Below are 56824 nucleotides of genomic sequence, written 5' to 3' on the forward strand. Positions count from 1 at the left end.
AGATCGGATTGCGCGCCGGTGCCATGATGGCGAGGCTCCTGGCCTTGCCGGCCTCGATGATGGCGCGCGCTTCCGGCACCGAGCAGGTGGTGAGGTCGAGGCCGCCGGCGGCGAGATCCTGCATGGCTGGCGCCGCGCCGTTCGAGGGCACCCAGGCGACCTGGTTGGCGGGTAGGCCCATCGCCTGCATCCAGCCGACCAGCGCCAGATGCCAGATGCCGCCCTGGCCGGTGCCCGAAGCCTTGAACTTGCCCGGGGGCGCCGCCTTGATCGCCTCGGCGAGCTCCTTGACCGTCTTGTACGGCGAGGAGGAGGAGACCTGAATGCCGGGCGGATCCTCGTTCATCAGCGCCAGCGGCGTGTAGCTCTTCGGCGTCAGGTCGGTGAGGCCCTGCCAGTGCATCATCGAGATTTCGACCGTGAGCATGCCGATGGTGTAGCCGTCGGGCTGCGCGGTTGCGATCGCACTGTGGCCGACGACGCCGGAGCCACCGGTGCGGTTGACCACGTTGAAGGGCTGGCCGAGATCTTTCTCCAGCAGCGCCGCGACGATGCGCGCGGTCGCGTCGGTGCCACCGCCGGCGCCCCAGGGCACGATCACGGTGACCGGCCGCGCCGGATAGGTTTGCGCGCGTGCGGGCTTGAACCCGAAAGCGGCGGATGCCGCAACGGCGGCGGATGAAGCCGCAAAGGTGCGGCGCGAAATCTTGGACATTGAATGCCTCCCAGCGGCGCCCGTGACGTCGGGCGCTCTTGTCAACGGCGGCATTCTAGTCGGCTTTGCGGCGCCGCTGCAAGGTAGCGCTACCAATGGGATCGTACTGTTGTGTGAAAGCTGGAGGCCCACCGGAAAGGCCAGTCGGAAATCGGGTGGGTTTTGCCCGCGCAAGTCGCCAACCTCAGCGCGTAACGAAAGCCAAAGGCAAGCCATGACCCAAGCCTACTACAGCGCCGTGCTGGACCACCCGCTGGACGAAGTCTGGTCGCTCATCCGCGATTTCAACAACTATCCCGCTTATATCGACGGGGTGAGCGAGAGCGTGATCGAAGACGACAAGCGCGGCGACGAAGTCGGCGCCATCAGGCGCTTCTGCTATCTCGGAAACTGGATCCGCCAGCGCCTGGTCGATCACTCGGACCGGCAGCACAGCCTGACCTATGCCGGTCTCGAAGCGCTGCCATATCCGCAAGATGACGGGAGCCAGAGGCCGGCGCCGACGCGCTACCAAGGCACCATGCATCTGCGCCCGATCATCGAACGCGACCGCACCCTCATCGAATGGTCGGTCGCCCTCGATACGGAACCTGCGGACGCCGATCGCTGGCAAGCGCTGTTTGGCTCCTGGATTCCCGATTGGACGGACTCACTTGCGCGGACATTGGCTCGCGTCAGTCCGCGATCGCGTTAGCGAGCGCTCACTGCGCGTCCGCGTCGCCCTTCGGCCGTGCGCCGCCGAAGATGCGGGTGCCTTCCGCTGTCAGGTAGGGCTTCAGCGCCTCCCACGGCACGAACGCGACATATTCGCCCTCGGCGTAGGGGCCGACGGCGTAGGGCGGGTAATGGAAGGTGAGGCCGGAGCTCTTGCCCGCTTCGGCTGAGGGCGCGAGCGTCACTGCGCCGATCCTGAGTAGGCTCGGCGCAACGCCCTTGAACCACTCGTCGGTCGCTGTCTCGCTGGCGTCGCGCTTCTTCTTTTCGGCTTTCAGCGAGACGAGCACGGCCTTCACCATCGCCTTCATGGTCGCCCCATTGTCGGCAGTCTCGGCGAAGAACGGGCGAATCGAGATGCGCTTGTTCTCGGTCTTGTCCCACAGGATCGTATTTACGTCCGAGTTCGGATGGGCACCGTGCGTGTCCATGTAGTCGTCGCGCAGGACGCTGACGTAGCGATCGGCAACCACCGAGCGGATCGTGTATCTGCGCTCGAAATCCCAGCCGCCGTCCTTGAAGAACTGCGGATCCTCCTTGCGCGAGGCAGCGGCTTCGGCCGCGTTCTTGTCGAGCCATTTCCTGCCTTCAGCAAGGCAATCGGCCGCCAGCGCTGCATCGGCCTTGACCTTATCGTCGAGGAAGATTCGCGCCTCGATGCTCTTGGTCTTGATAACGGCGTCGGGCTTGGGTTCGGCTGCGCTTGCCAGACCGACCAGCGCGCCGCAAACCGCGGCCGCAGCCAGCGCGCGCATGAACGTTGGCGCGGGAAACATCACGCAAAATCCTTCTTGTCGGAAGATCGGCGGCGTCGGTTACTCCGCCGCCTCGCTATGCCCGAGCCGGGCGTTCAGCTTGCGGATCAGCTCCTCGGCTGCGTCCGCGATCACGGTGCCGGGCGGGAAGATGGCTTCGGCGCCGGCGGCATAGAGCGCATCGTAATCCTGCGGCGGCACCACGCCGCCGACGATAATCATGATGTCGTCGCGGCCCTGCTTCTTCAGCGCCGTCTTCAGCTCGGGCACGGCGGTGAGATGGGCGGCGGCGAGTGAGGAGACGCCGAGGATATGGACGTCGTTCTCGACCGCCTGCCGCGCGGCTTCATCCGCCGTGGCGAACAGCGGCCCGATATCGACGTCGAAGCCGATGTCGGCGAAGGCAGACGCAATCACCTTCTGGCCGCGGTCGTGGCCGTCCTGGCCGATCTTGGCGACCAGGATGCGCGGCCGGCGGCCCTCCGCCTCCTCGAAGGCGTCGATCAGCGCCTGAACCTTCTCGACCTGGTTACCCATGCTGGACGCCTCCCGCTTGTAGACGCCGGTGATGGATTTGATCTCGGCGCGGTGCCGGCCGAACACCTTCTCCATCGCCTCCGAAATCTCGCCGACGGTTGCCTTGGCCCGTGCAGCGTCGATGGCGAGTGCGAGCAGATTGCCGTTGCCTTCGCCGGCCGAGCGCGTCAGCGCGGCGAGGGCGTCATCGACGTCCTTCTGATTGCGCTCGGATTTCAGCCGCGTCAGCTTGTCGATCTGCAAGCGGCGGACATTGGTGTTGTCGACCTTGAGGATGTCGATGGGAGCTTCGTCGGTCGGCTTGTACTTGTTGACGCCGATCACCGCCTGCTTGCCGGCATCGATCCGAGCCTGAGTTTTCGCCGAGGCTTCCTCGATACGCAGCTTCGGCACGCCGGCCTCGATCGCCTTGGCCATGCCGCCGAGCTCCTCGACCTCCTGGATATGGCTCCAGGCCTTCGCCGCGAGGTCGCGCGTCAGCCGCTCAACATAATACGAACCGCCCCAGGGATCGATGATGCGGGTGGTGCCGCTCTCTTGCTGGAGGAAAAGCTGGGTGTTGCGGGCGATACGCGCCGAGAAATCGGTCGGCAGCGCCAAGGCCTCGTCGAGCGCATTGGTGTGCAGCGACTGGGTGTGGCCTTGGGTGGCCGCCATCGCCTCGACGGTGGTGCGCATCACGTTGTTGAAGACGTCCTGCGCCGTCAGCGACCAGCCCGAGGTCTGGCTGTGCGTGCGCAGTGACAGCGAGCGCGGGTCTTTCGGGTTGAACGGCTTCAGCAGCTTCGCCCAGAGCAGGCGCGCGGCGCGCAGCTTGGCGACTTCCATGAAGAAGTTCATGCCAATCGCCCAGAAGAACGACAGGCGCGGCGCGAAACGGTCGACGTCGAGGCCGGCGGCAAGGCCGGCGCGCAGATATTCGACGCCGTCGGCGAGCGTATAGGCGAGCTCGAGGTCCTGCGTGGCGCCGGCCTCCTGCATGTGATAGCCGGAGATCGAGATCGAATTGTACTTCGGCATCTTCTGCGAGGTGTAGGCGAAGATGTCCGAGATGATCCGCATCGAAGGCGCAGGCGGATAGATGTAGGTGTTGCGCACCATGAACTCTTTCAGAATGTCGTTCTGAATCGTCCCTGAGAGTTTTTCCGGCGGCACGCCCTGTTCCTCGGCAGCCGCGACATAAAGCGCGAGGATCGGCAGCACCGCGCCGTTCATGGTCATGGACACGCTCATCTGGTCGAGCGGAATCCCTGCGAACAGCGTGCGCATGTCGTAGATGGAATCGATGGCAACGCCCGCCATGCCGACATCGCCGCCAACGCGCGGATGGTCGCTGTCATAGCCGCGATGGGTGGCGAGGTCGAAGGCGACCGAGAGGCCTTTCTGTCCCGCCGCGAGGTTGCGGCGGTAGAACGCGTTGGAATCCTCCGCCGTGGAGAAGCCGGCATATTGCCTGACGGTCCAGGGCTGGTTGACATACATGGTGGGGTAGGGACCACGCAGATAGGGCGCGATGCCGGGATAAGTCTCGAGGAAATCGAGCCCGGCGACATCTGCCTCGCCATAAGCGGGCTGCACCAGAATGCCCTCGGGCGTCAGCCACGGCTCGGCGCTGCCGGTCGGCGCGGCGGTGGTTGTGCGCGCGAAGGCGACGTCTGCGAAATTGGGAATGCGGCTCATGGTCTCAACCATATCATAGACGCTCAATCATGATCCGGATGCTGATGGCTGACGATGGTCGCCATCTTCTCCGGTCCGTAATTCTGTTGCGTGGTCTGGCTCGGCAGGTTGGCGATGCCGACCACCCAGCCGAGGCGGGACTCGGTGCCGAACTGCCGCGTCGGTATCACCCGGTCGGGATGGTCGAAAGCGCCGGTCATGATCTCGATACGGTCGCCGTCGATGCGGCCAAAGCTCAGCGGGGTGCCGCAGGCGGCGCAAAAGCCGCGCTCGGCGATCGAAGAGGAGCGGAAGAATGAGGGTTGCCCCTTGGTCCAGGCAAAGTCCGTCTTGTTGATGTCGGCGAAGGAGGCGAATGGCGCGCCGGCCGCCTTCTGGCACATCCGGCAGTGGCAGATCGAGATCCTGGTCGGCGCCGTCATGACCCCAAAGCGCACGGCGCCGCATTGGCAGCCGCCGGTGAGAACGGGTTTGCTGGTTTCGGTCATGCCTGTTCCATCCGTCGATAGGCGTCTTGCAGCGTCGCAAGCGCATCGCCGCCGGCGAAGACGAAACCGGTGACGCCGGCCGCGCGCAGCACCGCCTCGGCATCGGTCGGGCGGCCTGCCAGATAGATATGGCGCGCGCCTGCCGTTTGCAGGGCCCGTGCCGCGGCTTCGGCGTGTTCCGCATAGACCTTGTCGCTGGAACAAAGGCAGGCGAGTTCGGCGCCGGAAGCCTTGAAAGCGGCTGCGAGCCTGGCCGGATCGGCAAAGCCCTCGCTGTCGACTGCCTGGATGCCGCCGGCTTCGAAGAAGCTCTTGGCAAAGGTCGCCCGTGCCGTGAAATCGGCGGGCGTGCCGAGATTGGCCAGGAACACTTTTGGCCGCGCGCCACGTGCCTTCAACGCGGCATCCGACTTGTCGCGCAACGCTTCGAACGGTTCCGCAAGCCGGATCGGCGGTAGCGCCTCGAACTTGTATTTTTGCTCACCGTAAGGCGGAAGCGCGATCGGCGTCGCCTTCAGCACGACCGTCTCGCTCTCGTGCAGGTTTGGAAACTCGCTGGCGCCGGTCAGCACGTCGCGGCGCTTTGCGATGTTGGCGTCGCGCGCTTTTCGTGTCGCCGCGACCTTGCCCTGGAACAGACCCTGCTGAAGCGCTGCGAAGGCGCCGCCGGCTTTCTCGCTCTCCTGGAACAGCGCCCAGGCGGCGTCGCAGAGCTGCGCCGTCAGCGTCTCGATGCCGCCGGCGCCGGCGGCGGGATCGCTGACCTTGGCGAGGTTGCTCTCTTCCAACAGCAAGAGCTGCGTGTTGCGCGCCACGCGCCGCGCGAACGGATCGGGTAGCCCGAGCGCCAGCGTGTGCGGCAGCACGGTGATCGCATTGGCGCCGGCAAGCCCCGCCGCAAAGGTCGCGATGGTCGCGCGCAGCATGTTCACGTAAGGGTCGCGCTGCGTCAGCATGCGCCAGGCCGTATCGGCGGCGATGAACAGCGGTTTTGGCGTGAGCCCGGACGCCGTCTCGATGCGCGCCCAGAGCAGCCGCAGCGCGCGGAATTTGGCCATGGTCAGGAACTGGTCGGCATCGGCGGAAAGCCGCGCATAGACCATGCCCTGCGCCTGCTCCAGCGCAATGCCGGCGCCTTCGATCGCGCGCAGATAGGCAACGCCGCAGGCGAGCACGAAGGCGAGCTCCTGCACCTCCGAGCCGCCGGCATCATGGATCACGCGCCCGTCGGCGGAAGCAAACGGCCCCTTGAAGCCGAGCGCCGCCAGGCCCTTGATGGCGCTGGTGACGGCGGGAACAATTTCCTCCCACGTATAAGGGCTGTGCCCCCACACAGCGCCAGCCGCGAGCGGATCGAGCCCGAAGCGGATGTTGCAGGCGGCGGGATCGAGGCCAGCACTCTTCACATATTCCGCGACATGGATCGCGGCCGTCCGCGATTGCGGCCCGATCTGGAGCTCGAGGCCGATGCCGGCATCGAGATGGATGTCCTTCAAGACTTTTGCGACTGCATCGGCCGAAGGTTCCAGGCCGAAACCGTGGGCGCCGCTGCCGCCGGCGAACACCAGCGCGAGCCCCGTCGCGCCATTCTCGAGATCGGTCAGCGCTTGCGCGTTCGCGGCGGCCGCATCGGGATGATCGATCCGCTGCATGATCTGCCAAGGCGCAGCCAGCGGCCGGCCCGCCACGGGCGCAACGCCCTTGGCGCGCGGGTAGAGCGGTTCGATCTTCAGGCCATCATAGGTCTTGCCGACCAGCTTCTCGAACGGCGCGCCCTTCAGCACGCCGTCGACCAGCTTGCGCCAGTCTTCGATCGTGGCCTTGGGGAAATCCGCCGCCAGCGGCAGGTCGTCAGTCACGGAGGTCATACGGCCCAGGGCTCCCGACAATCTTGTTATTCGCAGGCGAAATTGCCACGGCGGACCGTCCCTGCAAACGGTTGTTTTTGGTTAGCCGGTATCCGGAAGCCGCTCAATGCCTTGCGTCGAGACGCTGGCGAGCCCGTCACGCACACGGATGCCTGATATCACGCGGTCGGGCGCGATTTCGGCCAGCGGCACCAGCACGAAGGCGCGCTCGAACAGGCGCGGATGCGGCAGGGTCAGATCGGGCTTCTGCAAGCTCACATCGTCATAGGCGATCATGTCGAGATCGAGCGTGCGCGGGCCCCAGCGCCGCTCCTTGTCCCGCGTGCGGCCGAATTTCTGCTCGACCTTCTGGAGCACGAACAGCAGTGCATGCGGATCGAGGCTGGTCTCGATCTCGATGCAGGCATTGATGAAGGGGTCCTGGTCCTCGTCGCCCCAGGCCGGCGTCGTGTAGTCCGAGGACCGCGCAATCAGCGCGGCTTGCGCCATGCCGCAAATATGCGCGATCGCCTTACCGAATGTCGCGCGGACATCGCCGACATTGCCGCCGAGTGCGATCAGCACGCTTGCCATATTAGGGATGCCGCGAGCGCGTCAGCATGATGCCGACATCGTCGAAGATCGCGGCGATCGGCGCATGCGGCTTGTGCACAGTGATCTTCACGGCGCGGATGCGCGGGAAATGCGACAGGATGGCATCGGCGACCGCGCCGGCCGCGCGCTCCAGGAGCTTGTAGTTGGTGTTCTTGAACGCTGCCGTCGTGGTCGCCACGACCTCGGCGTACGACACGGTGTCGGCGAGCCGGTCGCTACGCGAAGGCTCCGACAGATCGGTATAGAGTTCGAGATCGATGACGAAGCGCTGGCCGACTTCGGTTTCGTGATCCATGACGCCGTGGCGGGCATGGATCGACAGGCCGGTCACGAAGATCGTATCGGTCATGGCTTGCTCTCGATTGCGTGCGCCACCCGCAGGGCCTGCAAGGTTTCGGCGACGTCATGGGTCCGGATGATCTTGGCGCCGCGCTGCGCGGCGATGAGGTGCGCGGCGATCGAGCCGGCGAGCCGCTCTTTCGGCTCCGACGGCGACACCGAAGCGATGAAGCGCTTGCGCGAGGCGCCGACCAGGATCGGCAGGCCGAACATGTCAAGTTCACGCAGCCGCGCCAGCGCGATCATGCTCTGCTCGGCCGTCTTGCCGAAACCGATGCCGGGATCGAGCACGATTTTTTCCCGCGCGATGCCGGCCTTGGCCGCAATATCCAGCGAGCGCAGGAAGAAGGTCTTCATGTCCGTGACGATGTCGATGGTGGGGTCGGCATTGTCGCGGTTATGCATGACGATGACCGGAACGCCTTTCGCAGCGACCAGCGGTGCCATGGCGGCGTCGCGTTGCAGACCCCAGACATCGTTGACGATGGCCGCGCCTTGGTCGAGCGCGAAGGCCACCACCTCCGCCTTCATGCTGTCGATCGAGACGGGCACCCCAAGCGCCACGACACCAGCCAGCACCGGCTTCAGCCGGGCGAGCTCGTATTCCGCCGTGACCGGTTGGGCGCCCTTGTAGGGCCGAGTGGACTCGGCGCCAATATCGATAATGTCGACGCCATCAGCGATCATCGCCCGGGCTCGCGCGAAGGCCTGGTCGGGCGCGATGAACTCGCCGCCGTCGGAGAAGGAATCCGGGGTGACGTTCAGCACCCCCATCACCGCCGGAATCGATCGTTCCAGCAGCGTCCGCAGCACGTCGGCCCCGGCCGAGCCGGCCGGCGGGACGGATGGAGAGGGCGAGGCACTCATGCGCGTGGCTTTAGCGGTCGGGGAGGGGGAGTCAAGACGGAAGGGGGGCCGACATGCCCGCGGGTGCCAACACCCTCGCTGTCATTGCCCGCGAAGGCGGGCAATTCAGTATTCCAGAGGCGAGCCCGTGATACGGAGCAGCCGCGGCGTACTGGATACCCCGCCTTCGCGGGGTATGACGACGGAGTTTGGGGGATGCAGTGATGCCCGTCAGCAAACGGCGCCGAGAGCTAACGCGGCTAGCCGTATGCTAAGAGAGACGCCGCCCTAATACGTAATCTTCGGCGGCAGCTTCTTCGCTTTGGCGATGATTTCGCCGACCGACTTCTCGGAAGGCAGGATGCGGAGGAGCTTCTTCTTCTCGTTGGCGTCCCGCATGCTCTGGGCGAGCCTCGCCGGATTCCGATAAGCAAGCTCGCGTACGGTGGTGACGCCGGCGGCGCGGACGAGGCCGACCTTGGCCCGGCCCATGCCGGGGATGCGCATGTAGTCCGAGACGTTGGCCCATTCCAGCAGCAGTTGCTCGCTGATGCCGGTCTTGGCGGACAGTGCCTTGCGGCCCTTCACGGTGGAGGCGGCTTCGAGCAGCGCGTCGGTGGTGCGGATTCCTTGCGCCTTCAATTTGTTGGCGGCAAAGGCCGACAGGCCGTCAATCTCGGAGATCGGATATGTCATGATACTCGAATATGAAATGCGTGGCTTCAGGCGAACTGGCTGAGGCCCGGCGTCCCCGCGATGATCTTGCCCATCTGATCCGCTCCGATTTTGTCTCGGCCGAAGCGGAAAAGTTCACGGGCGACGTTTTGAATCTCCGACATGCCCAGTCCAAGGCCCATCAGGCGCGAGCCGACGGCCATCAGGCCGCCGCCCATCAGCCGCGACAGTCCGCCGCCGCTCTTGCACGCCTCGATCGCGGCTTCTGCTCCGGGGATTTGATCAATTAGAGCCTGAACGCTGTCGGAAGGACCCTCGCTGCGGAGGAAGCCCAGGATAATGCCGACGGTCTTTTCCGCGACAGCACTATCTATGCTGGCGTTTGTCGCCAGCCGTCCGATCAGCTCGTCCATATGGCCTGCCCCTCAGCCGGTTCACATGCCGGAGTATTGCTTTCGAAAATGATCTTGAGCCGGTGCGATGCGAAATTCAAGCGATGAACGCACGCCTCGCCGCGATTCAGCTTCGAACGCGTAAGCAGTGTTGCAGCGGTGCAAGAGCGGAGATGGAATCAGCAAAAAAATACCGCGGTGCGAACGCTCCATTCCGACTTTCGGCTGATATTTCCGCCAATGTCGCATGTTTGGGACGCGTTGAATGGTTTTAATCGACGCACAACATGCGTTAAACTACGGAACTAATGCATTCGAGTTTCGATACGCGAAACCTGCAGAGATCAGTGAGAATTATGACCGCACAGGACAGCAAGCTCGGTGACACCGACGCCAAGATTTTCGTCGGCAAGGGAGACGAGCAGGCCTGGCTGACGCTGGCGCTCGCCAATCGCCACGGCCTCGTCACCGGTGCAACCGGAACCGGCAAGACGGTCTCGCTGCAAGTGATGGCGGAAGGATTTGCGCGCGCCGGTGTTCCGGTCTTCGCCGCAGACATCAAGGGCGACCTCTCCGGCATCTCCGAGGTCGGCGAAGCCAAAGATTTCATCGTCAAGCGCGCCACCGAGATGGGGCTGGCCTTCCAGCCCGACCAGTTCTCGACGGTGTTCTGGGACGTGTTCGGCGAGCAGGGCCACCCGGTGCGGGCGACCGTCACGGAAATGGGGCCGCTTCTGCTCGCGCGCATGCTCGATCTGAACGACGTGCAGGAAGGCGTGCTCAACGTCGCCTTCCGCGTCGCCGACGACAACGGTCTTGCCTTGATCGACATGAAGGACCTTCGCGCGCTGCTCGACGCCATCGTGCCCGATAGCGGGAAGAAGGGGGCGGACGCGGAGGAGGATCCGTTCGCCGTCATCCGCAAGGCCGCCCAGGGCTTCGGCAATGTCACCAAGGCGACCGTCGGCACCATCCAGCGCCAGCTCCTGGTGCTGGAGAACCAGGGTGGCACCAAATTCTTCGGCGAGCCGGCGCTGACGCTGAAGGACTTCATGAAGACCGACCGTGACGGCCGCGGCATGGTCAACATCCTGGTCGCCGACAAGCTGCTCCAGAGCCCGCGACTTTATGCGACATTCCTGTTGTGGATGCTGTCGGAGCTGTTCGAGGAGCTGCCCGAGGCCGGCGACTTGCCCAAGCCGAAGCTCGTGTTCTTCTTCGACGAGGCGCATCTGTTGTTCAACGACGCGCCCAAAGCGCTGATGGACAAGATCGAGCAGGTGGTGCGTCTGATCCGCTCCAAGGGCGTTGGCGTCTACTTCGTGACGCAGAACCCGGTCGACGTGCCCGACCGCGTGCTCGGGCAACTCGGCAACCGGGTCCAGCATGCGCTGCGCGCCTTCACCCCGCGCGATCAGAAGGCGGTCGCCGCCGCAGCCCAGACCTTCCGGCCCAACCCGAATCTCGACACCGCCAAGGTGATCATGGAGCTCGGCAAGGGCGAGGCGCTGGTATCCTTCCTCGAAGGCAACGGCACCCCTTCGATTGTGGAGCGGGTGATGATCCGGCCGCCATCGGCCCGGATCGGACCGATCACGCCGGAGGAGCGCAAGACGATCATGGCGGCGAGCCCGGTCATGGGCAAATACGACACCGCCGTCGATTCCGAGTCCGCCTACGAGATCCTTCAGAAGCGCCTCGCCGGCACGGCGGCAACGGCCGACGGTTCGGCAGGCGGAAGCGGTGGCGGCGTCCTCGGCCAGATCGGCTCGATCGTCGGCACCATCTTCGGCACCAACGTCAAGCGTGGCCGGCTGTCGACCGGCCAGGTCATTGCGCGCGACGTGACGCGATCGGTGACTAATCAGGTGATCGGGGGGATGGCCGCAAATATCGGCAAGTCGGTCGCCGGCCAGCTCGGCGGCTCGATCGGCCGCACCCTGGTTCGCGGCGCGCTCGGCGGATTGCTGCGGCGGTAGGCAGCAGGTCCGGCCATGACGCTGCGGAAGATTTAGCGGCCATCGGGGAGGCCATCACCACCGGCACAAATTCCGGTGAGGGACTCTCCAAACATCCGTCCGTCTGCTACGTGGTAGTCCGCCGCCGACTGGACCCTACCGTGATCTCCGCCACCCCGTTAGCCAAACCCGATGCGCCGAGACGCCTGTCGTTGCGTGCGCCGCTCGACCTGCTTTTCCTGTTCTGCTGCCTCCTCCTGACCGCCGACGTGCTCATTCCTGAGATCTTCGGCCACGGCAAGACCAAGGATTACGGGCTGTGGTACTGGGCCGGGCAGCAGGTCTTGCAGGGGCGGCCGCTCTATCCCGGTGACATCAGCGACTATTTCGAGTTCATCTATCCACCACTGCCGGCGGTCCTGCTGGCGATCCCGAGCTGGTTCGGCAAGATCCCGCTCTATGTCGTGCTGTCGATCCTGAATGCGGTGGCGTGGTGGTGCACCGGGACGTTCTCCCAGGTGTTGGCCGGATCGGACCGCAGGGCCGGTCCGTGGCTGGAAGCGCTGCCCGCCTTCGTCACCGTCACCTTCGTGTTCGACATGTTCGACCTCGGCCAGCCGAACCTCGTCCTGCTCGCGATGATGCTCTACGGCTTCTGGAGCTTGCGGCATCAGCGCCACTGGCTTGCTGGCCTCATGTTCGCGCTCGCGACCGCCATCAAGGTGTTTCCAATTGCGGTGCTGCCTTATCTCGTCTGGCGGCGGAAGTGGGAGGCCGTGGTCGCGACCGTCGCCTTCATCGGCATTCTTCTTTACGTCGTGCCGGCGCCGATCCGCGGCTTCGAGCGCAACGCGGCCGAGCTTGCGACCTGGTACCAGGCCATGGTCGGGAGCAGCTCGGAAAAAGGCTTTGGCCAGCGCGGCGAGCAGAACTGGTCGTGGGTCAACCAGTCTCTCATTGCCGTCACGCATCGCCTGGTCCGGCCGATCAATTACAATCTAGAAGATACCAACAAGCCGCCGCGTACGATGAACGTCATCGACGTCGACTACCGGACGGCGAACTGGATCGTGCTCGCGCTGTCGGCACTGCTCGGGCTCGGCTTCGTCGCGATCATGCCTCGGCAAGCGCGGCGCACGGCGCGCTCCGATGCCGAGGAGCTCGGCATCCTGTTCTGCCTGATGACGATTGCCTCGCCTCTGGCGCGACAATACTATTTCATGTGGTTGTTCTTCCCGATGACGGTGCTGATGCATCGGGCTGCCTTCGACGCGCGGGCGAATGTGCGGCTGGGAACCTGGCTCGCTTTGGGCGCGGCCGGCATCCTCATGCTGCTGTCGCTGCCGTGGTTTCCCAATGTCATCCAGGCCTGGGGCAATAATCTCGTTGCGACCGCCATTCTTGCCGGCAGCCTCGCATGGCACATCCGGCACCCGCCGGTTGCGGCTGGCCCCGAGGCCGCGCCGGCGCTAAAAGCGCAGACACCTTGAGCCCCCGATTTCTTGAGACTCGAAAGTCAGGATCACGACCATGGCCAATGCGCAGCTTCAATCCGTGCTCGACCACATCGACAAGGATTTCGACAACAGCCTGGAGCGCCTGTTCTCGTTGTTGCGGATCAAGTCGATCTCCGCGGATCCGGCCTTCGCCGCCGATTGCAAGGCGGCGGCCGAGCATCTCGCCAAGGACATCGCGAGCCTCGGTGTTGCCACTGAAGTGAGGCCGACCGCCGGCCATCCCGCCATCGTCGGCAAGACCGGGGCAGGCGGACGACCGCACGTGCTGTTCTACGGCCATTACGACGTACAGCCGGTCGATCCGCTCGATCTCTGGCACCGTCCGCCGTTCGAGCCTGTCGTCACCGACCATGCCGATGGCCGCAAGATCATCGTCGCGCGCGGTGCCGAGGACGACAAGGGCCAGGTCATGACCTTCGTCGAGGCCTGCCGCGCCTGGAAAAAGGTGACGGGCTCGCTGCCGATCGACATCACCTTCCTGATCGAAGGCGAGGAGGAGGTCGGCTCGAAGAATTTCGTGCCCTTCATCGAGGCCAACAAGGACGAATTCAAAGCCGACTACGTGCTGGTCTGCGACACCGGCATGTGGGACCGCAACACGCCTGCGATCACGACGTCGTTGCGCGGCCTGCTCTATGAGGAGCTGAAGATCACCGCCGCCAATCGCGATCTGCATTCCGGCGTGTTCGGCGGCAGCGCGATGAACCCGATCCGGGTGCTGACGAAAATTCTCGGTGGCCTGTTCGATGACGACAACCGCATCACCATCCCCGGCTTCTATGACGGCGTGAAGGACCTGCCGCCCGATATCCTCGAGCAGTGGAAGAAGCTCAATCTCACGCCGGAGATGTTTTTGAAGCCTATCGGCCTGTCGATCCCGGCGGGCGAGAAGGGCCGGCTACTGATTGAGCAGGCCTCCTCGCGTCCGACCTGCGACGTCAACGGCATCTGGGGCGGCTATATCGGCGAGGGCTCCAAGACGGTGATCCCGTCGCACGCATCGGCCAAGGTCTCGTTCCGTCTGGTCGAGGGGCAGGATCCCGCAAAGATCCGCAAGGCCTTCCGCGACTATGTGACGGCGCACATTCCGGGCGACTGCAAGGTCGAGTTCGGCGACCATTCCGCCGCGCCTGCGGTCGCGCTCGACTGGAACATGAAGCCGCTTGCCGCCGCCAGCAAGGCGCTGACCGAGGAATGGGGCAAGGAGACCGTGCTGATGGGCTCGGGCGCCTCGATCCCGATCGTCGCCGATTTCAAGCGCACGCTCGGCCTCGACTCGCTGCTGGTCGGCTTCGGCCTCGACGACGACAACATCCATTCGCCGAACGAGAAGTACGACCTCCGCAGCTTCCAGAAGGGCATCCGCTCCTGGGCCAGGATTCTCGCGGCGCTGGCGGAAGTGAAATAAAGGCGGTGTCGTAGGGTGGGCAAAGCGCAGCGTGCCCACCACTTCCGAGGCGAGCTGCGAGATGGTGGGCACGGCGCTATGCGCCTTTGCCCACCCTACGAGACCTATCCTCGTCATTGCGAGCGAAGCGACTTGTCCGCCGAAGCTTTAGCGAAGGCGGAAGCATTCCAGAATCCCTCCGCGGAAATAGCCTGGATTGCTTCGTCGCATCAGCGCAAAATTGCTACGCAATTTTGTCGCGAGCTCCTCGCAATGACGGCGGAGGGCGCCCCCAAATAAAAACGCCGCCCGGAATTGAGCGGCGTTTCATTCCAAAACGTGCAGAGGTAGGTGACGTCTACCCTACACCAAATCCCGAAAATCTCAAGAGCGGTAGCCGGGAAGCTCGCGGTCGAGCTTGCGCAGCAGCGGCGGCCACACGAGGTTGGTGGCGCGCAGCTCGGCGCGGTCGCGGTTCGACAGCAGCTCGGTGTTCTTGTCGATCGCGACGTCATCGACCGGATAGACCGGCGTGCCCAGCGCGCGCGTGCGCACCTGCATCGAGCAGGCACGCTCGAGGTGATACATGCGCTCGAAGGCGGAGGCGACCGAGCGGCCGACCGTTAGCGTGCCATGGTTGCGCAGGAGCATGTGGTTGTGGTCGCCGAGGTCCTGCTGGAGCCGCGGCCGCTCGTCGTGGTCGAGCGCGATGCCTTCATAGTCGTGATAGGCGAGGTCGTGGGTGACGAGCTGGGCGGTCTGGTTCAGCGGCAACAGGCCTTCGGCGCTGCTCGACACCGCGGTGCCGTCGAGCGTGTGGAGATGCAGCGCGCAGATCGCGTCCTCGCGCACCTCGTGGATCGCCGAATGGATGGTGAAGCCGGCCGGGTTGATGCTGTATTCGCTCTCGGAGAGCTGATTGCCGTGCAAATCGACCTTGACGAGGCTCGACGCCGTGATCTCGTCGAACATCAGCCCGTAGGGATTGATGAGGAAGTGATGGTCGGGGCCGGGCACGCGCGCCGAGATGTGGGTGTCGACCAGATCGTCCCAGCCGTACAGCGCGACCAGGCGATAGCAGGCGGCGAGATTGACCCGTTGCTGCCACTCGGCCTCCGTCATGTTCGACGGCACTTCCTTCAGGCGCGCTTCCGCTGGCGACATAGCTGATCTCTCCGAACATCGTTGTTGCGGGGAGAGAGCGTAGTCTTGGGTGAGGTGGACGGCAAGGCGCAAGGAGCGTGGCTGTCGCGCGTAGCCTGCATGGAGCTTCCGCCGTAGCTCGAAGAGCGAAGGCGGAAGCGCAATGCGGGACGCCTGATCCCGGATTTCGCTTGCGCTCCATCCGGGCTACGGGCCCGAAGAAAATGATTACGGCGCCGGGATCGACAGCAGGCTGGAAATGCTGCGGCCGCGGATGTCGTAGACGCGGGCGAACACCACATCGTCGCGCTTGATCTCGACCATGACGGGCGCGCTGAGGCCCTTGCAGTAGAACTCGCCCAGCGTCATCGCGAAATCGGCCGCATTGGAGTCCCAGCCGATGGTGAAGTCGGGTCCGAGCGCGACCTGGGCTGGACGCTGCGGACCGCACACCGCGACCTTCCATTTGCGATTGACCGGCGGCACTTCCTGGCGCTCGATCAACTGCTCGCGCAATTCATCGGAAGCCTGCTTCAGCGCCAAGCCCCAATAGTCCAGCATGAAGCGGTCGTCGGCGCCGCGCACGGTGCCGGCGATGTGGTTGAAATGGGTGTATTGATAGGGATGCAGCCGGATCATCTCGGCGAGCGACAGCGCAAGGCCGAAGCAGAAGGTGGTGAGCACGACCGGCTGCCAGGTGCGGTGATTGGCGCGCAGGCGCTCCATGGCCCAGGCAAACGCGACGCCGCCGAGCACCGCCATCGGCGGGATCACGAAGACGAAATGGCGGATGCCATTGTACAGCGCCGGCCGCTTCACCATTGCGATCGCGAGCGGCAGGGTCGCGGCCAGCGTCAGCATCAAGAGGATGGTCTTGCGGCGCGCGGGAACCTCGCGGCGCGGCAGCAGTGCGAAGGTGCCGATCACGGCGCCGGCCATCAGCACCAGCATGACCTCGGGCAGCTGCAGTGCGAACAGCGTCGGCAGATAGGACCAGGGCATGTCGGGCACGGACACGATCGCGCCGTCGAACATCTCCTTCCAGGGCTTCTCGAAGAAGTGCGAGAAGTAGGTCAGCGCCTCGAAGGGATTGCCGGGCTGCATGATCGACCACGGCCAGATCAGCCCCATCACGAGGTAGCCGAGCACGAGGCCGGGCAGCAGCACGTAGACGACATGGGCGAAGCGGCGGATCGACTCGCGCAGGCCCTCGCTGCGCAGTTCCTCCAGGAACAGCGGCATGAAGCCGAGCACGGCGTAGACCAGTGCGAGACCGCCGAGAACGCGGCAGCCCAGCGAAAGGCCGGCGCCCAAGCCGACGATCAGGATCGTGCGTGGCGACGGCTGCGGATATTCCTCCGCGAGGCGGACGAGGCCCAGCATCAGGATGATCATGGCCACCGCGAAGGGCGCATCCTTCGGGTTCATGAACATGTGGCCGTAGAAGATCGGGCAGAGCGCGAGCAGCAAGAGTGCCGCAAGACCGGCAAGGGGGCCGCCGATGCGGCGGCCGAGCCGCCACGTCACCGCAAGCCCGATCACACCGACGATGGCGCCGACCAGACGTCGCGTCTCGAACAGTTCAAGCGGAATGATCTTGTGCAGGAGAGCGGCAACCATGTCGAAGCCGCCGCCATACATGTAGAGATTGGCGAAGGAGAGCGCCGCGGTGTCCCTGAAGCCGGAACCGAACATGCGCAGCAACAGGTCGGCATATTCAGCGTGGGTGTAATCGTCCCAGCCGAGCCCGTAGTCGCGGAAGGTCAAGCCTGCAATGACGGCGACCGCAGCCAGCACCAGCATGGCGAGATCGTCGCAAGTCCGTTCGACCGAGCGCCGCAGAGGCGTGTCGATCGCCGAAGTCGTGATTGATGTCATGGCTATTGGTGACCCGGAATCCCCTCTCGGCCCTGCTGGTGCGCGCGGGCCTGCTCCCCGGAATCCCTATAGCGCAGTTCCATTACCAAGTAATTGGGCATTATGGCTAAATTCCTGATGCGACGCAGCAAAACCAGAAACTTGGAGCACTGTAGCAGTAGCGAGCCGCAGCTGAAGGGAATGTGAATAAGTCCCTGATTTCTTTCCCTTTAGGAACAGCGCCCGCAATTGGCCGTTGGCGTGCAACGCCGTATGACGGTATCGTGGATTGACGAGTGCCGCGTATGGGTGCGCGGCCGGGGGTGAGTTCGATGACCTTGGCATTGTTGATCGTGGGGATTTTCGCCGTTCTGGCGGGCCTCCTTGCGATCCTGTTTGGCTACACCGTCAGGGAATTCAGTGTCGGCAGCACCCTCATAATCTCCGGAACCATCGGCGTCTGCACCGGAATGTTACTGGTCGGCCTGCATCTCCTGCTGCTCGAGCTGAAGGGCATCGCCCGCCGTCTGGCGGCCGGAATAGCCGCGTCGGAGGTTCGGGTCAGGCCCGTGCTGCCGGGTCTGACGATGCCTGGCGCGCCTGCGCCCGAGCCGGCGCTTGCCTCGCCTGCGAAGATCGAACCGGCACCACCACCGCCACCACCAGCCGCAGGCCCTCCACCGTGGCAGAGCGAAGCCGCCGCGCGCGAGCGTCCGCGCGTCGAGGCGCCGGAAGCTCCAACGCCTTCTGAGGCGCCGCGCCGCCGCAACCTGCTATTCGCCTCGACATCGCGCAAGGAGCGTGAGCGCGCGGAGGCGAAGGCCAGCGAGGGCCCACCGCCGCCTCATGAGGAACCAGCAGCACCCGCCGCCGCGGACGTTCCGCCTGCCAGTTTCGAGGACGCTTGGCCGAAACCGGAGCGCATGCGCCCGCCGGAGCCGCCGGTCGCCTCGCGCCGGCCGCCGCCGCGCTCGCCCTCGACCTTTGCAGAAGCCGCTCCGCCGCCGCCTGCACCTGAGCCGCCGCGCGCACCTGAGCCGGCGGCTGCGGCCGAGCAGGCGCCCGTCACGGTGCTCAAGTCTGGCGTCGTCGATGGCATGGCCTATTCGCTCTATTCCGATGGTTCGATCGAAGCCCAGATGCCGGAGGGCATGATGCGCTTTGCCTCGATCGACGAGCTCCGCGCACATCTCGACCAGCGGGGCTGAGGCCGCCGCGCAGAAAGTAAAGCGCCGCCGTTCGCCAGTAATCAGCTCTTCCTCGACAGTTGTCGTGGTTCCGCCGAACGTATTGTTGACAGGGAATACTCTGGCGTCGTCAATCCCGTGAGAAGGATGGCGGAGAAAGGGCGGGCGCATGTCGGATGCGGGGAACAAGAATTTCATCGAGCTGACGGCGAGCATCGTGTCGGCCTATCTCAGCAACAATCCGACGCCGTCGGCGGAGATTCCGAACCTGATCAGCCAGGTGCATGGCGCGCTGCTGCGGGTCTCGTCGGGTCGCACCGAGACCGCGCCGCTCGAGCCGGCCAAGCCGGCGGTCTCGCTGAAGAAGTCTATCGCGCCGGACTATCTGGTGTGCCTGGAGGACGGCAAGCGCTTCAAGTCGCTGAAGCGCCATCTGCGCACCCAGTACAACATGACGCCGGAGCAATATCGCGAGAAATGGGGCCTGCCGGCCGACTATCCCATGGTCGCGCCGAACTACGCGGTGGCGCGCTCGCAGCTGGCGAAGCAGATGGGCCTCGGACAGCAGCAGCGGAAACGGAAATAGTGAAGGTTCTCAGGAGGCTTCCGCGAGCGCCTCTTTGGCGTCGGTCTTGATGCGCTCGACCATCGAGCGCAGGCCATTGGAGCGCTGCGGCGTCAGATGATCGCGAAAGCCGAACTCGTTGAACACGGCGATCGCGTCGGTGTCGAGGATCTCCTGCGGCGTGCGGCCGGAATAGAGCGCGAACACGATCGCAACCAGCCCGCGCACGATATGCGCATCACTGTCGCCGCGATACTTCAGGATCGGCGCGCCATTGCCGCGCTCGACCAGTTTCTGCAGCCAGACCTGGCTGACGCAGCCTTGCACCTTGTTCGCGGCAGAATGCTCCGCCTGCGGCATGGGTTCCAGGGTGCGGCCGAGCTCGATGACGTACCGGTAGCGGTCGTCCCATTCGTCGAGAAGTTCGAAATTGTCCCTGATTTCGTCGATCGTCGTCATGCTGGCCCATGTTCCCTTTCAGGCCAATATATAGGGACGCGAAGCCGTGAAATCGATAGGGTTTGGGGCTAATTTGGCGTAGCAGGTCCGCGCCATTCCAGCGCGAGGTCGTCCTGGGTCAGGGTGTCGCGCGGCGCCTCGCTCGCAACGGCATCGCCTTCGCCGGCCAGCGCGATCGAGCCGGTATGATCGGGCGCCTTCTTGTCCGTCTTGTCGTTCTTGTCGTTCTTCTCGTTGGTGATCTGCTCTTTCTTGTCGTTGATGATCTGGTAGATCTTGCGCGCGCCGTCCTGGGCGCGCTGGCCGATGATGGTCGCGGCCTGGCCGCCGACCTCGCAGGCCGCCGGCTGGCGCTTGCAGAACTGGGTCACGTCAGAGACGGCTGCGGTCGCAGCCTGCACCGCATCGGCGGCGCCGATCTGCGGCAGCTTCTCCGATTCGGGCGTCTTGTCCCGCGGCAGCAGCACCAGCACCAGCCCGAGCCAGAATGTGATGCGGATCAGAAAGCGCATCTTGCGACCTGTACGTTCGATCCCGCCGCGGCGATCTCCGCGGATGTCGGACCTAGCAACCCTCGATAAATCGCAAGTGATTGCCTTGAGCTTAATTCGCGGAAAATTTACGTAAAAATCTTCGGGATCGATGGTCTCGTAAATTTTCGATTGACGCCCGCGCCCGTGATTCTGCTGGCCCCCTGCATCCACCAATTCGAAACCATGCCGAGGAGTGTGAAACTCCGTGTTCACCATCCGCAGCGAAGACGTCGCCAAATCGTCTAAAAAGCTCCGCGATGACGCGGTGTCCGGCCGCACGCCGCGCCGCCTTAGCACTCGTTTAAGGTCGCTCTGACACGGTGGCTCAACGATAAGGAGGCGTTCCGGCGCGTCTTCTAAAGACGATTGAGCCGAAGCGCGAGACCCGTGACCGTTTTGAGTATCATCCGCGATTGTCTCGATGCGCTGCTGCATCCCTCCGCGCGTTACGATGCGCTGACGCGAGCGCGCCATCGTGCCTTTATGGCACCGCGGCTGCTTGGCAGCCTGGCCGCCTTCGCCGCATTCCCGATCTATCTCGTCCTGCGCGGCGCGCCGAGCGCGATCGAGGTCGCCGCCTTCGCCTGGCTGATCGCGCCGATCCTGTTGTCCTGGTTCCTGTCGCGCACCGGCCGCTATGAAGGCGCGCATGTGCTGTCGTCGCTGGCGCTTGCCGGCCTGATCATGGCGGTGGCGGCCACCACCGGCGGCATCGAATCCTTCGCCGCGATCTGGCTGGTCGTAGTTCCGCTCGAAGCCGCGCTGTCGGCCTCGCGCCGCGTCGCGGCCTTCGCCTCGCTGCTCGCGCTGTCCTGTGCCGGGATCCTGATCCTCGTCAGCCAGCTCGGCTGGCTGCCGATCGACCTGCCGAGCGCCACAGAACGCGGCGTGCTGATGGCGCTCGGCGTCGCCTCGGCGACGCTCTACGCCGCGGGCCTCGCCTTCGGCGCGGAATCGCTGGCGCGCACCAGCGTTGCGCTGTTGTCGCGCGAGGAAGAGCGCTATCGCCTGCTCGCGCGCAACATGAGCGACGTCATCTCGCGGCATCAGCGCAACGGCGCGGTGCAGTTCATCTCGCCGGCGGCGGAGACCATGCTCGGCATGCCCGTCACGCAACTGCTTGGCCACGGCCTGTTCGACCGCGTGCACGTCGCCGATCGCCCGGCCTATCTCACGGCTTTATCGGATGCGGCGCGCGGCGACGTGTGCAGCGTCGAGTTCCGGCTGCGGCGGGAACCTGCCGGCTCCGAGCGCGGCCAGATCGACTTCATCTGGGTCGAGATGCGTTGTCGCCCGCTCGACCAGGACAGGGCTCGTGACGTCACGGGCGAAGCCGAAGTCGTCGCCGTAATGCGCGACGTCACCGACCGCAAGCTTTCCGAGCAGGCGCTCGATCAGGCCCGCAGCGCCGCCGAAGCGGCCGACGCCGCCAAGACACGCTTCCTCGCCACCATGAGCCACGAACTGCGCACGCCGCTCAATGCCATCATCGGCTTCTCCGAGATGATCGCGCAGGAGCAGACCTTGATGCTGGGAGCGGCCCAGCGCAAGGAATATGCCCAGCTCATCAACGATTCCGGCCAGCATCTGCTGTCGGTCGTCAACGGCATCCTGGACATGTCCAAGATGGAATCGGGCAATTTCGAGATTGCCTCGGAGCCATTCGCGCCGCGCGCCTCGCTGATGCATTGCTGCAATTTGCTGGCGCTGAAGGCGCGGGAGAACGGCATCGACCTCATCACCGATGCGCCGCAGGATCTGCCTGTCATGACCGGCGATCCCAGAGCCTTCAAGCAGATCGTGCTCAACCTCGTCGCCAATGCGATCAAGTTCACCGAGCGCGGCGGTCAGGTCACCGTGACGGCGGCGGTGTCGGGTTCGCAGCTCGCGCTGCGCATCAGCGACACCGGTGTCGGCATCGCGCCCGACGATCTCAAGCGCATCGGCGCGCCGTTCTTCCAGGCCGGCAAGACCTATCAGCGCCGTCACGAAGGCACCGGCCTCGGACTTTCGATCGTGAAGAGCCTCATAGCGTTGCATCTCGGCGAATTGACGGTACAAAGCAGGTTAGGCGAGGGCACCGCCGTCACCGTCAAGCTGCCGCTCGTCTACACGCCGCCGCAGGCCAAGCCGGCGGAGAGCAAGATCGCGACGCTGACGCCGGTGCTGCGCCAGGAATCTCACGAAGAATCTCACGACCAACTTCACGAAGAATCTCACGACCAACCTGCGCTGGTGAAGAAAAGTGCCTAAGAAGTCTGCAAAGGGCGAAGCCGCTCCGCGCCGTCGTGGTGCCAAGGCCGCGGTCATCGACGTCGAGACCGAGCGCAACCTCGTCATGCGCGTGCTGCTGCACAGCCCCAAGGATACGCTGGCCGGCCTCGTCGCCGTCGCCGCGATCGGTGCGATCGTTGCCAATGCGCTGTTCCTGCAGACCGGCCGGCATCCCGCGCCGATGTTCGGCACGGTGATCAATCTACCCGCGCCGTCGTCCGTGCCGCTGGCGAACCCCTTGCCGCGTCCGCGTCCCGTCGGCGCCGAGACGTCGCCGCTAGAGCCGCGCGCGACGGAGTTTCGCACCGAGCCCAAACCTGCCGAGCGCGCCGCCGAGAAGCCACCCGAAAGGCCCGTCGAGGCGACCGCCTCGACGCGTTCGAACGATCCGATGACCAATCTGGTCAAGGCGACGACCTCGACGCCATCCTCGGTCGCACGTCCGCCGGCGCCGATCCCGGTGCAGAGCCCGGCCGCGCGACGCATCGCCGGCGTGCAGCGCGCGCTGTCCGAATATGGCTACGGGAATTTGAAGATCACGGGCACGATGAGCGGCGAGACCCAGTCCGCGATCCAGAAATTCGAGCGCGAGCACAAAATGCAGGTCACCGGCCAGGTATCAGACCGCCTGCTGCGCGAACTCGCGGCCGCGATCGGCCATCCCGTCGAATAATTTTGGCGCCCGCACGGAGGCTGGTGCTGATTGCAGCACTGGCCTATCGTTCGACTCATGCGTTTGAAATCCAACATATGGGTGGCGGCCTATTTGCGTCGCTGCCAGACCGAGGGCGTGTTCGGCGCGGTGCGCCGGCGCGGCGCCGAGGAGGCGGGCGCGGTGTTCGTGAAGGTCTCGCTGCTCGATGGCAATGCGATGCTGTATACGCCGGCCCCGCAGACGGTCTATGACGACGGCCGTCCGGTCGATCGCTTCTTCGTGCCGGTCGCGCCGCAGCCTCTGCCGGAGCACACCATCGAGGAACGGCTGACCAAGGAAATCCGCTTCGATCCGGACGCCTGGATCGTCGAGACCGAGGACCGCGCGGGCCGGCATTTTCTCGAGCTGGCGCGGGCGTGATGCGGGCGCGATAGCCGTTGTTTGCCACGATCAGGCCGCAGGCTCTTAACCTCTCCCGCTTGCGGGGGAGGTCGGCGCGAAGCGCCGGGTGGGGGCTCTCTCCACTGGGGGAGTCCCTCTTGAGGCACCCTCACCCCGACCCTCTCCCGCAAGCGGGAGAGGGAGCGCACCGCCTTCTCAGCGACAAACCAATCTAAATCTTCTAGCGATCCGACGATCCGCCGGTGCCCCTGCGCACCGTCGGGCTCGTGCCCGGCTGCACGCCCGGCCGGGTCTGGCTCGCACCGGCACGTGCGCGCTGGCGTTCGCCGTCATGTAGCGCGGCCTGGTACTTTGCGCGGGTGACCGCGAGCGTCGAGCCGCGCCAGGCCGCCAGCATCACCAGCGCGGGGTGCTCGCCGAGGCGGTCATAGAGCCGCGACAGCCGGTACACGTCGTTCACGGAGGTCCCGATCTCCGGCTTGAAGAACAAGAGGATGCGCTGGAACACCGGGCTCGGCATGTCGAGCGCGCGCGCGGCGACCGCGAGCGCCTCGCCGCCGGCATCGTCGACGATCTGGGCCGCGACGCGTGAGGGCAGGATCAGGCTGTCGCCGAGCTCGAAGGTGAAGTTCTCGATGTCGCCCGCGATCGCCGCCATCTCCAGGATCTGGATCGCGCGCTTGGCGCGCACGGTCGGAATCCGCGGTGCGGCCTTGAGCGGCGTCTGCGCCAGATTGTGCAGGATCAGCGCGCGCTCGGAGGCGCCGGCGCGGAAGAACATGTCGTGGATCTCGGCGGCGTCCTTCGGCTGCATCGCCATGTTCGAAGCCAGCCGCTGCTCGGCCTCGGTGGGCGTGCGGGCCGGGGCGGGTGCCGGCGGCGAGGTGGGAATCTCTCGCGCCAGCGGAACCCTGCGGCCTTCCTGGGCGGCGACCAGTCCGAGCTTCTGGAGGATCGGGACGGGCGTCGTCGGATAGATCGCAAGCCGCGCCTTGACGGCCGCGCGCGTCGCGTCGTCGACCTGGTCGATCAATCGCGTGGCGAGTTCAACGAATTGCCGCTGCTCGTCATCGCTGTGGACGCGCGTCTGCACATAGAGATCGGTCAGCACGCGCAGCAGCGTCGGACGGATGTCGACGCCTTCGCGACGGGAGAGGGTCATCAGCCCGTCGAATCCGGGAAACAGCGACTTGGTCATGGAGGCGTACGCAACTCGGGAGAGATCCTTGTCGCGAGCCTATCGCAGGTTCTTTTAAAGCCTCGTTAAGGAAAATGAGGCGTGAAGCCGGCCCGGCAATTTAAGGCGTTGTCGTGCCGCAACGGGACGGCGCGGCACGCTCCGTGCGGTTACGGTCCGGAAAGGACGTTTACATCCCGTTAACCATAACTGATCTTAATGAATGCATGTTGCATGAAGCGTTTGGTCGCACGGCAATTGATAGAGAGCTGGATATGGGGACGATCATCGAATTTCCGGCCGGTCGCCGGGCAGGCTCGTCGGGGGATGCCGCACCGCGCACGGAAACGGGAACGGTTCTGATCCTCCCGGTGATCCGTATCGAGCGCGAGGCGGACGAAACCAGCGGCGATCGCGGGCCGGAGCAGGGCACCGCGCCGGGGCGCCGTCGTCGCCGCCGCTAACGTCCGGCTTTTGCAATGCCGGACACCATCCGCCAGATCCGGCCTTTCGTATCGGCCGTCCTGCTCGCGCTGCTTGGCGCTGCGCTCGGCGCCTGTAGCGGCGGCGATTTCGGTCGCACCCGCGCCGACATGCGCAGCGACGACATGCATCGCTGGTTAGGGGCGGAGGTCACCTCCAGCGTTGGCCTGAAGCCCTCGCAATTCCAGCTCACCGACGAGGAGCGCCAGCTTCGCGATCTCGCCTATCCCATGATCGAGCCGCCGTTGTCGCGCCCGGCCTGGAAGAGCGTGTTCGGCGACTACAAGCCGCTGCCCTCGCCCTGGCGGCAGAAGATCGTATTCGACCGCACCATGTACGGACGCACGCTGATCGACGAGCCGCACCGCTCGCATTCCTCGCGCTATGCCCAGCTGATCGAGGACGTGCGCAACGACATCACTCGGTTCGAGCCGTTCTTCGCCAGCGCAATCCGCGTCATCGATCTCGACAGGAAGCGCGATGCCAGCATGGCGCGCGTCTCCGCCCTCTCGCCAAGAGAGAGGGACGACGCGGTCGCGCGCATGCAGGAGAACTCGCTGATCGTGCAGTGGGTGCAGCAGTGCCTGGAGCAGCGCGTCTCGTCCTATCGCTGGGCGCTGGAGCGGCTGGTGATCCAGGCCCCCGACGGCATGGCCGCCGACGCCGACCGCCTGATCGGCGAGCTCGCCGCCCAGACCGCCAATCCGCCGGTCGCAGCGCAGCCTCCTTACGGCCGCGCTGTCGTCTCGAAGGGCTGAGTGCGCAAGCTCGCTCGAATGACACGCCTCAACGCGGGCAATGTATGTGAGATCCTCCGGTCGTTTCGCGCTGGTGGTTGGCGGTTCCGTTCGACGGTGAACTCTTCGTGACGCGCGCTGGCGATTTGAGGGTAAACCTCGGATTGACAGCTCTGCCATCACGGTTTCTATTTGCGGTGACGGGGGTGTGCGATCCCCCCGCGAGGCGACATGCCGAAGAATCGCGTCCTGATCGTCACCAGGGACGCAACATGTCATTTTCAACCTCCAAACCATCTTCAACCTCCAAGCCATCCCTCAAATTGTCCCGACTGATCGGCGCGCGACCGCGCCGACGCGCCATAGGCGAGGGCATCGGGTGCTGGCATCCTGTTGCGCCGTCGTGGCCTTTGTCCGAAGGCGACGTCACAAAGCGGGCTTCACGTGGGGCGGGGAATACCACCAGGAGAACGATCATGCGCACACCAGCGATCTTTCACGCAGTCCTGCTTTTGGCGACTGCAGGCGTGTTGTCGAGCGCACATGCGCTGACACAGGAGGAGTTCGTCGCCAAACTCCAGGCCGCCGGCTATTCGCAGGTCAGCGACATCAAGTCGACTGCAGAAGGCACGACCGCAAAGGCCGTGAAGAATGGCAAGGACGTGCGGCTCGTCGTGGACAGTAGCGGACAGATCAAGGAACAGAAGTGAACCCTTGGGGGCGCGAGAGCCTGAAACCAAGCTCAAGGAGTAGATCAATGCGAAAGACGATCTCGGCGCTGATCGGCGTCAGTGCCAGCTTCATCGCGAGCGCTCATGCGCAGGATGTTGATTGGAAGAAGGTCGACGAAACGCTGGGCCGCAAGCCCAGTGTTGCGGACGATGTCCACCGCTACGGCTTCCCTCGTACCGATCTCACCGTGACTTTGGATGGAGTCACGATCAAGCCGGCGCTCGCGCTTGGCGGCTGGCTCGCGTTCAAGCCTGCGCATGGCGGCGCCATGGTCATGGGTGACCTTGTGCTCCTCGAGACCGAGATCAATCCTGTGATGGCGAAGATGATCGCGAGCGGTATCGAGATCACCGCCGTGCACAATCATCTCCTGCGCGCGAGCCCGGCGACGTTCTACATGCACGTCGCCGGACATGGCGATCCCGTCAAGCTGGCCTCGGCAATCCACGATGCCCTCGCCGAAAGCAAAACTCCTCTGACGGTCGCGGCGGCGGGCAACCCGCCTGCCATCGACCTCGACACGGCGAAGCTCGACCAGATCATCGGCGTCAAAGGGCAGGGCAATGGCGGCGTCTACCAGTTCAACGTCAAGCGGCGCGACCCGATCACGGAAGACGGCATGCCGCTGACCCCGGTCGGCCCGATGGGCGTCGCGATCGCCATCAACTTCCAGCCGACCGGCGGCGGCAAGGCGGCCATCACCGGCGACTTCGTCCTCACCAGCGACGAGGTGAACCCGGTCATCGTGGCGCTGCGCACGCACGGCATCGAGGTGACGGCGCTGCATAGTCACATGCTGGACGAGCAGCCACGGCTCTTCTTCATGCATTTCTGGGCAAACGACGATGCGATCAAGCTTGCTGAGGGCCTGCGGGCGGCGCTCGACAAGACCGCCAGCACGAAAAGCTGACGCGAAGCCGAGCTGGTGATTATTGCTCGCCGCGTATGACGACTGCCGCCATCGCGGCCGCGCATCGCTCAAGCCGAGCGGCCAGCCGCAAGCTCGCGCGTGATCCACTCGGTAAAGGCGCGGATGGCCCGACGCTGCTGGCCTGCGCGGGGAAAGACCAGATGATGGCCGACATAGCGAATGTCGGTGGAACGTCTGGCAAGTGGCGCCACCAACAGCTTGGTCGCAATCTCGCGTTCGGCGAGCCGCGTTGATTCCAGCGTCACGCCAAGTCCGCTCGACGCCATCGCGATCGCCAGGAAGCTGCGATCGAAGCGCATGCCGTGGATGGCCGGCGCTTCGAGACCGTTGGCCGTGAACCATTGATGCCACTGCACCTGCTTGACGTCCGAGCGGATCAACACCTGGTCGAGAAGATCTTTCGGCTTGCGGATTTTCTTCGCGAGTTCGGGCGTGCAGAGCGGCGTCACGGTCTCTTCGCCCAGCGGAATGATCTCGACCCCTTCGGCCCTGGGCTGGCCGTAGACGATGTCGATGTCGAAATCGTCGTTGCTGAACCTCGCATATTCCGTGTTGGCGGCGAGCCGAACCTCGAGCTTGGGCTCGGCGGCCATGAAGCGGGCGAGCCGCGGGGCGAGCCACTGGGCGGCGAAGCTCGGTGCGCAGTGCACCCGCAGCAATTGCGGGCCGCGGCCTGCGACCTCCTCGATGCCTCGGCGCAGATTGTCGAAAGCGGCGCCGGCATGACGCATCTGGTTCTCGCCCGCCGGCGTCAGCCGCACCGCCCGGGCGCTGCGCTCGAACAGGACGGTGCTCATCGCGCTTTCGAGCTTGCGAATGGCGTGGCTGACCGCGCTCGGAGTGAGATGCAGCTCGTTCGCCGCGTCCCGGAACGAGCCGGTGCGGGCGGCCGCCTCGAAGGCGCGGATGGACGATATCGGGATACTGGACAGCAGCATCCGACAAGTGAACCAAATTCACCCATGCAAGACAACAGCGCGTTTGTCCGAAAGCGCGCTGCCGCATAATCAAACGGGTCAAGAACTGCGGCGCCGTCGGTGCCAGGCAACAGCCATTCAGGGAGGACCACAATGCTGCTACGCGGCAAGACAGCCATCATCACCGGAGCGGCCTCTCCGCGAGGCATTGGCCTTGCAACCGCCCGCCGCTTTGCGGCCGAGGGAGCCCGGGTCGCCGTTCTCGACATCGACGGTCCGGCCGCGGAAGACACAGCGCGCGGCCTCGAACCGGTCGCTGGCGAGCCGCACCTCGGCGTTGCCTGCAACGTCGCCGACAAGCAGGCCTGCATCAAGGCGGTCGAAGCGGTGATCGCGAAATTCGGCCGGATCGACATCCTCATCAACAATGCCGGCGTGACGCAGTCCGTAAAACTTCTCGACATCAAGCCGGAAGATTGGGACCGCATCCAGGACGTCAACCTCAAGGGCATCCTGTTCCTGTCGCAGGCGGTGATCCCGCACATGCAAAAGCGCAGGAGCGGTTCGATCGCGTGCATGTCGTCGGTCTCGGCTCAACGCGGCGGCGGCATCTTCGGCGGACCGCATTATTCGGCGGCAAAGGCCGGCGTGCTCGGGCTCGCCAAGGCGATGGCGCGCGAGTTCGGGCCCGACGGCATCCGCGTCAATTGCGTGACGCCCGGCCTGATCGGCACCGATATCACCGCCGGCAAGCTCACGGACGAGATGCGGGCGAAGATCCTCGAGGGCATTCCGCTCGGCCGGCTCGGCGAGGCCGCCGATGTCGCCGGCATCTACACCTTCCTCGCTTCCGACCTCTCGGCCTACGTGACCGGCGCCGTCATCGACGTCAACGGCGGCATGCTGATCCACTGAGCGGAGGAGGGGAGAGACGATCATGGCAACACCAACGCTCGCAAACGCGCCGACGCTTGCGCAGCGCGCCCGCAACATCCGCCGCAACGCCCTGCTGATGGGCGAGGTCCAGGGCCAGGGCTATATCGCGCAGGCGCTCGACATCGCCGACGTCTTGGCTGTGGCCTATTTTCACGCCATGCAGTTTCGTGCCGAAGATCCCGCCTGGGAAGGCCGCGACCGTTTCCTGCTGTCGAACGGGCACTATGCGATCGCTCTCTATGCAGCCCTGATCGAGGCCGGGATCATTCCCGAGGCTGAACTCGAAACCTACGGTTTCGACGAGAGCCGACTGCCGATGTCCGGCATGGCGTCCTATACGCCGGGCATGGAGATGTCTGGCGGCTCGCTCGGACTTGGTCTTGGCATCGCCGTCGGCATGGCGCTCGGGCTGAAGCGCAAGCGGTCGACGTCGCGCATCTTCACGCTGTTCTCCGACGGCGAGCTGGACGAGGGCTCCAAATGGGAGGCCATCATGTCGGCGGCTCACCACCAGCTCGACAATCTGATCGCGATCGTCGACGTCAACAATCAGCAGGCCGATGGTCCATCGAAGCAGATGCTGGGCTTCGAGCCTCTGGTCGACAAGCTCGAGGCGTTCGGCTGGTTCGTGCAGCGTGTCGACGGCAACGATCTCGACGCGGTGGTGGGCGCCTTCGATGCCGCGATGGCGCATCCCGAGCCAAAGCCCCGCATGATCGTCGCCGACACGTTGATGGGCAAGGGCGTTCCTTTCCTGGAGCAGCGTGAGAAGAACCATTTCATTCGTGTCGAGCCGCATGAATGGCAGCTGGCGCTGTCGGCGCTGAACGCGGGAGAGCAGTCATGAAGTCCGTGGGATCGACACCGTCCGGAAAGCCGCGACTGACCACCTCCGCCATGATCGCCTCGATCGCGGCGGAAGGGCAGCGCACCAGGCCGGCGCCGTTTGGCCATGCGCTGGTCGAGCTTGCCTGCAGCCGCGAAGACGTCTTGGGCATGACAGCCGATCTCGGCAAATACACCGACCTGCACATCTTCGCGCAGGCCTTTCCGGATCGCTACTATCAGATGGGCATGGCCGAGCAGCTTTTGTTCGGCGCAGCCTCGGGTCTCGCCGCCGAAGGTTTCATGCCGTTCGCCACCACCTATGCGGTGTTCGCCTCGCGCCGAGCCTACGACTTTATCCATCAGACCATCGCGGAAGAAGACCGCAACGTGAAGATCGCCTGCGCGCTGCCTGGCCTGACCTCGGGCTACGGGCCGAGCCATCAGGCCGCCGAGGACCTCGCGCTATTCCGCGCGATGCCCAACATGACGGTGATCGATCCCTGCGATGCCCATGAGATCGAGCAGATCGTTCCAGCCATCGCCGCGCATCGAGGGCCTGTTTATATGCGCCTGTTGCGCGGCCAGGTGCCGCTGGTGCTCGACGAGTACAATTACCGTTTCGAGCTCGGCAAGGCGGCGCTGCTGCGCGATGGCGCCGACGTTCTGATCATCTCCTCGGGCATCATGACAATGCGTGCACTGGAGGCGGCCCAGTCCCTCCAGGACGATCGCGTCAATGCGGCTGTCCTGCACGTGCCCACGATCAAGCCGCTCGACACCGAGGCGATCCTGGGCGAAGCGGGCAAGCCCGGCCGTCTGGTCGTGGTCGCCGAGAACCACACCGTCATCGGCGGCCTTGGCGAGGCCGTGGCGGCGCTGCTGATGCGCGCGGGCGTGCATCCGACGTTCCGGCAGATTGGGCTCCCCGACGAATTTCTCGCCGCCGGCGCGCTTCCGACCCTGCACGATCGCTACGGCATCTCGACCGCGGAAGTGACGCGGCAGATCAAGGAGTGGCTGCGCTAACGCAGCCACCTTTCGTAACTGACCAGATCGACATGCTTCGCAGCGCAGCTGCGGAGAACGAGAGCTGCTGTCCAATGCCGACGCATCGAGAGTCGGCCGGCAGCAACAGCTGGTGGCGGAAGCCGTCGCAGCACTTCAGCCCATGCTCAACAGGAGGAAACGATGACCTTGCGCAAGCCGACCACCCTCAGCCGTCGCAGATTGCTGATGGCAGGCGCCGCCGTGCCGCTATGTGCCGTTCTCACACGCCCGGCGTCGGCGGCGGAGTTCACCTACAAGCTCGCGACGGGACAGGATCCGACCCATCCGGTCAACACCCGCGCAAAAGAGGCGATCGACCGCATTCGCGAGGCCACGGGCGGCCGGCTCGAGATCAACCTGTTTCCGGCCAACCAGCTCGGTTCAGACACCGATCTCCTGACGCAGGTGCGCAACGGCGGCGTCGAGTTCTTCAACCTGTCGTCCCTGATTCTCGCGACGCTGGTCCCGGCCGCAGGCATCGTCAATCTCGGCTTTCTCTTCACGAGCTATGACGCGGTCTGGAAGGCGATGGATGGCGAGCTCGGCGCCTATATCCGCGCACAAATCGCCAAGACGCCGATCATGGCGGTGTCGAGCCCCTGGGACAACGGCTTCCGCCACGTCACCTCGTCCGGCCGCGAGATCAGGACACCGGAGGACCTCAAGAATTTCAAGCTGCGCGTGCCGGCTGCGCCCAATCTGACCTCACTGTTCCAGGCACTCGGTGCGGGACCTGCGCCGATCAATTTCAACGAAGTGTACTCCGCGCTCCAGACCAAGGTGGTCGACGGGCAGGAGAACCCGCTGCCGATCATCGCGACCGCCCGTCTCTACGAGGTGCAGAAGACCTGCTCCCTGACCGGCCATGTCTGGGACAATTATTGGATCCTCGGCAACAAACGCGCCTTCGCGAAATTGCCGAAGGACGTGCAGGCGATCGTGACGCGCGAGTTCGATCGCTCGGCCAAGGACGAGCGCGCCGATATCGCGAAGCTGAGCGACTCGCTGCGCGCGGATCTGACCGCCAAGGGCATGCAGTTCATCGAGGTCGACCGCGGCGCGTTCCGGCAGGCACTCGCGAAGACGAGCTTCTACGCCGACTGGAAGGGCAAGTTCGGCGAAGAGGCTTGGGCGCAGCTCGAGAAAGCGGCGGGCAAGCTGTCATGACGGCCGTCAACCATACGCCCAACATCGACGAAGGTGCCGCTGTCGCGGCACCTCAATCTGGTGTGCGCCTGTGGGCCGTCAGGGCCAACAAGCTGCTTGGTCATGTGGTTGCGATCCCGGCCGCACTCCTGGTGCTGGCCGAGATTGTCGTGCTGTCGGCCGGCATCGTCGGCCGATACGTGTTTCACGCCCCGATCATCTGGGCCGACGAGCTCGCCGGCATCCTGTTCCTGTGGCTCGCCATGCTGGGATCCGTGATCGCCTTCCAGCGCGGCGAGCACATGCGGATGACGGCCATCATCGGCATGCTCCGCACCGATGCGCGCGCATTCCTGGATGTCGTTGCCGCCGCAGCATCACTGGCGTTCCTGCTGCTGGTGATCCATCCGGCTTACGAATTCGCGGCCGACGAGGTGTTCGTCACGACGCCGGCGCTCGAGATCGTCAACAGCTGGCGTGCCGCGGCATTGCCCGTTGGTATCGGATTGATGCTGGTCGCGGCGGTTCTGCGGCTCGTTCGCATCGCCGGCTTGCGCAGCCTGCTGGCGGCCGTGGCGCTGGTCGCCGGCGTCATCGCTTCGCTTGTCCTCGCGGCGCCGCTGCTGAAACCGCTAGGCAATCTGAACCTGCTCATCTTCTTCGTGGTCATCGTCGGCGCCATGGTGCTGGCGGCGGTGCCGATCGCGTTCGCCTTTGGTCTTGCCACCGTCGGCTATCTGACGTTGACGACGAGTACGCCTGATGTGGTCATCATCGGACGGATGGACGAAGGCATGAGCCATCTGATCCTGCTGGCCGTGCCTCTGTTCGTGTTCCTCGGCCTGCTGATCGAAATGACCGGCATGGCGCGTGCCATGGTCGGCTTCCTCGCCAGCCTGCTCGGCCACGTGCGCGGCGGCCTGCACTATGTCCTTGTCGGGGCGATGTACCTGGTGTCGGGCATCTCGGGGTCGAAGGCGGCCGACATGGCGGCAGTGGCGCCGGTCTTGCTTCCCGAGATGACCAAGCGCGGCGCCAAGCCTGGCGATCTCGTCGCGCTTCTTGCGGCAACCGGAGCCCAGACCGAGACCATTCCGCCGTCGCTGGTGCTGATCACCATCGGCTCGGTCACCGGCGTGTCGATCGCGGCGCTGTTCACCGGCGGCCTGCTGCCTGGCATCGTGCTGGCGATCGGTCTCTGCTCCGTCGTCTGGTGGCGATACCGCGGCGAGGACCTGTCGCATGTGAAGCGCGCGACGGGGAGAGAGATCGGCCGCGCCTTCGTCATCGCAATTCCGGCCATGGCGCTGCCCTTCGTCATCCGCGCCGCGGTGGTCGAGGGCGTCGCGACCGCGACCGAAGTGTCGACGATCGGCATCGTCTATTCGGTTCTCGCCGGGCTCCTGATCTATCGCCAGTTCTCCTGGCGCCGGCTTTATCCGATGCTGGTGGAGACCGCGTCGCTGTCCGGTGCGATCCTGCTGATCATCGGCGCCGCGACCGGCATGGCGTGGGCCCTGACGCAATCGGGCTTCTCCGCATCGCTCGCCAAGTTCATGACCGCGCTACCGGGCGGAACGCCGGTGTTCCTCGGCGTGACGATCGTGGCCTTCGTCATTCTCGGCAGCGTGCTCGAAGGCATCCCGGCCATCGTGCTGTTCGGGCCGCTGTTGTTTCCGATCGCCCGCCAGGTCGGCGTGCACGAGGTGCACTACGCGATGGTCGTCGTTCTCGCCATGGGCATCGGCCTGTTCGCCCCGCCATTCGGGGTCGGCTATTATGCGGCATGCGCGATCAGCCGCATCAGCCCCGACGAAGGCATCAAGCCGATCGTCGGCTATATCGTGGCCTTGCTGATCGGCACGCTGGTGGTTGCCGCGATCCCGTGGATTTCGACCGGATTCCTGTGATGCGGGAGATCTTGTCGGCGCGCGTCATTGCTCGCCGCTACGGCTGAGGGGGAAAGCGGTCGAACGTCGGCAGCTCGTGCGCGTGCTCCATCCAGCGAAGCCGCTCGGCGACCTGGATCTGCATCGCCGGCGGCACCGCATCGGGATGTCGTAAGTCGCGCTCTGGACGTCGATGACCCCGGGCTGCATGCTGGCGTTGAAATAGAACAGGCCGGTTCCGCAGTCAGCGCAGAAGTGCCGCCGCACATGTTCCGAAGACCGGTACACCTTGGGCTCGCCCTTGGTCACCTTGACGGCATTCTCCGCGTACATCGTCCAGCCGACCACTGGGGCGCCAGCGTGAAGCCTGCAATCGCGGCAGTGGCACAGCGCGTGCACGATCATCTCGCCTTCGATCTGATAACGGATTGCACCGCAGTGACAGCCGCCGGTGATGGTGCTCATGCGTTCCTCCCGATTTGAAGGCTTCGCAGATCGATAGCTCTCGAGGCTTGCTGCTTCAACGGCGCAATCGATTTGCGCTTGCGTCCTACTGTCGCCTGACAGCCATGTCGAGCTTTACGGTGCAGTCGTCCGCTTCCCATATGCCGACGATCGCGTCAGGAGCGGTCGGCTCGCCATGGGCCATCGGAATGAGCGCGGTGTCAGCAGTCTGAAAAGACCTGCCGAGTATGGCTAAGCGGTGTCCGGTCCGGCTCGTTCAACCTCTGCTCCCACATGAAAACACCCGCGACGGACTGCTCCGCGCGGGTGTGACGAACTCTCGATGATGCCAGTATGCCGGTGTTTTGCCCGACGTGTCAAATTTCCGAATTCTTGATGCGAGGCCGCAGCGTCGGTTTTTTGGGTGGTCGGATAGCCCAACGATTTCAATGTCCCCGCTACTGTGCATGGGGTTGTTTTCGCACTTTTTCTTGTTGCACCGCCGAAGCGGAGCGCATCAACGCCGGCCGCGCGGCGCTTCGGCCTTGGCGGGCGGCTCGGTCTGCGGGGCGCAGGTCGCAGCCTGAAGCGTCGCCTGCGCCTGTTGCATCAGGCCGGGCTCGGGGGCGAGCGCCTTCATCACGATCAGGCCGGTGGTAGCAGGGGAGTCAATGATCAGCCGGTCGGCCGCGGTGACCTCCTCGTCCTCGGGCAGCTCGTTGTGCTGCGCTTCCGTCATCAGGTCGAGCTCGATCACCTTGCGGCCCGCCGAGCGGTCGTTGATGGCGTAATAGGCGATCTCGTTGCGGGTGTAGAACGACACCGAGGTGTAGGCCTGGCTCACCGGCACGGCCAGCTTGATTGGACCGCCCGACAGATCGTAGCGGCAGATCGCGAGCGCAAAGGCCGGGTCCATGAACGGCATCGGTGAGGTCTGCGGGTCGGCGAGGGGAAGCTGGGTGACTGCGTTCACCGTCGTCATCGGCGTCAGGCGCGAATAGGCATCCTGGGTCGCGATCCGCGGCAGCGCCAGCACGCTGACGAGATGGACCACGAGGCCCAGAACGATGCCGGCAACGATGGTGAACAGCAGCCGGATCATGAGCAGCCCACCGTTGTGATCGTAGGCATCGGCGCATCGCGCTGAGTGCGTGTGGCAACGCCGACCGGGGTATCGTAGAGGCGCAGCATCAAGGCGTAGCGCTCGATGCCGCCGGTCGGCAGCCAGTTGCCGGCGCGCGAGCGCGAGGCGATGCGGATCTCGAACGTGCCGTCGGACTGGCGCACGATCTCCTGGCTGGTGAAGCCGTAGCGGGCAAGCGAATTGGCGACGAGATGGCCCTTACGGTCGTACAGCGTCAGCGTCCAGAACCGCGCCGGCGGTGTCACGCCGGAGACGACGACGTCACAGCGGCCGTCGAGCGCCTTCTTCTTGTCATCGGCGGTCGCGGTGAAGGCGACGCCATCGCCGGTGCCGATCGGCAGCTCGCCGTTGCGCACGATGGTGGCGCGTGAATAGGGATCGACGTCGGCCGTGCCGGTGCGCGGACGGGCGGTCCAGGGGCCGATCGTCAGCGCGCCGATCTCGGTGCCGCGCGTCGTCGTCATCCAGGTCGCGCCGACGCCGACGACAGTGGCGAGCAGAAGGGCCGTCAATGTGATCAGGATCAGCCGCACGGGTTTCGATCAGTTCTTGCGCGGGGCGGAGGTGTTGGCGTTCTCTTCCGCATAATTCTGCGGGAAGGCGAGCGCATTCGTCGACGAGGCCGGCTTGGTATCGGCGGCCGCCGATTTGTTCACAGTTTTGGCCGCATCATCAAGCAGCTTCTCGACGCGCACCAGAATGTCGGCGCCGCGCTTGGTCAGCACTGGCGGCGGACCGGGCTTGGTCTCCAGCACCTTCGGCGCCGCATTGGCCTGCGCGTTGGCGATCTGCTGCGGCGGCAGCTTCTGGCCCATGCCGATGCCGGGGATCTCCCGGACCTCGACGCCCTGATGCGCCGCGACCATGATGTCGTGCCAGGTCTGCGCCGGCAGCGAGCCGCCGGTCATGCGGTTGGTCGGCGAGTAGTCGTCGTTGCCATACCACACCGCGCAGGTGAAATTGCCGGTGTAACCGACGAACCAGGCGTCACGATACGCATTGGTGGTGCCGGTCTTACCCGCGGTCGGAATGCCGTCCAGCGCGGCGCGGCGTGCGGTGCCTTCGCTGACGACGTGACTCATCATGCCCGCCATGTCGGCGGCGATGTTCGGCGGAATGGCCTGCTTCGGCTTCGGCCCGTCGCGATCCCAGCGCCAAACGAGGTCGCCTGCGCCGGTGCGCACCTCCAGCACCGAGTGCGGCGTCACCGCTTTGCCGCGGTTCGGGAAGGTCGCGTAGGCGACGGCGTGCTCCAGCACGGTGACTTCGTCCGAACCGATCGGCAGCGACGGCGTGTCGGGCAGCGGCGCCTTGAGACCGAAGCGGCGCGCGACTTCGACGATCTTGGCACGGCCAATCTTGGCCGGGTTCGGCGCCTTCGGCTGCTCCTTCTGGCCGATCGCGATCGACAGTTTTACGGGCACCACGTTGATCGAGCGCGTAATCGCCTGCGTCAGCGTCACCGAGCCGGAATAGGAGTGGCCATAGTTCTGCGGACACCAATTGCCGATGCAGACCGGGCCGTCGACCACGATCGAGTTCGGCGTGAAGCCGTTCAGGAGCGCAGTGGTGTAGACGTAAGGCTTGAACGAGGAGCCGGGCTGGCGATAGGCGTCGGTGGCGCGGTTGAACTGGCTGGCGCCGTAGTCGCGACCGCCGACCATGGCGCGGATGCCGCCGTCGAGATCGGCGACCACGGTCGCCGCTTGCGTCGCGTGATAATCGCGGCCGAACTGGCGCAGCTGGTTCTCGATCGCGTCTTCGGCGGCCTTCTGCACATTGGTGTCGATCGCGAGCCGCACCACGAAGACTCGCTCGGTGTACGACTTCGGGAAGGTGTCGACGAGCTTGCGCATCTCGTCGAAGGCGTAGTCGAGATAATAATTCGGCGACGCCTCGTCGCGGCGGTCGACCGCGAAGGCCGGGTTGCGGCGGGCGCCGAACACCTGGCCCTCGGTCATGAAGCCGGCATCGACGAGGTTGTCGAGCACGACGTTGGCGCGCGCGCGGGCGGCCGGCAGGTTGATGTGCGGGGCGTATTTCGTGGGCGCCTTGAACAGGCCGGCGAGCATCGCTGCTTCCGCCAGCGTCACGTCGCGCGCCGATTTGTTGAAGTAGAAATGCGCAGCGCCATCGACGCCGAAGGTGCCGCCGCCCATATAGGCGCGGTCGAGATAGAGCTTGAGGATCTCGTTCTTGGTCAGGCGCCATTCCAGCCAGACCGCGAGGAAGGCTTCGTTGACCTTGCGCTCGATGGTGCGCTCGTTGCTCAAGAACAGATTCTTGGCGAGCTGCTGGGTGATCGAGGAGCCACCCTGGCGGACGCCGCCGGCCTGGGCGTTGGTGACGAGGGCGCGCGCGGTGCCGGCGATGTCGATGCCGAAATGGTCGTAGAAGCGGCGGTCCTCGGTCGCCAGCGTCGCCTTGATCAGCACGTCAGGAAAATCTTCCAGCGGGATCGAGTCGTTGTGCTTGATGCCGCGGCTGCCGATCGGGTTGCCGTAGCGGTCGAGGAAGGTCACCGCGAGGTCGGACTTCTTCAGCCAGTCCTCGTCCGCGGTCTCGCGGAAGGCGGGGATGGCGAGCGTCAGCATCACCACCAGGCCGCCGAGGCCGAGGGTCGCAGCTTCCGACAGCGGCTCGATGAACACCCAGCGCTTCCACCGCCCGACATAGAACCGGTCCATGAAGGTTGAGTAGCGCTCGTAGAGCTCACGGATGCCCTTGGCCGAGGAGAACAGCGAGGAGTCGATGCGCGCATCGAGATCCAGGAAGAAATTCCGGACCTTCTGCTTCCAATGCGGTGGTATGATCTGGCGCACCTAGAACCCTTGCGGCTTGCTTCGAAAGCGTTCAAGCACCCGGCCGGGGGCGGCATCGGAACGTCTTGCGGGAATGTTGCGGCAAACCCAAGGCGCCCGGTTCGCGTCCTTCGGGGACTTGCTGTTCCTTCTAGCCGAGCAGGGCCCATAAACCAATGGCCACGCTCGCGATTTTGAACAACAGGCCTAATTGACCCCGGGACATTACGGGCCTTCCGAGGGCGTTGCTTGCACCGTCACGGCCGCTCGCTCTAGATGACTTCGCCGTAGCTCTTTCGAACCTTTGTTGAGGCGCATGACCGCAGCTCCCAAACGACCTTCAAGCCAGGAAGGATTCTTCTGGAAAACCAAGACGTTGGAACAGCTGTCGGCGGCCGAATGGGAAAGCCTGTGCGACGGCTGCGGCCGCTGCTGCCTGAACAAGCTCGAGGACGAGGACACCGGGCAGATCTATTTCACCCATATCGGCTGCAAGCTGCTGGATGGGGCAAGCTGCGCCTGCAAGGACTACCCGAATCGTTCCGACAAGGTTCCGGACTGCGTCCGCCTGACCCCGGCCAATGTCCGCACCCTGAACTGGCTGCCGCCGAGCTGCGGCTACAAGCTCGTCGCCGAAGGTCGCGATCTTTATTGGTGGCACCCGCTGGTGTCGGGCGATCCCAATACCGTGCATGAGGCCGGCGTCTCCGTGCGCGGCCGGGTCGAGGGCAGCGAGGAGGAGATCCCCGACGAGGATCTCGAGGATCACATCGTGCAATGGCCGGCCGTGCTGCCGAAACGGGCCCGTCTGAAGCGACGTCCGAAGGACTGATCCGCCGCGCGCCTCGGATCACGTGTTCGGGATGACCCTGCGGTGGGATGCACCCATGCGCCGCGGTGTCTGCCCGGGAAGGATTTTGCTGTCTACATTGGACTGCATAGAACGAATCCTTCGCGGCGTTGTGCCGCCCCACGACGTCCGATCGAGATGAACAAGTTCGACCGGCAGAGCAGTTCTGCCGACATCCAGCCGTTCCCTGACGACATTGCCGAAGAGCTATCCCGCCTTCCGAGCGAGGTCATCAGCGTCGATGACGCGCCGTCCATCGCGCCGCCGGTGCCGCTGTCCCAGGACGAGGTCCGCACCATCGTCATCAGCCTGATGCTGACGATGTTCCTGGCAGCGCTCGACCAGACCATCGTGGCGACCGCGCTGCCGACCATCGGGCGCCAGTTCCAGGACGTTTCCAGCCTGTCCTGGGTGATCACGGCCTATCTGCTCGCCTCGACTGCGGTCGCGCCGGTGTTCGGCACGCTCAGCGACATCTACGGCCGCAAGGCCATGATCATCACCTCGCTCAGCCTGTTCGTCGCGGGCTCGGTGCTGTGCGCGATTGCGCCGAACATGCCGATGCTGATTCTCGCGCGCGGCCTTCAGGGCCTCGGTGGCGGCGGCATCATGCCGGTGGTGCAGACGGTGATCTCGGACGTCGTGAGCCCACGCGAGCGCGGCCAGTACCAGGCCTATTTCTCCAGTGTCTGGATGGTCGGCGGCATCCTCGGCCCGGTCATCGGCGGCGTGTTTGCCGAGCATCTGCACTGGTCGATGATTTTCTGGATCAACCTGCCGCTCGCGGCCGCCGCGATCGCGCTGCTGTTGCCGAGGATGAAGAAGATCCCGGTGTTCCACCGCAAGCGCAAGGTCGACTGGCTCGGCGGCGTGTTGCTGATGGCCTCGGCCGTCGTCTTCATGCTGGTGCTGACCTGGGGCGGCACGCGCTATCCCTGGCTGTCGCCGACCGTGCTCGCGATGGTCGGCGGCGCGGTCGCGCTCGTCGTCAGCTTCGTGTGGCACGCGCGGCGGGCGGACGAGCCGTTCCTGCCGCTGCCGCTGCTCGGCGGAAGTGTCGTACCATTTGGGCTGATGGCCGGCGGCTGTGCGCTCGGCGCGATCACGGGCCTCACGGTCCAGCTCCCGCTTTACTATGAATCCGTCTATCACCTCAGCGCCAGCGAGGCGGGCCTTGCGCTGATTCCGCTCGCAGCCGTCTCGACCTGCGGTGCGGCCATCGCCGGGCGGACGATGGCGCGGGCCAAGCACTACAAGCGCGTCGCCATCATCGGCACCTCCTGGGCCGCGCTGTGCGGCCTCGGGCTCACGTTGACGACGCTGCCGCTATGGGGCCTGCTGACGCTGATGGCCGCGTTTGCGCTCGGCCTCGGCACCACCTTTCCGGTCTGCGTGGTCTCGGTGCAGAATTCGGTCGCGCGGCCGCAGATCGGTACTATCACCGGTGCGTTGAACTTCTTCCGCTCGCTGATGTCGTCCTTCACGGTCGCGGCGTTCGCGGCCATCCTGCTGATCGCGCTCGGTGCCGACATTCCGCTCGGCGAGCATCACGCCGCCGTCAGCACGATTCCCGCCGACGACATGCGGCATGCGTTCCGCTACGTCTTCGGCGCCGCCACGGCGCTGATGACCGGTGCTGCGCTCTGTCTGATCGCAATGGAGGAGCGGCCGCTGGCCGGTCCCTCGGCGAAGCAACCCGTCGAGATGGCGGAGTAGGGCTTAGCCGCCGCCTGCATCCGCAAAACTGCTCTTCCGCGGCAGCCGGATCGTGAACTCCGTGAACGCGCCGGGTTCGGTCGCGACGTCGATCGTGCCGCCGTGCTGCTTCACCACGATATCGTGGCTCATCGACAGCCCGAGGCCGGTGCCTTCGCCGGCCGGCTTGGTGGTGAAGAACGGATTGAACATCTTCTCCCTGACCTCGTCCGCAATGCCGGTGCCGTTGTCGCGGACGCGGATCTCGATGCTGTCGCCGCGGTCGCGCGTCGCGGCGACCACCACCGGCTCGTAATCGGCGGCGCCCTCGGCCTTGCGCTTGGTGACCGCGTGGAAGCCGTTCGAGATCAGGTTTAGCAGCACCCGGGTGATCTCCTGCGGAAACACTTCGGCTTGCCCGGTCGCGGGATCGAGCTCGCGCTTCAACGTCACGTCGAACCCCGGCTTCTCGGCGCGCGCGCCGTGATAGGCGAGGTTGAGGCTCTCTTCCACCAGCGCGTTGATGTCGCTCAGTCCATGCTCGCTGCCGCCTTCGCGCGAATGCAGCAGCATGTTCTTGACGATGGAATCGGCCCGCCGCCCGTGCTGCACGACCTTTTGCAGATTGTCCTTCAGAAGCCCCGTCAGTTCGTCGACCTCCGCGCGGACATCGTCTGCGAACTTAACCGGCGCAAGTACCTTGTTCAGCTCGTCGGTCAGTTCGGCGGAGAGCGAAGCAAAATTGTTGACGAAGTTGAGCGGGTTCTTGATCTCATGCGCGATCCCGGCGGTGAGCTGGCCGAGCGAGGCGAGCTTCTCGGTCTGGATCAGCCGGTCCTGTGCGGCGCGCAGATCGTCGAGCGATTTGGCGAGGTCCTGCGTGCGGTCCTGCACCTCGTTGAACAGGCGCGTGTTCTCGACCGCGATCACGGCCTGGTCGGCAAAGGTCTTGAGCAGGTTGATCGCCTTGTCGGGGAAATGACCGGGCTCGGGCCGCGTGACGGCGATGGTGCCGATCGCGACGCCGTCGCGCAGCATCGGCACGACGAGGATGCTGCGATAGCCTCGCGTCCGCGCCAGCTCCTTCATGGCCTCGGTGAGATCAGGTTCGCTCTGCATGTCGCTGCGGAAGGCATATTGTCCGCTTCGGGCCACCCGGCTGTGAATGCCTGAGGCCGACAGCGGCGTCGGGAACGAGCTGAGCAGGTCCGCATTGCCGGCCTCGTTGTCGGTGGTGAAGGCCGCCAGATGCAGCATGCCGTCGATGACGCGGGTGACGGTGGAGGAGTGCCCGCCGATCAGCGCCTTGGCGCTGTCGGAGATGGCTTGGAACACCGGCGTGACGTCGGCGGGCGAAGCCGCGATCACCTTGAGGATGTCGGCGGTCGCGGTCTGACGTTCCAGCGCTTCCCTGGTGGCGTTGAACAGGCTGACATTCTTGATCGCGATCACCGCCTGGTCGGCGAAGGTCTGCAGCAGTCGCACGTGATGCTCGGCGAAGCGGCCGGTCGCGCGGCGTGTGGCGATGATGATGCCGATGGCTTCGCCCTCGCTCATCAACGGCGTGAACAGCATGCTGCGATAGCCGCGGGCGCGCGCGATGTCGCGCGCGGCCGGCTCGAGCTCGGTGTCGGGCAGTTGCGCCGCCGCGCCGTTGGCCACGAGCTGGTAAGGCGGGAATTGCGTGAACGCTACCGGAAACGAAGCCTGGAGCACGCGATCGCCCGCGGGATCGGTCGGCGTGAATGCCGCAAGATGCGCGGCGCCGTCGACATAGCGCAGCACCGCGGTGGAGAAGCCGCCGATCAGGCGATTGGCGTTGCCGGCGATGGCCTCGAACACCGGCTGCACGTCGGAAGGCGAGGCGGCCATCACCTTGAGGATGTCGGCGGTTGCGGTCTGGCGCTCCAGCGCCTCGCGCGTCTCGTTGAACAGGTTCGCATTCTCGATCGCGATCACGGCCTGGTCGGCAAAGGTCTGGAGCAGCTGCACGAGATCGGGCGCGAACGCGCCCGGCTCGGCGCGCGTGACGCTGATCATGCCGACCGGCGCGCCCCGGTTCATCAGCGGCATGAACAGCACGCTGCGGAAGCCGCGCAACCGCGCCAGCTCCCGGTTCAGCTCCGGGACGTCGGCGGCCTCGCTGTCGGGAAACTGGATCGTCTCGCCGTCGCGCACGAGCGCAAAAGTCGGGAAGTCCGCGATCTTGCGCGGGAACGACGCCTTGAGTCCTTCGTCCGCCTCCGGGCTGGTCGGCGTGAACGCCACGAGGTGCAGCTCATCGCCGATGAACTGAAGCACGGTGGCGGAGAAGCCGCCGAGCAGGCGCTTCGAGCTGGACGCGATCGCCGCGAAGACCGGCCGGGCGTCGGAGGGCGAGGCCGCGATGGTGCGCAAGATCTCGGCGCTGGCGCTCTGGCGATCACGCGCAACCGCAAGCTCGCCGCGCAGCCGTGCATTCTCCGCTGCGGCCGACTGCAATCGGCGCTCGAGTTCTTCGGTCTCGTTGGAAGGGGTGGTCATTCCTAATCCGGCTTGATGCCGCGGCTTGCGTGGCACCGGGCCGGATTATCACATCTTGTGCGGCCGGAGCCAGCGCCTGCGGCCTTGCCGCTGAAGCCCGTCCCGGCTCACGAGCCGGGCCGCGACACCTCGGTCTCCTTGCTGGTGATGAACTCCAGCAGCACCGGCACGCCTTCCTGCGTTTTCTGGATGCCGCGCTTGATCGCGGGCACGATGTCTTCCGGCCTCGTCACCCGCTCGCCATGACCGCCGAAGGCGCGCGCCATCGCGGCATAGTCGCCGGAGATGTCGGTCGAGCGATATTTCTCGGTCGAGACCGGCATCACCTTCAATTCGATCGCCATCGAGAAATTGTTGAGCAGGATCGACATGATCGGAATGCGCTCGCGTACTGCGGTCTCGAAGTCCATGCCCGTAAAACCAATGGCCGCATCGCCCCAGACATTGATACAGAGCTTGTCAGGCTTCGCGAGCTTGGCGCCCATCGCGAGCCCAAGGCCATAGCCGAGCTGCGTCGTCTTGCCCCAGCCGAGATAAGTGAGGGGCTCAATCGATTTCCAGAACGGCGAGAGCTGGTCGCGCGGGCTGCCGGCGTCATGCGTGATGATGGTGTTGTGGATGTCGACGGTGTGCTGAAGATCCCACAGCACGCGATAGGGGCTGAGCGGCGCGTCATTGCTGTTGAGTTTCGGCATCCATTTCGCCAGCCACTCTTTGTGCGAGGCCGCAATCTCGGCCGCGACCGCCGAGGCGTCGCGATCGGATGCAACCGACTTGCCGATTTCCTCCAGCAGTGCATCGAGTACAAGACCGGCATCGCCGACGAGACCGATCTTGGCTTCCACATCCTTGTTGAGATGGTTCGGGTCGAGCGTCGAATGGATGATGGTCTTGCCCTTCGGCATCGCGATGCCGAAATTGGTCTCGGTGAAGGAGCAGCCGATGCCGAAGATGACGTCGGCCTCGGCCAGAAACTTCGGCACCGCGCGCGGCACCGCGAGCCCGCCGGAGCCGAGGGATAGCGGATGTGTTTCCGGGAACGACGACTTGCCGCCGAGGCTGGTGGTGACGGGAATCGCCAGCCGTTCGGCGAGCCGTTTCAGTTGCGGCCACGCCTGCGCGTAATGCACGCCCTGGCCGGCATAGATCACCGGCCGTTTTGCATTCACGAGCAGGTTGGCTGCTTCCTTTACGTGAACAGGGTCGGCGCCGTAGCGCGTGCGCAGCACCGGCGTGTAGCTCAGCGGCTCCGGCACCTCCTCGTTCCACATATCGGAGGGGATCTCGACGATGACAGGCCCGCCGCGGCCGTTCTTCAGCTTGGTGAAGGCGCGGCGAAAGATGTTGGCGACTTCAGCGGCGAGGATGATTGGCTCGGAGGATTTCGCGAACGGCTTCATCGCCTCGCTGGAATTGAAGTTCGGCTCGATATGCGACAGCCGGCGCTGATAGCCCATCGGCAGCACCAGCACGGGAACGGATTCGCCAAAGCACTGCGCAACGCCGCCCATCGCGTTCTCCGCGCCCGGCCCATGCTGCATGCAGAACGCGCCGATGCTGCGGCCCGACGTCACCCGCGAGATCGCATCCGCCATGTGGATGCCGACACGCTCCTGCCGCACCATCACGGGTCGGATCTCGGCTTTCGCCGCATGCTCGATCAGATGGTTGACTGGATAGCCGCAGAGGATCTCGATCCCCTCACGCCGCATGATTTCTGCAATGGCGGTGCCGAGCTTCATGGCGTCTCTCTCCCTGGGCAGGCCGGTTGGTCCGGCTGATTGGAGGAGAGAGGATCAGGAAATTGGAGAAGGGTAAAGCGCGGACAGGCGATAGTCAGCTATGCAGCAAGCTATCGTAGCCCCGGATGGCTCAGAAGCCGTTCCCCGGATTTCGCTGAAGCGAAATCTGGATTACCAACTTGCTATTTGCAGTTCTTGCAGATCGTCAGCTTCCGTTTCAGCGACTCGTCTTCGTGATCAATCGATGACTGCCCGGCGGCATCCGTATCGGACCTGGAACCCTTCGATGCGCGTGATCGCGCAGCCGGCGTCAGCTGACTTGCGGTGTCATTGTCATCGACGGTGCCTACGCTGAAGCCATCGTAGTCGGCGGCCGGATTCGGCACCTGTGGAAGCCCGCCGATCACGGGTGGCGAAGCCTCTCTGCTGGATGCCGCCGGCAGAGGTCTGGAATTTTTGATGCTCGCGCGTGGCGGCGATACATCGGGCGGAGCCAGCGAAACCGGCGGTTGGGCTGAAGTCTGTCCCTTCGCGCCGTCTTGCCACCAGCCGCCGACCAACATGAGCCCGAGAGCCAGGATTGTCACGCTTCTCATCCGCATCCTTCAAACAGCTCTGGCTAGTCGACTAACGGCATCGCTCGTTGGGCTACGCTGAAGGATAGCAGGACTCACATGGCCGTCAAACCGCGTAGCCCGAGTGGAGCGAGGCGCAATCCACGCGCTTTCGTCCGCCAACGGAATCTCGGAGCCCGCAGACGTCCGACCTTCCCGCGTCCTCGTTTCTATGAAGGGATGCGGCGAAGCAAAGCTCGGGCGAAAGTCGCGAGAATGCGAAGCTCTGTCTGCTGTTTGAAATGTGAGTGGAAGAGAGGCGCCGTTGCGTCGCACTCCGTCATTGCAAGGAGCGAAGCGCCGAAGCAATCCAGAATCCCTCCGTGGAGCATTCTGGATTGCCTCGCGGAGCCTGTCATCGGGCCCGCGCTTTGCGTGGACCCGGTGGCTCTCAATGACGAGATTGAGGAGGCTGCATGCTCCGGCAAGGCCGCCGCGAGCCATGCTGAAGTCAACGCATAGAGACGTCGCCTCGGGCCAGGGCGGCCGTTACTTCAGCGACGAACTGATCGAGTTGAATTTGTTGTTGAGGAGCTGGCTGCCCGTGTTGTTCACGACGGTCACGATGGCCAGTGCAATGCCGGCGGCGATCAGGCCGTATTCGATGGCGGTGGCGCCAGTCTCATCGGCAAGGAAAGACCTAAGCAAACTCATTGCCAACTCCTCTTCATCCGAACCAATGTATGGCCGCGTCGTTTTCGAACCGGTAAATCGATCGAATAGATTTTCTGCGCGCCAAAAGAATTAAATCCAGGCGAACGCGCCTCTGTTTCATACGGTGACATTCATTAAATTAAGGTTCCCTCATCCCATCCAAATGGATGCAAATCGGCGCGCTCTCTGCGACAGCCGCAGGGTCCGCTAGGATGTGATCGCGGCGCCGGGGAGGCGGCGTTTCAATATGGCCGTGAGGCGGCCAACGAAGTCCTTTACCGCGCCCCGCTGCGAGCGCGCCCCAGTGCCCGCGGTCCGCTCGCTCTCGCGTGCGTCGTTCACGATGCTGATGTAGCTCTTTCTGACGTCTTGCTGCTGCACGGCACGCGTACTCTTGGCTCGATCGGGGCTGGCACCATGCTGTGCGCAAGGACAACCAGTGCTTAATTTTGTCTCCCGTAGGAATACCCTGGTTCATGCGCAGAGCTCTGCCGTATCGGCAAACGACGGTCGCGCTTAACGGATTATTGAGCCTGTTCGTCAACGGCTCGGCAAGCATGCTGCTCGAAGGGGCCGACTATCGCCCTCATTCGCGCCGTCCGTCCGCATTGAGCGCTCGCAACATGGCGATGCGGGCGAACATCATCCAGCCCCCGCCGGTCTCGGCCGCATTGATCAAGGTCTCGATCGCGGTCTGCCAGTGCGCCTCGTGCTGGGCGTCCTCAGGCAGCTGCATGACGTAGTCCGCCGCCTCTTGAAGCGTGAGCAGCTTGCGTTTGTTGCTCACGCGAACCGGATCGTCGAACTCCGCCGACCAGGGCATGTCAGTCCGGCCGACCGGCGAGGGGGGACATCACGGTGCGATTGTTAGGTGCGATGCGTCTAGCTGGCCTTCTTCGCCCGCGCCGGCGCGCGCACCGGCTTGTCGGCCTTCTTCGAAGCCTCCTTGGGCGCAGACTTCGCCGCGGTGTCCTTGCCGCCCTTGCCGGCGATCGGCAGCAGCATTTCGCGTTGGCCCTCGACGCGCTTCTTCGGCTTCTTGCCCTTGACGGGCTCCTTGACGACCTTTGCCGCGGGCACCGCCTCCTTCTCGCTCGCGAGACTCTTCTTCAGCGCGTCCATCAGGTTGATGACATTGCCGCCGGTCTTCGGCGCCGCCTTGGCGGTGATCGGCATGCCGCTGCGCTTCTTGTTGATGAGATCGATCAGCGCGGTCTCGTAATGGTCCTCGAACAGCCCGGGCTCGAACGCGCCGGACTTCTTCTCGACGATGTGTTTTGCGAGGTCGAGCATGTCCTTGGTCAGCTTCACGTCCTGGATGTCGTCGAAATACTCGGTTTCGCTCCGCACTTCGTAGGGATAGCGCAGCAGCGTGCCCATCAACCCGCTCTCGAGCGGCTCCAGCGCGATGATGTGCTCGCGGTTGGTCAGCACCACGCGGCCGATCGCGACCTTGTCCATGCTGCGGATGGTCTCGCGGATCACCGCATAGGCGTCGTGGCCGACCTTGCCATCGGGCACGAGGTAATAGGGACGGATCAGATAGCGGTTGTCGATGTCGACCTTCGGCACGAACTCGTCGATCTCGATCGTGTGCGTGGAGTCCAGCGCGATGTCGTCGAGCTCGTCCTTGGTGACCTCGATATAGGTGTCGGTGTCGACCTTGTAGCCCTTCACGATGTCCTCGGACGTGACCTCGTCACCGGTCTCGGCGTCGACCTTGAGGTACTTGATCCTGTGGCCGGTCTTGCGGTTGATCTGGTTGAAGGAGACCTTCTCGGTATCCGAAGTGGCCGGATAGAGCGCGACCGGACAGGTCACGAGCGACAGACGCAGAAAACCCTTCCAATTGGCGCGGGGGGCCATGGGCTACTCCAAACGCAACGGGGACAGATAACAAGGATACCATCGGGGAACAACGAATCATAGCAAGACGGGTTGCTCAATCTTGCAACTGCGTTAACCGGCCGCTGGGCCTGAGGTTGCTGCCCATCCGCGGGCAAAGGCCGGAACATCATATCCAATCACGCGTTGGCTCCGGATATCGGCTGCGAGGAGGTCGTGGCTATCTGAAGCGACATCCAAAGATTGAGGGCATCATGGCAACCACGCGAGAGCGGCATCAGATCGTGGAAACTCCGACCGAGGCCCGTCAGGGCGAGCCCGGGCCGTCGGTGGCGGCGCTGCTTGCCATCTCGACCGGCCTTGCGATCCTGATCCTCGCCGTCATCTGGTTCGTGTTCTTCCGGACCTGATCGGCCGGGTCCGAACGCCTCGGACCTTCCTATTCGCCGCGTGACGCGGCACATTGCGCCCGCCATGCCGTCGGCTCGTCCGGTTGCCTGGCGGGCGCAGTCGCGTCGGCGCGTGGGAGGTCGTATATGACCAAAAAGTAACGTGCCGGTTCCCCGCGTTCATATTCAGTTCACGCCGGAATTGCTCATCTCTGGCCGTGATCATGCAGCCTGTTCTTGCAGCCAATCTTTGGAGAGAAGCGTGCGCCTGCTCGTTGTTGAGGACGACCCCGATCTCAATCGCCAGCTCACCAAGGCGCTGACCGACGCTGGCTACGTCGTCGACCGCGCTTTCGACGGGGAGGAAGGGCACTATCTCGGCGACAACGAGCCCTATGACGCCGTGGTGCTCGACATCGGCCTGCCGAAGAAGGACGGCATCTCGGTGCTGGAGGCCTGGCGCCGCAACGGCCGCACCATGCCGGTCCTGATCCTTACCGCGCGCGACCGCTGGAGCGACAAGGTGCAGGGGTTCGACGCCGGTGCCGACGACTATGTCGCAAAGCCGTTCCACCTGGAGGAGGTGCTGGCGCGCATCCGCGCGCTGCTGCGCCGCTCGACCGGCCATGCACAGAGCGAACTCAGCTGCGGCCCGGTCACGCTCGATACCAGGACCGGCCGGGTCAGCGTGTCAGGCAATCCCGTGAAGATGACCTCGCACGAATATCGGCTTCTGGCCTATCTGATGCACCATTCCGGGCGCGTGGTCTCCCGCACCGAGCTGGTCGAGCATCTCTACGACCAGGATTTTGACCGCGACTCCAACACCATCGAGGTCTTCGTCGGCCGCATCCGCAAGAAGCTCGACGTCGACATCATCCAGACCGTCCGTGGCCTCGGCTATCTCCTGACCCCGCCGGCTCCCGGCGCTTGAAGCGTCTTGACGGGCGGCTCGACAGGGGCCTTGGTCCGGTCATGACCGACGCCCTGCCATCCTGCGCCTCCCGGGTTCATTCCGATGCCCGCTAGCTCGCTTGCGAACCGCCTGTTCCTGTCGGCGACCGCCTGGCTCGTGGTGATCCTGGCCATCACCGGCGTGGTGCTGTCGTCGGTCTACAAGAACGCCACCGAACGCGCCTTCGACCGTCGTCTCAATCTCTATCTCCGCACGCTGATCGCCGAGGTCGCGACCCCCGACGAGCCGCCCGACCGCCAGTTCCAGTCGCTCGGCGAGCCCTTGTTCGAGCTGCCGCTGTCGGGCTGGTACTGGCAGATCACGCGGACCGACACCGAGAAGCCGGAGGTGCGCTCCTCGCGCTCGCTTTGGGACAAGAAACTGCCGAAGCTGGAAGAGCAGGGTGCCGAGCTCACCGCCGCCGGCATCCGGCTCGCTTATGTCGACGGTCCCGAAGGGCAGAACCTGCGCATGGTGGAGCGGCCGGTCGATCTCGGCGCCGACGGCAAATTTCTCGTCAGCGTCGCCGGCGACGACACCGAGATTTTCGACGAGACGCGAAGCTTCGACTATTATCTCGGCGGCACGTTTACGGCGCTCGGCATCGTGCTGCTGCTGACCACCGTGTTCCAGGTCCGTTTTGGCCTGGCGCCGCTCAAGCGCATTTCGGAATCCATCGCCGACATCCGCTCCGGGCGGGCAGAGCGGCTGGAGGGCGAATTCCCGGTCGAGATCGCGCCTTTGGCGCGTGAGACCAATGCGCTGATCGACGCCAATCGCGAGATCGTCGAACGGGCGCGCACCCATGTCGGCAATCTCGCCCATGCGATCAAGACGCCGCTCTCGGTCATCGTCAACGAGGCCGGCGCCCACGCGGCCGATCCGTTCGCGTCCAAGGTGATGGAGCAGGCGGACGTGATGCGCGACCAAGTCGCCCATCATCTGGAGCGCGCACGCATTGCGGCGCGGGTCTCGGTGGTCGCGACCGTGACGGAGGTGGCGCCCGCCATCGAGGCGCTGCGGCGGACCATGGAGAAGATCCATCGCGACCGCGGCATCGTGGTCGAGGCCAAGGCCGATCCGTCTGTGAAGTTCCGGGGCGAGCGGCAGGATCTGGAGGAGATGGTCGGCAATCTCGTCGACAATGCCTGCAAATGGGCGGCCTCGCGCGTCTTCATCGAGGTTCTGGTCGAGACGCCGCACCAGACCGGCGCCGGCCCGCGTCTACGGATCATCGTCGATGACGACGGCCGCGGCCTGTCGGAGACCGAGCGCGCCAAAGTCTCCCGGCGCGGCCAGCGGCTCGACGAATCCAAGCCCGGCTCGGGTCTGGGGCTGTCGATCGTGACCGACCTTGCCGCGCTTTATGGCGGCAGTCTCTCGCTCGGCGGCGCGCCGATCGGGGGGCTGCGAGCCGAACTGGTCCTTCCCGGGCTATAATCCCTTGTTCTCACTGGATTTTTCGTTGCGGCCGATGCCCCTCCAGGGAAAAACCGGGGGCATTCGAGGCGACTTCCTAAACGGCTTCTTAAGTGGGGACCTCTTAAGATCGCGCCCGGACGCATCCCATGTCCGCCATTTTACCGTGCATGACCCGGGCGCATGAGCCAGACATCGATCGAGCGGCTGAGGGAATATCTCGCGCAGCTCCCGCCGCAGTCGCAGGCGCTGCTGATGCGGGAGTTCGAGCGCGCGCTGGAGCGTGGCCAGGACACGGCTGTCGCGACCCTCGTGCTCGAGCAATTGCGCAAGATCGTCCGCAAGAGCGAAGCCGACGAGGCCCCGCCGCCGCGTACGGACGATCTGTCGCGCCTTCTGTTCCAAGTGTTGGAACCGTTCCTGGTCGAGGTGGGCGCCCCGATCCGGGTCGGACAAATCCGCCGCTCCTCGCTGCATCCGATTTGGCAATGGCTCGGCCGTGACGGCGCCCCGGACAAGGTGAATGAATTCGAGGCGGCGCTGGCCCGCATGCCGGCAGACAGTGCCGGACAGGTCGAGGCGCTGGCCTCAAAGCTCCAGGCGGTGGCTGCGGACGCGATCTTCGCGCTGACGGGGCCCGGCGGCGGCGACAAGTCGCGCGCGCTGGCCCGTGTCGGCCCGCCCAACGTGATCGATGATCTCTATTCGATCGGTGCGGTGCTCCAGGTCCGGGAAGCCATCGCCGCCCTGAACGAGAAGTTGCCGCGCTTCCTGCGCGCCTTCGGCGATTCCCAGATCGCCTCGGTGACGTCAGCGCTCAACATTCCCGTGCTCCAGACCCCGCAGATGCTGCCCTTCGCGCTGTCGATGGTGGTGCAGCGCATGACCGCGCCGTGGCAGATCATCCGCCTCGCCATCAAGATTGCCGCGTCGGACGACGAGATCCGCGTCGCGGCAACGCCCTACGGTGTGGCCGTCACGATCGCCCTGCATGATTTGTCCTGTGTTGCCGCGATCCTGCGCATGGACATCAAGCGCGGCCATTTCGACAATGTCGCCGGCAACCTCAAGGCGCTGCATGACGGCGTGCGCGGCCTGCGCACCGAGCTCGACCTGCGCAACGATTCCGCCTGGGGCAAGCAGTTGGTCTCGATCCGGGCCGACATCTCCAATGCGCTGCAATCCGAGATCGACAGCGTTCCCGGCCGCGTTCGCCGCATCCTGCGCCAGCGCGCCGAGAAGGACATTCCGCCGGGGGCGCGAATCGACAGCACCGAGGTCGAGGAAACCGTGGCGCTGATCGATTTCGTCGCGACCTGCCGCAACTATGCGAGCGAGCTTGCGATCAACGAGGTGACGCTGCGCACCTATTCCGACCTCCAGCAATATGTCGAACGCTCGACCGAACAGCTGGTGCAGTCGCTGCGCGCCGCCGATCACAAGGTCCGCACCTATCGGCAGCAGCAAGTACAGGCCGCGATCCGCTTCTGCCAGGTGCTGTTCGGCGACGATTATGCCTCGCTGATGAGTCGTGCGGCAGAAAACGCGCTCACGGGCGAGCGCAAATCGTCGCGCGCAAGCTGATATAAGCGCATATTTTCGTGATCACAATTTGAGGTTGACGCTACCGGTGGCGAGCCCTACGGTCCCGTGCAAGTCCGGGGAATTTCTATTTGTGGGCGCATGAAACCCATTATCAGCTCCATCGAAATCGAGAACCGCGTCATCACTGCCAAATATCAACGACTGATGGTCGGCGCGAAGGTGGTGCTGGTCGAGAAGGCAAGCGGTCGGCAACTGCCGGAGACAGTCACCAGGGTCGCCTCGCCGGTTCCGGTGGGGGCGTTGCGCATTAGAATGCCCGCTGCAATCCGGCCCGGAACATACTTCCTGAAGGCCTTCAACGGGCATGGCGAGGATGCCGCGCAAAGTGCGGACTTCGAGATCGGCTAAGCCGTTGGAGTTTCATCGTTTCGGGACCCCGCGCGGTCGCGCCGAATTGACAATTGTCAATTGCCGCCTCGTCCGGCCGTGGTGTAAAGCCACCTGTGGGCGCGGATCGTGCGCCGCCGGAAGCTTGCCAGATGACGCTATGGTTCGTGTTCGCGCTGATGACGGTCGCGGCGATTTTCGCCGTGCTTCTGCCGCTCGGCCGCAGCGGACGCGCGCAAAATCAAGGCAGCGAGGTCGCGGTCTACAAGGACCAGCTGGCCGAGATAGAGCGTGATCTCGGCACGGGACTGATCGCCGCTCCTGAAGCCGAGGCTGCGCGCGTCGAGATCAGCCGCCGGCTGCTCGCCGCGGCCGCCAGCGAACCCGCAACGGCGCCGAAATCGAGCCTGAAATGGCGCCGCGCCGCGGCCGTGCTGGCGCTTGCCGGTCTGCCGCTGGTTGCGATCGGCGTCTACATGCCGCTCGGCTCGCCCCGGCTTCAGGACTTTCCCTTGGCGCAGCGCGAGCGCGGATCCGGGTCCGGCATGGCGCAATCGCTCGAGAACCTCGTCGTGCAGGTCGAGCAACATCTGGAAAAGAATCCGACCGACGGTCGCGGTTGGAACGTGCTCGCGCCGGTGCTGGAGCGGCTCGGCCGCTTCGACGATGCGGTGCGCGCCTATCGCAACTCGCTCACCTACAATGGCGAGAGCCCCGAGCGCCGGTCCGATCTCGGCGAGGCGCTTTCGGCCGCTGCCGGCGGCGTCGTGACCGCCGAGGCCAAGGCGGAATTCGAGCGTGCGCGCGCACTCAATGCCGACGATCCCAAGGCGAATTACTTCCTGGGGCTCGCCGCCGAGCAGGACGGCCGCAAGGACGATGCCGCCAATATCTGGCGCACGCTGCTGGCGAAGGCGCCGGCGGATGCGCCGTGGCGTCCGCTGGTGCAGTCTTCACTGGCGCGGGTCGGCGGCGGCACGATGCCGGCGCTGTCGGATGAGACGATCGCAGCGTCCAAGGACATGGCCGAGGGCGATCGCAATGCGATGGTGCGCGGCATGGTCGAACGCCTCGCCACGCGCCTCAAGCAGAACGGCGATGACGTCGAGGGGTGGCTGCGTCTGGTGCGCGCCTATCTCGTGATGGGCGACCGTGGCAAGGCGGTGGGGGCATCGGCCGATGCCCGGCAGGCGGTCGCGAGCGATGCCGAGCGACTGCGCCAGCTCAATGAAGGCCTGAAGACACTCGGGCTCGGCGGATGACGATTCTAGGACGAGACGAGCGGAGAACGGATACGCCATGACGCGCAAGCAGCGACGTATGACCATCATCGGCGGCTCGCTCGCCGTGCTCGCGCTCGCGGCCGCGCTGGTGCTCAACGCGTTGCGCGACTCCATCGTGTTCTTCTCGACCCCGACCATGGTCGCCGAGAAGCACGTCGGGCCCGGCAAGCGGTTTCGCCTCGGCGGGCTGGTGCAGCCCGGCTCGCTCCAGCGCGGCGACAATCTCGCGGTGACCTTCGAGGTCGCCGACGGCAACGCCAAGCTGCCGGTCGCCTACAAGGGCATCCTGCCCGACCTGTTCCGTGAAGGGCAGGGCGTCGTCGCCGAAGGTGCGCTCGACGCCAACGGCGTATTCAAGGCCGACACCGTGCTTGCCAAGCACGACGAAACCTACATGCCCAAGGACGTCGCCGATGCCCTGAAGAAGCAGGGGCACTGGAAGGACGATTACGGCGGCAAGGCTTCGGGCGGCAGCAAACCTGCGGCCACGACCGCGCAGGGTAATCCGCAGGGAGCGGTGCGGTGATCGCAGAATCCGGACATTACGCGCTGGTGCTGGCGCTCGGGCTCGCATTGATCCAGTCCGTCGTGCCCTTGATCGGCGCGCGCCTGTGCGACGTTGCATTGATGAACGTAGCGCGTTCCACCGCGCTAGCGCAGCTGCTGTTCGTCGGCGCCTCGTTCACGGCGCTGGTGATGCTGCACGTGAACTCGGATTTCTCCGTCGCCAACGTCTACGAGAATTCCCACTCGATGAAGCCGCTGCTCTACAAGATCACCGGCGTGTGGGGAAACCATGAAGGCTCGATGCTGCTGTGGGTGTCGATCCTCGCCCTGTTCGGCGGGCTGGTCGCGGCTTTCGGCAACAATCTGCCGCTGTCGCTGCGTGCGCATGTGCTGGCCGTGCAGGCCTGGATCGCCAGCGCCTTCTATCTCTTCATCCTGGTGACATCGAACCCGTTTTTGCGCATCGCCAATCCGCCGATCGAGGGGCGCGATCTCAATCCGGTGCTCCAGGACATCGGTCTCGCCGTGCATCCGCCGATGCTCTATCTCGGCTATGTCGGCTTCTCGATCTCGTTCTCCTTCGCCATCGCGGCGCTGATGGAGGGGCGGATCGACGCGGCCTGGGCGCGTTGGGTGCGGCCGTGGACGTTGGTCGCCTGGATCTTCCTGACCCTCGGCATCGCCATGGGCTCGTACTGGGCCTATTACGAGCTCGGCTGGGGCGGCTGGTGGTTCTGGGATCCGGTCGAGAACGCCTCGCTGATGCCGTGGCTTGCCGGCACCGCGCTGCTGCATTCGGCGTTGGTGATGGAGAAGCGCAACGCGCTGAAGGTCTGGACCATCCTGCTGTCGATCCTGACCTTCTCGCTATCGCTGCTCGGCACCTTCCTGGTGCGCTCGGGCGTCATCACCTCGGTGCACGCCTTCGCGACCGATCCGACCCGCGGCGTATTCATCCTGCTGATCCTCTGCCTGTTCATCGGCGGCAGCCTGTCGCTGTTCGCAGGCCGCGCCACCTCGTTGAAGCAGGGCGGCCTGTTCGCGCCGATCTCGCGCGAGGGCGCCTTGGTGCTGAACAATCTGCTGCTCACGGTCGCCTGCGCAGTCGTGCTGTTCGGCACGCTCTATCCGTTGGCGATGGAGATGCTGGCCGACTTCAAGATGTCGGTCGGCGCGCCCTTCTACAATCTCACCTTCGCTCCGCTGTTTGCCCTGTTGCTGCTCGCCGTTCCGTTCGGGCCGATGCTGGCGTGGAAGCGCGGCGATCTGCTCGGCGTCACACAGCGCCTGCTCGCGGCAGGCGTTGCCAGCCTCATCGTCGTCGCCATCACCTGGGCCTGGGCGCGGGGCGGCAGCGCGCTGGCGCCGCTCGCGATCGGGCTTGGTGTCTTCGTCGTCGCCGGCGCCGTCACCGACATCGTCGAGCGCACGGGCCTGGTTCGCCTGCCGTTCGCAACGGTGCTGCACCGGGCGCGCGGCCTGCCGCGCTCGGCCTGGGGCACCGCGCTCGCGCATGCCGGCCTCGGTGTCGCGCTGATTGGGATCGTCTGCGAGACCACCTGGAACAGCGAATATATCGCGACGATGAAGCAGAACGACGTCGCTCACGTCGCCGGTTACGACGTGAAGCTCGACGGGCTGTTTCAGCGCCAGGGCCCGAACTA

At 64.9% G+C, this 56824-nt stretch carries 54 protein-coding genes (2 of these 54 cut by a window edge); 28 read left to right on the forward strand and 26 right to left on the reverse strand.

From position 1 onward, the window contains the following. Positions 1–715, reverse strand: partial view of a tripartite tricarboxylate transporter substrate binding protein gene (locus BLV07_RS24810; RefSeq protein ID WP_091890852.1) — the 5' portion only. The gene continues 278 nt to the left of window position 1, outside the view; only the first 715 of its 993 coding nucleotides appear in the window; the start codon lies at positions 713–715; the stop codon falls past the left edge of the window. A 22-nt stretch (positions 716–737) separates the two neighbouring features. On the opposite strand from BLV07_RS24810, the gene BLV07_RS24815 reads away from it, so the two are divergent. After that, positions 738–1409, forward strand: a complete 672-nt coding sequence (locus tag BLV07_RS24815) for an SRPBCC family protein (protein ID WP_244551204.1) — start codon at positions 738–740, stop codon at positions 1407–1409. A 7-nt stretch (positions 1410–1416) separates the two neighbouring features. Here BLV07_RS24815 and BLV07_RS24820 read toward each other — a convergent pair whose 3' ends face one another. From BLV07_RS24820 to BLV07_RS24860, 9 genes are all read right to left on the reverse strand, one after another. After that, a complete protein-coding gene (locus tag BLV07_RS24820; RefSeq protein ID WP_176945734.1) occupies positions 1417–2205 on the reverse strand; it encodes an RsiV family protein in 789 nt (262 codons plus the stop codon). A 39-nt stretch (positions 2206–2244) separates the two neighbouring features. After that, positions 2245–4401 (reverse strand): methylmalonyl-CoA mutase, encoded by a 2157-nt coding sequence (gene scpA, locus BLV07_RS24825; RefSeq protein WP_091891032.1) that lies wholly within the window; start codon positions 4399–4401, stop codon positions 2245–2247. A 23-nt stretch (positions 4402–4424) separates the two neighbouring features. Next, complete coding sequence (locus BLV07_RS24830; protein WP_091890856.1) at positions 4425–4889, reverse strand: GFA family protein; 465 nt, start codon at positions 4887–4889, stop codon at positions 4425–4427. After that, the gene (locus BLV07_RS24835) at positions 4886–6757 is read right to left on the reverse strand and encodes a methylmalonyl-CoA mutase family protein (RefSeq protein ID WP_091890858.1); all 1872 of its coding nucleotides are present in this window, start codon (positions 6755–6757) and stop codon (positions 4886–4888) included. Before BLV07_RS24835 ends, BLV07_RS24830 begins: the two co-directional genes overlap by 4 nt. 81 nt (positions 6758–6838) lie before the next feature. Next, positions 6839–7330 (reverse strand): 2-amino-4-hydroxy-6-hydroxymethyldihydropteridine diphosphokinase, encoded by a 492-nt coding sequence (gene folK / locus BLV07_RS24840; protein ID WP_091890860.1) that lies wholly within the window; start codon positions 7328–7330, stop codon positions 6839–6841. Between the two features lies 1 nt (position 7331). Next, entirely contained in the window at positions 7332–7700 is a 369-nt protein-coding gene (folB, locus tag BLV07_RS24845) for a dihydroneopterin aldolase (RefSeq protein ID WP_008553485.1), read from the reverse strand. Then, a complete protein-coding gene (folP, locus tag BLV07_RS24850) occupies positions 7697–8557 on the reverse strand; it encodes a dihydropteroate synthase (protein WP_091890862.1) in 861 nt (286 codons plus the stop codon). The genes folB and folP overlap by 4 nt, the downstream gene beginning before the upstream one ends. A 267-nt stretch (positions 8558–8824) precedes the next feature. Then, positions 8825–9232, reverse strand: coding sequence for a DUF4332 domain-containing protein (locus tag BLV07_RS24855; protein ID WP_091890864.1), 408 nt, complete (start codon positions 9230–9232; stop codon positions 8825–8827). 26 nt (positions 9233–9258) lie between these two features. Beyond that, positions 9259–9624, reverse strand: a complete 366-nt coding sequence (locus tag BLV07_RS24860; RefSeq protein WP_091890866.1) for a hypothetical protein — start codon at positions 9622–9624, stop codon at positions 9259–9261. A gap of 335 nt (positions 9625–9959) precedes the next feature. Between BLV07_RS24860 and BLV07_RS24865 the strand changes: the two genes are divergently transcribed. The 3 genes from BLV07_RS24865 (at position 9960) to BLV07_RS24875 (ending at position 14486) form a co-directional block, all read left to right on the forward strand. Continuing rightward, positions 9960–11582 carry a helicase HerA-like domain-containing protein gene (locus BLV07_RS24865; protein ID WP_091890869.1) on the forward strand — a complete coding sequence of 541 codons (1623 nt, stop codon included), beginning with the start codon at positions 9960–9962 and terminating at the stop codon, positions 11580–11582. 140 nt (positions 11583–11722) lie between these two features. After that, positions 11723–13051: a glycosyltransferase family 87 protein gene (locus BLV07_RS24870; RefSeq protein WP_244551205.1), complete on the forward strand. Its 1329-nt coding sequence runs from the start codon at positions 11723–11725 to the stop codon at positions 13049–13051. A 40-nt stretch (positions 13052–13091) separates the two neighbouring features. Beyond that, on the forward strand, positions 13092–14486 hold the full coding sequence (locus tag BLV07_RS24875) for a M20/M25/M40 family metallo-hydrolase (RefSeq protein WP_091890872.1): 1395 nt from the start codon (positions 13092–13094) through the stop codon (positions 14484–14486). 363 nt (positions 14487–14849) lie between these two features. On the opposite strand, the gene BLV07_RS24880 is transcribed toward BLV07_RS24875, so the two are convergent. Both BLV07_RS24880 and BLV07_RS24885 read right to left on the reverse strand, forming a co-directional pair. Further along, positions 14850–15629: a class II aldolase/adducin family protein gene (locus BLV07_RS24880; protein WP_091890875.1), complete on the reverse strand. Its 780-nt coding sequence runs from the start codon at positions 15627–15629 to the stop codon at positions 14850–14852. Between the two features lie 207 nt (positions 15630–15836). Further along, positions 15837–17486 carry a glycosyltransferase family 39 protein gene (locus tag BLV07_RS24885; protein ID WP_091890877.1) on the reverse strand — a complete coding sequence of 550 codons (1650 nt, stop codon included), beginning with the start codon at positions 17484–17486 and terminating at the stop codon, positions 15837–15839. Positions 17487–17797: 311 nt separating this feature from the next. On the opposite strand from BLV07_RS24885, the gene BLV07_RS24890 reads away from it, so the two are divergent. Beyond that, positions 17798–18673 (forward strand): DUF308 domain-containing protein, encoded by an 876-nt coding sequence (locus BLV07_RS24890; protein ID WP_176945735.1) that lies wholly within the window; start codon positions 17798–17800, stop codon positions 18671–18673. 148 nt (positions 18674–18821) lie between these two features. Then, positions 18822–19238, forward strand: a complete 417-nt coding sequence (locus BLV07_RS24895) for a Ros/MucR family transcriptional regulator (RefSeq protein ID WP_091890880.1) — start codon at positions 18822–18824, stop codon at positions 19236–19238. Positions 19239–19247: 9 nt separating this feature from the next. Here BLV07_RS24895 and BLV07_RS24900 read toward each other — a convergent pair whose 3' ends face one another. Together BLV07_RS24900 and BLV07_RS24905 are read right to left on the reverse strand one after the other, a co-directional pair. Then, entirely contained in the window at positions 19248–19676 is a 429-nt protein-coding gene (locus tag BLV07_RS24900; RefSeq protein ID WP_091890882.1) for a SufE family protein, read from the reverse strand. A gap of 68 nt (positions 19677–19744) precedes the next feature. Next, complete coding sequence (locus BLV07_RS24905; RefSeq protein ID WP_091890884.1) at positions 19745–20188, reverse strand: DUF5330 domain-containing protein; 444 nt, start codon at positions 20186–20188, stop codon at positions 19745–19747. Between the two features lie 408 nt (positions 20189–20596). On the opposite strand from BLV07_RS24905, the gene BLV07_RS24910 reads away from it, so the two are divergent. From BLV07_RS24910 to BLV07_RS24920, 3 genes are read left to right on the forward strand one after another with little or no spacing between them, the layout of a single operon-like run. Beyond that, a complete protein-coding gene (locus BLV07_RS24910) occupies positions 20597–22462 on the forward strand; it encodes a PAS domain-containing sensor histidine kinase (protein WP_176945736.1) in 1866 nt (621 codons plus the stop codon). Next, positions 22455–23156, forward strand: coding sequence for a peptidoglycan-binding domain-containing protein (locus BLV07_RS24915; RefSeq protein ID WP_091890886.1), 702 nt, complete (start codon positions 22455–22457; stop codon positions 23154–23156). The genes BLV07_RS24910 and BLV07_RS24915 overlap by 8 nt, the downstream gene beginning before the upstream one ends. 57 nt (positions 23157–23213) lie before the next feature. Beyond that, a complete protein-coding gene (locus tag BLV07_RS24920; RefSeq protein ID WP_091890887.1) occupies positions 23214–23558 on the forward strand; it encodes a DUF1491 family protein in 345 nt (114 codons plus the stop codon). 202 nt (positions 23559–23760) lie between these two features. On the opposite strand, the gene BLV07_RS24925 is transcribed toward BLV07_RS24920, so the two are convergent. Beyond that, positions 23761–24738, reverse strand: a complete 978-nt coding sequence (locus BLV07_RS24925) for a DUF2336 domain-containing protein (protein WP_091890889.1) — start codon at positions 24736–24738, stop codon at positions 23761–23763. A gap of 254 nt (positions 24739–24992) precedes the next feature. Between BLV07_RS24925 and BLV07_RS24930 the strand changes: the two genes are divergently transcribed. From BLV07_RS24930 to BLV07_RS24945, 4 genes are all read left to right on the forward strand, one after another. Beyond that, positions 24993–25181 (forward strand): hypothetical protein, encoded by a 189-nt coding sequence (locus tag BLV07_RS24930; RefSeq protein ID WP_091890891.1) that lies wholly within the window; start codon positions 24993–24995, stop codon positions 25179–25181. 15 nt (positions 25182–25196) lie between these two features. Then, positions 25197–25958, forward strand: coding sequence for a hypothetical protein (locus BLV07_RS24935; RefSeq protein ID WP_091890896.1), 762 nt, complete (start codon positions 25197–25199; stop codon positions 25956–25958). Between the two features lie 455 nt (positions 25959–26413). Beyond that, on the forward strand, positions 26414–26647 hold the full coding sequence (locus BLV07_RS24940) for a hypothetical protein (RefSeq protein ID WP_091890907.1): 234 nt from the start codon (positions 26414–26416) through the stop codon (positions 26645–26647). Between the two features lie 47 nt (positions 26648–26694). Next, the gene (locus tag BLV07_RS24945) at positions 26695–27579 is read left to right on the forward strand and encodes a DUF1259 domain-containing protein (protein ID WP_091890910.1); all 885 of its coding nucleotides are present in this window, start codon (positions 26695–26697) and stop codon (positions 27577–27579) included. Positions 27580–27647: 68 nt separating this feature from the next. Here the strand turns inward: BLV07_RS24945 and BLV07_RS24950 are convergent, their stop codons facing one another. Next, on the reverse strand, positions 27648–28535 hold the full coding sequence (locus BLV07_RS24950; protein ID WP_091891037.1) for a LysR substrate-binding domain-containing protein: 888 nt from the start codon (positions 28533–28535) through the stop codon (positions 27648–27650). Positions 28536–28670: 135 nt separating this feature from the next. On the opposite strand from BLV07_RS24950, the gene BLV07_RS24955 reads away from it, so the two are divergent. From BLV07_RS24955 to BLV07_RS24975, 5 genes are all read left to right on the forward strand, one after another. After that, the gene (locus BLV07_RS24955; RefSeq protein WP_091890913.1) at positions 28671–29432 is read left to right on the forward strand and encodes an SDR family NAD(P)-dependent oxidoreductase; all 762 of its coding nucleotides are present in this window, start codon (positions 28671–28673) and stop codon (positions 29430–29432) included. Positions 29433–29454: 22 nt separating this feature from the next. Next, positions 29455–30300 (forward strand): transketolase, encoded by an 846-nt coding sequence (locus BLV07_RS24960; protein ID WP_091890915.1) that lies wholly within the window; start codon positions 29455–29457, stop codon positions 30298–30300. Then, complete coding sequence (locus tag BLV07_RS24965; protein ID WP_176945737.1) at positions 30297–31307, forward strand: transketolase family protein; 1011 nt, start codon at positions 30297–30299, stop codon at positions 31305–31307. The genes BLV07_RS24960 and BLV07_RS24965 overlap by 4 nt, the downstream gene beginning before the upstream one ends. A gap of 162 nt (positions 31308–31469) precedes the next feature. Beyond that, positions 31470–32495, forward strand: a complete 1026-nt coding sequence (locus BLV07_RS24970; protein WP_091890923.1) for a TRAP transporter substrate-binding protein — start codon at positions 31470–31472, stop codon at positions 32493–32495. After that, positions 32492–34384, forward strand: a complete 1893-nt coding sequence (locus tag BLV07_RS24975) for a TRAP transporter large permease (protein ID WP_091890925.1) — start codon at positions 32492–32494, stop codon at positions 34382–34384. The genes BLV07_RS24970 and BLV07_RS24975 overlap by 4 nt, the downstream gene beginning before the upstream one ends. Positions 34385–34408: 24 nt before the next feature. On the opposite strand, the gene BLV07_RS24980 is transcribed toward BLV07_RS24975, so the two are convergent. The 4 genes from BLV07_RS24980 to BLV07_RS24995 all read right to left on the reverse strand — a co-directional run bounded on the left by BLV07_RS24980 (position 34409) and on the right by BLV07_RS24995 (position 38773). After that, on the reverse strand, positions 34409–34828 hold the full coding sequence (locus BLV07_RS24980) for a GFA family protein (protein WP_244551206.1): 420 nt from the start codon (positions 34826–34828) through the stop codon (positions 34409–34411). 496 nt (positions 34829–35324) lie between these two features. Then, positions 35325–35909 carry a DUF1254 domain-containing protein gene (locus tag BLV07_RS24985; protein ID WP_091890927.1) on the reverse strand — a complete coding sequence of 195 codons (585 nt, stop codon included), beginning with the start codon at positions 35907–35909 and terminating at the stop codon, positions 35325–35327. After that, positions 35906–36484 (reverse strand): DUF1214 domain-containing protein, encoded by a 579-nt coding sequence (locus BLV07_RS24990; protein WP_091890931.1) that lies wholly within the window; start codon positions 36482–36484, stop codon positions 35906–35908. Before BLV07_RS24990 ends, BLV07_RS24985 begins: the two co-directional genes overlap by 4 nt. 9 nt (positions 36485–36493) lie before the next feature. Next, positions 36494–38773: a transglycosylase domain-containing protein gene (locus BLV07_RS24995; RefSeq protein WP_091890933.1), complete on the reverse strand. Its 2280-nt coding sequence runs from the start codon at positions 38771–38773 to the stop codon at positions 36494–36496. 295 nt (positions 38774–39068) lie between these two features. On the opposite strand from BLV07_RS24995, the gene BLV07_RS25000 reads away from it, so the two are divergent. Both BLV07_RS25000 and BLV07_RS25005 read left to right on the forward strand, forming a co-directional pair. Continuing rightward, positions 39069–39584: a YcgN family cysteine cluster protein gene (locus BLV07_RS25000; protein ID WP_091890935.1), complete on the forward strand. Its 516-nt coding sequence runs from the start codon at positions 39069–39071 to the stop codon at positions 39582–39584. A gap of 156 nt (positions 39585–39740) precedes the next feature. Further along, a complete protein-coding gene (locus BLV07_RS25005) occupies positions 39741–41318 on the forward strand; it encodes an MDR family MFS transporter (protein ID WP_091890938.1) in 1578 nt (525 codons plus the stop codon). A gap of 3 nt (positions 41319–41321) precedes the next feature. Here the strand turns inward: BLV07_RS25005 and BLV07_RS25010 are convergent, their stop codons facing one another. The 6 genes from BLV07_RS25010 to ku all read right to left on the reverse strand — a co-directional run bounded on the left by BLV07_RS25010 (position 41322) and on the right by ku (position 48696). After that, on the reverse strand, positions 41322–43820 hold the full coding sequence (locus BLV07_RS25010) for a GAF domain-containing sensor histidine kinase (protein ID WP_176945738.1): 2499 nt from the start codon (positions 43818–43820) through the stop codon (positions 41322–41324). A 107-nt stretch (positions 43821–43927) separates the two neighbouring features. After that, on the reverse strand, positions 43928–45583 hold the full coding sequence (locus tag BLV07_RS25015) for a thiamine pyrophosphate-requiring protein (RefSeq protein WP_283806536.1): 1656 nt from the start codon (positions 45581–45583) through the stop codon (positions 43928–43930). A 161-nt stretch (positions 45584–45744) separates the two neighbouring features. Next, positions 45745–46158 carry a hypothetical protein gene (locus BLV07_RS25020; RefSeq protein WP_176945739.1) on the reverse strand — a complete coding sequence of 138 codons (414 nt, stop codon included), beginning with the start codon at positions 46156–46158 and terminating at the stop codon, positions 45745–45747. A gap of 507 nt (positions 46159–46665) precedes the next feature. Next, on the reverse strand, positions 46666–46830 hold the full coding sequence (locus BLV07_RS25025) for a Flp family type IVb pilin (protein ID WP_091890949.1): 165 nt from the start codon (positions 46828–46830) through the stop codon (positions 46666–46668). A 586-nt stretch (positions 46831–47416) separates the two neighbouring features. Next, positions 47417–47653 carry a hypothetical protein gene (locus tag BLV07_RS25030; RefSeq protein WP_091890952.1) on the reverse strand — a complete coding sequence of 79 codons (237 nt, stop codon included), beginning with the start codon at positions 47651–47653 and terminating at the stop codon, positions 47417–47419. A gap of 59 nt (positions 47654–47712) precedes the next feature. After that, positions 47713–48696 carry a non-homologous end joining protein Ku gene (ku, locus tag BLV07_RS25035; protein ID WP_091890955.1) on the reverse strand — a complete coding sequence of 328 codons (984 nt, stop codon included), beginning with the start codon at positions 48694–48696 and terminating at the stop codon, positions 47713–47715. A 233-nt stretch (positions 48697–48929) separates the two neighbouring features. Here ku and BLV07_RS47725 point away from each other — a divergent pair, with 233 nt between their 5' ends. The 8 genes from BLV07_RS47725 to BLV07_RS25070 form a co-directional block, all read left to right on the forward strand. Then, positions 48930–49085, forward strand: coding sequence for a hypothetical protein (locus BLV07_RS47725; RefSeq protein ID WP_164934544.1), 156 nt, complete (start codon positions 48930–48932; stop codon positions 49083–49085). A 241-nt stretch (positions 49086–49326) separates the two neighbouring features. Continuing rightward, entirely contained in the window at positions 49327–49998 is a 672-nt protein-coding gene (locus tag BLV07_RS25040; protein WP_027531116.1) for a response regulator transcription factor, read from the forward strand. An 84-nt stretch (positions 49999–50082) separates the two neighbouring features. Beyond that, positions 50083–51459, forward strand: a complete 1377-nt coding sequence (locus BLV07_RS25045) for an ATP-binding protein (RefSeq protein ID WP_091890958.1) — start codon at positions 50083–50085, stop codon at positions 51457–51459. Positions 51460–51621: 162 nt separating this feature from the next. Then, the gene (locus BLV07_RS25050; protein ID WP_091890962.1) at positions 51622–53022 is read left to right on the forward strand and encodes a hypothetical protein; all 1401 of its coding nucleotides are present in this window, start codon (positions 51622–51624) and stop codon (positions 53020–53022) included. A gap of 99 nt (positions 53023–53121) precedes the next feature. Further along, entirely contained in the window at positions 53122–53391 is a 270-nt protein-coding gene (locus BLV07_RS25055; protein ID WP_091890965.1) for a hypothetical protein, read from the forward strand. A gap of 131 nt (positions 53392–53522) precedes the next feature. Continuing rightward, positions 53523–54632 carry a c-type cytochrome biogenesis protein CcmI gene (gene ccmI, locus BLV07_RS25060; protein WP_091890968.1) on the forward strand — a complete coding sequence of 370 codons (1110 nt, stop codon included), beginning with the start codon at positions 53523–53525 and terminating at the stop codon, positions 54630–54632. A gap of 37 nt (positions 54633–54669) precedes the next feature. After that, positions 54670–55179, forward strand: a complete 510-nt coding sequence (gene ccmE / locus BLV07_RS25065; RefSeq protein ID WP_091890971.1) for a cytochrome c maturation protein CcmE — start codon at positions 54670–54672, stop codon at positions 55177–55179. Continuing rightward, a protein-coding gene (locus tag BLV07_RS25070) for a heme lyase CcmF/NrfE family subunit (RefSeq protein ID WP_091890973.1) crosses the window boundary here: on the forward strand, positions 55176–56824 show its 5' portion. It continues 334 nt past the right edge of the window; the window shows 1649 of its 1983 coding nt (coding positions 1–1649); the start codon lies at positions 55176–55178; the stop codon falls past the right edge of the window. Before ccmE ends, BLV07_RS25070 begins: the two co-directional genes overlap by 4 nt.

The organism is Bradyrhizobium sp. Rc2d, from assembly GCF_900099855.1.
Taxonomy (GTDB): domain Bacteria; phylum Pseudomonadota; class Alphaproteobacteria; order Rhizobiales; family Xanthobacteraceae; genus Bradyrhizobium.

Coding starts and splice junctions, on each gene's coding strand:
- BLV07_RS24940 (WP_091890907.1), top strand. CDS start 26,414: ATGCGCACACCAGCGATCTTTCACGCAGTCCTGCTTTTGGCGACTGCA.
- BLV07_RS25055 (WP_091890965.1), top strand. CDS start 53,122: ATGAAACCCATTATCAGCTCCATCGAAATCGAGAACCGCGTCATCACT.
- BLV07_RS24965 (WP_176945737.1), top strand. CDS start 30,297: ATGAAGTCCGTGGGATCGACACCGTCCGGAAAGCCGCGACTGACCACC.
- BLV07_RS24955 (WP_091890913.1), top strand. CDS start 28,671: ATGCTGCTACGCGGCAAGACAGCCATCATCACCGGAGCGGCCTCTCCG.
- BLV07_RS24900 (WP_091890882.1), bottom strand. CDS start 19,676: ATGACGACGATCGACGAAATCAGGGACAATTTCGAACTTCTCGACGAA.
- BLV07_RS24890 (WP_176945735.1), top strand. CDS start 17,798: ATGACCTTGGCATTGTTGATCGTGGGGATTTTCGCCGTTCTGGCGGGC.
- BLV07_RS24985 (WP_091890927.1), bottom strand. CDS start 35,909: ATGATCCGGCTGCTGTTCACCATCGTTGCCGGCATCGTTCTGGGCCTC.
- BLV07_RS25020 (WP_176945739.1), bottom strand. CDS start 46,158: ATGAGAAGCGTGACAATCCTGGCTCTCGGGCTCATGTTGGTCGGCGGC.
- BLV07_RS25045 (WP_091890958.1), top strand. CDS start 50,083: ATGCCCGCTAGCTCGCTTGCGAACCGCCTGTTCCTGTCGGCGACCGCC.
- BLV07_RS24905 (WP_091890884.1), bottom strand. CDS start 20,188: ATGCGCTTTCTGATCCGCATCACATTCTGGCTCGGGCTGGTGCTGGTG.
- BLV07_RS24885 (WP_091890877.1), bottom strand. CDS start 17,486: ATGACATCAATCACGACTTCGGCGATCGACACGCCTCTGCGGCGCTCG.
- BLV07_RS24975 (WP_091890925.1), top strand. CDS start 32,492: ATGACGGCCGTCAACCATACGCCCAACATCGACGAAGGTGCCGCTGTC.
- scpA (WP_091891032.1), bottom strand. CDS start 4,401: ATGAGCCGCATTCCCAATTTCGCAGACGTCGCCTTCGCGCGCACAACC.
- BLV07_RS24860 (WP_091890866.1), bottom strand. CDS start 9,624: ATGGACGAGCTGATCGGACGGCTGGCGACAAACGCCAGCATAGATAGT.
- BLV07_RS24980 (WP_244551206.1), bottom strand. CDS start 34,828: ATGAGCACCATCACCGGCGGCTGTCACTGCGGTGCAATCCGTTATCAG.
- ccmI (WP_091890968.1), top strand. CDS start 53,523: ATGACGCTATGGTTCGTGTTCGCGCTGATGACGGTCGCGGCGATTTTC.
- BLV07_RS24960 (WP_091890915.1), top strand. CDS start 29,455: ATGGCAACACCAACGCTCGCAAACGCGCCGACGCTTGCGCAGCGCGCC.
- BLV07_RS24970 (WP_091890923.1), top strand. CDS start 31,470: ATGACCTTGCGCAAGCCGACCACCCTCAGCCGTCGCAGATTGCTGATG.
- BLV07_RS24820 (WP_176945734.1), bottom strand. CDS start 2,205: ATGTTTCCCGCGCCAACGTTCATGCGCGCGCTGGCTGCGGCCGCGGTT.
- BLV07_RS24855 (WP_091890864.1), bottom strand. CDS start 9,232: ATGACATATCCGATCTCCGAGATTGACGGCCTGTCGGCCTTTGCCGCC.
- BLV07_RS47725 (WP_164934544.1), top strand. CDS start 48,930: ATGGCAACCACGCGAGAGCGGCATCAGATCGTGGAAACTCCGACCGAG.
- BLV07_RS24895 (WP_091890880.1), top strand. CDS start 18,822: ATGTCGGATGCGGGGAACAAGAATTTCATCGAGCTGACGGCGAGCATC.
- BLV07_RS25010 (WP_176945738.1), bottom strand. CDS start 43,820: ATGACCACCCCTTCCAACGAGACCGAAGAACTCGAGCGCCGATTGCAG.
- BLV07_RS24945 (WP_091890910.1), top strand. CDS start 26,695: ATGCGAAAGACGATCTCGGCGCTGATCGGCGTCAGTGCCAGCTTCATC.
- folB (WP_008553485.1), bottom strand. CDS start 7,700: ATGACCGATACGATCTTCGTGACCGGCCTGTCGATCCATGCCCGCCAC.
- folP (WP_091890862.1), bottom strand. CDS start 8,557: ATGAGTGCCTCGCCCTCTCCATCCGTCCCGCCGGCCGGCTCGGCCGGG.
- BLV07_RS24830 (WP_091890856.1), bottom strand. CDS start 4,889: ATGACCGAAACCAGCAAACCCGTTCTCACCGGCGGCTGCCAATGCGGC.
- ccmE (WP_091890971.1), top strand. CDS start 54,670: ATGACGCGCAAGCAGCGACGTATGACCATCATCGGCGGCTCGCTCGCC.
- BLV07_RS25030 (WP_091890952.1), bottom strand. CDS start 47,653: ATGCCCTGGTCGGCGGAGTTCGACGATCCGGTTCGCGTGAGCAACAAA.
- BLV07_RS25025 (WP_091890949.1), bottom strand. CDS start 46,830: ATGAGTTTGCTTAGGTCTTTCCTTGCCGATGAGACTGGCGCCACCGCC.
- BLV07_RS24930 (WP_091890891.1), top strand. CDS start 24,993: ATGGGGACGATCATCGAATTTCCGGCCGGTCGCCGGGCAGGCTCGTCG.
- ku (WP_091890955.1), bottom strand. CDS start 48,696: ATGGCCCCCCGCGCCAATTGGAAGGGTTTTCTGCGTCTGTCGCTCGTG.
- BLV07_RS25005 (WP_091890938.1), top strand. CDS start 39,741: ATGAACAAGTTCGACCGGCAGAGCAGTTCTGCCGACATCCAGCCGTTC.
- BLV07_RS24865 (WP_091890869.1), top strand. CDS start 9,960: ATGACCGCACAGGACAGCAAGCTCGGTGACACCGACGCCAAGATTTTC.
- BLV07_RS25000 (WP_091890935.1), top strand. CDS start 39,069: ATGACCGCAGCTCCCAAACGACCTTCAAGCCAGGAAGGATTCTTCTGG.
- BLV07_RS24920 (WP_091890887.1), top strand. CDS start 23,214: ATGCGTTTGAAATCCAACATATGGGTGGCGGCCTATTTGCGTCGCTGC.
- BLV07_RS24875 (WP_091890872.1), top strand. CDS start 13,092: ATGGCCAATGCGCAGCTTCAATCCGTGCTCGACCACATCGACAAGGAT.
- BLV07_RS24880 (WP_091890875.1), bottom strand. CDS start 15,629: ATGTCGCCAGCGGAAGCGCGCCTGAAGGAAGTGCCGTCGAACATGACG.
- BLV07_RS24835 (WP_091890858.1), bottom strand. CDS start 6,757: ATGACCTCCGTGACTGACGACCTGCCGCTGGCGGCGGATTTCCCCAAG.
- BLV07_RS25050 (WP_091890962.1), top strand. CDS start 51,622: ATGAGCCAGACATCGATCGAGCGGCTGAGGGAATATCTCGCGCAGCTC.
- BLV07_RS24925 (WP_091890889.1), bottom strand. CDS start 24,738: ATGACCAAGTCGCTGTTTCCCGGATTCGACGGGCTGATGACCCTCTCC.
- folK (WP_091890860.1), bottom strand. CDS start 7,330: ATGGCAAGCGTGCTGATCGCACTCGGCGGCAATGTCGGCGATGTCCGC.
- BLV07_RS24935 (WP_091890896.1), top strand. CDS start 25,197: ATGCCGGACACCATCCGCCAGATCCGGCCTTTCGTATCGGCCGTCCTG.